56 protein-coding genes (2 of these 56 running past the window's edge) are annotated in these 55,061 nt (G+C 64.9%); 21 read left to right on the top strand and 35 right to left on the bottom strand.

The window, feature by feature from the left end; translation table 11 throughout:
* On the top strand, positions 1-883 hold the 3' portion of the coding sequence (locus BMI87_RS15740; protein WP_078522563.1) for a 4-aminobutyrate--2-oxoglutarate transaminase. 392 nt of this gene lie to the left of the window's left edge; only the last 883 of its 1,275 coding nucleotides appear in the window; the start codon falls outside the window, past its left edge; it ends in the stop codon at positions 881-883.
* Between the two features lies 1 nt (position 884).
* Positions 885-2,339 (top strand): NAD-dependent succinate-semialdehyde dehydrogenase, encoded by a 1,455-nt coding sequence (locus tag BMI87_RS15735; RefSeq protein ID WP_078522562.1) that lies wholly within the window; start codon positions 885-887, stop codon positions 2,337-2,339.
* Between the two features lie 152 nt (positions 2,340-2,491).
* Here the strand turns inward: BMI87_RS15735 and BMI87_RS15730 are convergent, their stop codons facing one another.
* Positions 2,492-2,968, bottom strand: a complete 477-nt coding sequence (locus tag BMI87_RS15730) for a cytochrome c-type biogenesis protein (protein ID WP_146681640.1) — start codon at positions 2,966-2,968, stop codon at positions 2,492-2,494.
* Positions 2,969-2,971: 3 nt separating this feature from the next.
* Entirely contained in the window at positions 2,972-4,939 is a 1,968-nt protein-coding gene (locus BMI87_RS15725) for a heme lyase CcmF/NrfE family subunit (protein ID WP_078522560.1), read from the bottom strand.
* 167 nt (positions 4,940-5,106) lie between these two features.
* Between BMI87_RS15725 and BMI87_RS15720 the strand changes: the two genes are divergently transcribed.
* The 3 genes from BMI87_RS15720 to BMI87_RS15710 are packed head-to-tail and all read left to right on the top strand — an operon-like array spanning position 5,107 to position 6,669.
* Positions 5,107-5,514 carry an META domain-containing protein gene (locus BMI87_RS15720; RefSeq protein ID WP_168173979.1) on the top strand — a complete coding sequence of 136 codons (408 nt, stop codon included), beginning with the start codon at positions 5,107-5,109 and terminating at the stop codon, positions 5,512-5,514.
* Positions 5,515-5,554: 40 nt separating this feature from the next.
* Positions 5,555-6,283: a rhomboid family intramembrane serine protease gene (locus tag BMI87_RS15715; RefSeq protein WP_078522558.1), complete on the top strand. Its 729-nt coding sequence runs from the start codon at positions 5,555-5,557 to the stop codon at positions 6,281-6,283.
* Positions 6,283-6,669 carry a GFA family protein gene (locus BMI87_RS15710; protein ID WP_078522557.1) on the top strand — a complete coding sequence of 129 codons (387 nt, stop codon included), beginning with the start codon at positions 6,283-6,285 and terminating at the stop codon, positions 6,667-6,669. The genes BMI87_RS15715 and BMI87_RS15710 overlap by 1 nt, the downstream gene beginning before the upstream one ends.
* On the opposite strand, the gene BMI87_RS15705 is transcribed toward BMI87_RS15710, so the two are convergent.
* From BMI87_RS15705 to pyk, 10 genes are all read right to left on the bottom strand, one after another.
* On the bottom strand, positions 6,645-8,267 hold the full coding sequence (locus tag BMI87_RS15705; protein ID WP_078522556.1) for a GMC family oxidoreductase: 1,623 nt from the start codon (positions 8,265-8,267) through the stop codon (positions 6,645-6,647). The genes BMI87_RS15710 and BMI87_RS15705 overlap by 25 nt on opposite strands.
* Positions 8,268-8,614: 347 nt before the next feature.
* A complete protein-coding gene (gene pheT, locus BMI87_RS15700; RefSeq protein WP_078522555.1) occupies positions 8,615-11,023 on the bottom strand; it encodes a phenylalanine--tRNA ligase subunit beta in 2,409 nt (802 codons plus the stop codon).
* 10 nt (positions 11,024-11,033) lie between these two features.
* Complete coding sequence (locus BMI87_RS15695) at positions 11,034-11,327, bottom strand: YrhK family protein (protein WP_078522554.1); 294 nt, start codon at positions 11,325-11,327, stop codon at positions 11,034-11,036.
* Positions 11,287-11,718 (bottom strand): ASCH domain-containing protein, encoded by a 432-nt coding sequence (locus BMI87_RS15690; RefSeq protein WP_078522553.1) that lies wholly within the window; start codon positions 11,716-11,718, stop codon positions 11,287-11,289. The genes BMI87_RS15695 and BMI87_RS15690 overlap by 41 nt, the downstream gene beginning before the upstream one ends.
* A 74-nt stretch (positions 11,719-11,792) precedes the next feature.
* Entirely contained in the window at positions 11,793-12,416 is a 624-nt protein-coding gene (locus BMI87_RS22195; RefSeq protein ID WP_146673555.1) for a hypothetical protein, read from the bottom strand.
* On the bottom strand, positions 12,413-13,486 hold the full coding sequence (gene pheS / locus BMI87_RS15685; RefSeq protein WP_078522552.1) for a phenylalanine--tRNA ligase subunit alpha: 1,074 nt from the start codon (positions 13,484-13,486) through the stop codon (positions 12,413-12,415). Before pheS ends, BMI87_RS22195 begins: the two co-directional genes overlap by 4 nt.
* Positions 13,487-13,889: 403 nt before the next feature.
* A complete protein-coding gene (rplT, locus tag BMI87_RS15680) occupies positions 13,890-14,255 on the bottom strand; it encodes a 50S ribosomal protein L20 (protein WP_078522551.1) in 366 nt (121 codons plus the stop codon).
* A gap of 18 nt (positions 14,256-14,273) precedes the next feature.
* Positions 14,274-14,474, bottom strand: coding sequence for a 50S ribosomal protein L35 (gene rpmI, locus BMI87_RS15675; RefSeq protein ID WP_078522550.1), 201 nt, complete (start codon positions 14,472-14,474; stop codon positions 14,274-14,276).
* 143 nt (positions 14,475-14,617) lie between these two features.
* Entirely contained in the window at positions 14,618-14,860 is a 243-nt protein-coding gene (locus BMI87_RS15670) for a hypothetical protein (RefSeq protein WP_246832717.1), read from the bottom strand.
* Positions 14,861-14,896: 36 nt separating this feature from the next.
* Entirely contained in the window at positions 14,897-16,342 is a 1,446-nt protein-coding gene (gene pyk / locus BMI87_RS15665) for a pyruvate kinase (protein ID WP_078522549.1), read from the bottom strand.
* Positions 16,343-16,478: 136 nt separating this feature from the next.
* Between pyk and BMI87_RS15660 the strand changes: the two genes are divergently transcribed.
* The 3 genes from BMI87_RS15660 (at position 16,479) to BMI87_RS15650 (ending at position 19,021) form a co-directional block, all read left to right on the top strand.
* Positions 16,479-17,225 carry an N-formylglutamate amidohydrolase gene (locus BMI87_RS15660; RefSeq protein WP_078522548.1) on the top strand — a complete coding sequence of 249 codons (747 nt, stop codon included), beginning with the start codon at positions 16,479-16,481 and terminating at the stop codon, positions 17,223-17,225.
* Between the two features lie 132 nt (positions 17,226-17,357).
* On the top strand, positions 17,358-18,296 hold the full coding sequence (locus BMI87_RS15655) for a calcium-binding protein (RefSeq protein WP_078522547.1): 939 nt from the start codon (positions 17,358-17,360) through the stop codon (positions 18,294-18,296).
* A 215-nt stretch (positions 18,297-18,511) separates the two neighbouring features.
* A complete protein-coding gene (locus BMI87_RS15650; protein WP_078522546.1) occupies positions 18,512-19,021 on the top strand; it encodes a hypothetical protein in 510 nt (169 codons plus the stop codon).
* A 91-nt stretch (positions 19,022-19,112) separates the two neighbouring features.
* Here BMI87_RS15650 and BMI87_RS15645 read toward each other — a convergent pair whose 3' ends face one another.
* The 3 genes from BMI87_RS15645 to dgcN form a co-directional block, all read right to left on the bottom strand.
* Positions 19,113-19,973: a D-amino-acid transaminase gene (locus tag BMI87_RS15645; protein WP_078522545.1), complete on the bottom strand. Its 861-nt coding sequence runs from the start codon at positions 19,971-19,973 to the stop codon at positions 19,113-19,115.
* A gap of 19 nt (positions 19,974-19,992) precedes the next feature.
* Positions 19,993-20,955: an N-acetyl-D-Glu racemase DgcA gene (dgcA, locus tag BMI87_RS15640; protein WP_078522544.1), complete on the bottom strand. Its 963-nt coding sequence runs from the start codon at positions 20,953-20,955 to the stop codon at positions 19,993-19,995.
* Between the two features lie 69 nt (positions 20,956-21,024).
* Positions 21,025-22,026 carry an N-acetyltransferase DgcN gene (gene dgcN, locus BMI87_RS15635; protein ID WP_078522638.1) on the bottom strand — a complete coding sequence of 334 codons (1,002 nt, stop codon included), beginning with the start codon at positions 22,024-22,026 and terminating at the stop codon, positions 21,025-21,027.
* Between the two features lie 289 nt (positions 22,027-22,315).
* Between dgcN and BMI87_RS15630 the strand changes: the two genes are divergently transcribed.
* The gene (locus BMI87_RS15630) at positions 22,316-23,272 is read left to right on the top strand and encodes an L-malyl-CoA/beta-methylmalyl-CoA lyase (RefSeq protein ID WP_078522543.1); all 957 of its coding nucleotides are present in this window, start codon (positions 22,316-22,318) and stop codon (positions 23,270-23,272) included.
* Between the two features lie 198 nt (positions 23,273-23,470).
* Here BMI87_RS15630 and BMI87_RS15625 read toward each other — a convergent pair whose 3' ends face one another.
* Positions 23,471-23,938: a GyrI-like domain-containing protein gene (locus BMI87_RS15625; protein ID WP_168175224.1), complete on the bottom strand. Its 468-nt coding sequence runs from the start codon at positions 23,936-23,938 to the stop codon at positions 23,471-23,473.
* 183 nt (positions 23,939-24,121) lie between these two features.
* Here BMI87_RS15625 and BMI87_RS15620 point away from each other — a divergent pair, with 183 nt between their 5' ends.
* The gene (locus tag BMI87_RS15620; RefSeq protein ID WP_078522541.1) at positions 24,122-25,081 is read left to right on the top strand and encodes an acetyl-CoA carboxylase carboxyltransferase subunit alpha; all 960 of its coding nucleotides are present in this window, start codon (positions 24,122-24,124) and stop codon (positions 25,079-25,081) included.
* A 40-nt stretch (positions 25,082-25,121) separates the two neighbouring features.
* Here BMI87_RS15620 and BMI87_RS15615 read toward each other — a convergent pair whose 3' ends face one another.
* On the bottom strand, positions 25,122-26,342 hold the full coding sequence (locus BMI87_RS15615) for an MFS transporter (RefSeq protein ID WP_078522540.1): 1,221 nt from the start codon (positions 26,340-26,342) through the stop codon (positions 25,122-25,124).
* Between the two features lie 83 nt (positions 26,343-26,425).
* Between BMI87_RS15615 and BMI87_RS15610 the strand changes: the two genes are divergently transcribed.
* The gene (locus tag BMI87_RS15610) at positions 26,426-26,758 is read left to right on the top strand and encodes a helix-turn-helix transcriptional regulator (RefSeq protein WP_078522539.1); all 333 of its coding nucleotides are present in this window, start codon (positions 26,426-26,428) and stop codon (positions 26,756-26,758) included.
* Positions 26,759-26,874: 116 nt separating this feature from the next.
* Here BMI87_RS15610 and BMI87_RS15605 read toward each other — a convergent pair whose 3' ends face one another.
* Genes BMI87_RS15605 through BMI87_RS15595 form a run of 3 tightly spaced genes read right to left on the bottom strand, consistent with a single transcriptional unit; the run spans position 26,875 to position 29,215 of the window.
* On the bottom strand, positions 26,875-27,651 hold the full coding sequence (locus BMI87_RS15605; RefSeq protein ID WP_078522538.1) for a 1-acyl-sn-glycerol-3-phosphate acyltransferase: 777 nt from the start codon (positions 27,649-27,651) through the stop codon (positions 26,875-26,877).
* Entirely contained in the window at positions 27,651-28,541 is an 891-nt protein-coding gene (locus BMI87_RS15600; protein WP_210402484.1) for an FtsX-like permease family protein, read from the bottom strand. Before BMI87_RS15600 ends, BMI87_RS15605 begins: the two co-directional genes overlap by 1 nt.
* A 2-nt stretch (positions 28,542-28,543) precedes the next feature.
* Positions 28,544-29,215 carry a cell division ATP-binding protein FtsE gene (locus BMI87_RS15595; RefSeq protein WP_078522536.1) on the bottom strand — a complete coding sequence of 224 codons (672 nt, stop codon included), beginning with the start codon at positions 29,213-29,215 and terminating at the stop codon, positions 28,544-28,546.
* Between the two features lie 138 nt (positions 29,216-29,353).
* On the opposite strand from BMI87_RS15595, the gene BMI87_RS22815 reads away from it, so the two are divergent.
* Positions 29,354-30,499, top strand: coding sequence for a zinc-ribbon domain-containing protein (locus BMI87_RS22815; RefSeq protein ID WP_078522535.1), 1,146 nt, complete (start codon positions 29,354-29,356; stop codon positions 30,497-30,499).
* A 53-nt stretch (positions 30,500-30,552) separates the two neighbouring features.
* On the opposite strand, the gene BMI87_RS15585 is transcribed toward BMI87_RS22815, so the two are convergent.
* The 4 genes from BMI87_RS15585 to argH form a co-directional block, all read right to left on the bottom strand.
* Positions 30,553-33,321 carry a DUF4175 domain-containing protein gene (locus BMI87_RS15585; RefSeq protein ID WP_078522534.1) on the bottom strand — a complete coding sequence of 923 codons (2,769 nt, stop codon included), beginning with the start codon at positions 33,319-33,321 and terminating at the stop codon, positions 30,553-30,555.
* Between the two features lie 39 nt (positions 33,322-33,360).
* The gene (gene lysA, locus BMI87_RS15580) at positions 33,361-34,626 is read right to left on the bottom strand and encodes a diaminopimelate decarboxylase (protein WP_078522533.1); all 1,266 of its coding nucleotides are present in this window, start codon (positions 34,624-34,626) and stop codon (positions 33,361-33,363) included.
* A gap of 119 nt (positions 34,627-34,745) precedes the next feature.
* Positions 34,746-34,904: a hypothetical protein gene (locus BMI87_RS22580; RefSeq protein WP_168175223.1), complete on the bottom strand. Its 159-nt coding sequence runs from the start codon at positions 34,902-34,904 to the stop codon at positions 34,746-34,748.
* Positions 34,901-36,307, bottom strand: coding sequence for an argininosuccinate lyase (argH, locus tag BMI87_RS15575; protein WP_078522532.1), 1,407 nt, complete (start codon positions 36,305-36,307; stop codon positions 34,901-34,903). Before argH ends, BMI87_RS22580 begins: the two co-directional genes overlap by 4 nt.
* A gap of 27 nt (positions 36,308-36,334) precedes the next feature.
* Here argH and BMI87_RS15570 point away from each other — a divergent pair, with 27 nt between their 5' ends.
* A complete protein-coding gene (locus tag BMI87_RS15570; RefSeq protein WP_078522531.1) occupies positions 36,335-36,883 on the top strand; it encodes a TlpA disulfide reductase family protein in 549 nt (182 codons plus the stop codon).
* Between the two features lie 224 nt (positions 36,884-37,107).
* Here the strand turns inward: BMI87_RS15570 and BMI87_RS15565 are convergent, their stop codons facing one another.
* Positions 37,108-38,340, bottom strand: a complete 1,233-nt coding sequence (locus BMI87_RS15565) for a PAS domain-containing protein (protein WP_232621651.1) — start codon at positions 38,338-38,340, stop codon at positions 37,108-37,110.
* A gap of 174 nt (positions 38,341-38,514) precedes the next feature.
* Between BMI87_RS15565 and BMI87_RS15560 the strand changes: the two genes are divergently transcribed.
* The 4 genes from BMI87_RS15560 to BMI87_RS15545 all read left to right on the top strand — a co-directional run bounded on the left by BMI87_RS15560 (position 38,515) and on the right by BMI87_RS15545 (position 42,490).
* Positions 38,515-39,357, top strand: coding sequence for an EAL domain-containing protein (locus BMI87_RS15560; protein ID WP_078522529.1), 843 nt, complete (start codon positions 38,515-38,517; stop codon positions 39,355-39,357).
* A gap of 141 nt (positions 39,358-39,498) precedes the next feature.
* Entirely contained in the window at positions 39,499-40,674 is a 1,176-nt protein-coding gene (locus BMI87_RS15555; protein ID WP_078522528.1) for an acetyl-CoA C-acetyltransferase, read from the top strand.
* Positions 40,675-40,779: 105 nt separating this feature from the next.
* Complete coding sequence (locus BMI87_RS15550) at positions 40,780-41,502, top strand: beta-ketoacyl-ACP reductase (RefSeq protein ID WP_078522527.1); 723 nt, start codon at positions 40,780-40,782, stop codon at positions 41,500-41,502.
* Positions 41,503-41,569: 67 nt separating this feature from the next.
* A complete protein-coding gene (locus BMI87_RS15545; protein WP_078522526.1) occupies positions 41,570-42,490 on the top strand; it encodes a DMT family transporter in 921 nt (306 codons plus the stop codon).
* 81 nt (positions 42,491-42,571) lie between these two features.
* On the opposite strand, the gene BMI87_RS15540 is transcribed toward BMI87_RS15545, so the two are convergent.
* The 3 genes from BMI87_RS15540 to BMI87_RS15530 all read right to left on the bottom strand — a co-directional run bounded on the left by BMI87_RS15540 (position 42,572) and on the right by BMI87_RS15530 (position 43,843).
* Positions 42,572-42,739 (bottom strand): YdcH family protein, encoded by a 168-nt coding sequence (locus tag BMI87_RS15540; RefSeq protein WP_078522525.1) that lies wholly within the window; start codon positions 42,737-42,739, stop codon positions 42,572-42,574.
* A gap of 118 nt (positions 42,740-42,857) precedes the next feature.
* Complete coding sequence (locus BMI87_RS15535) at positions 42,858-43,625, bottom strand: tRNA1(Val) (adenine(37)-N6)-methyltransferase (RefSeq protein ID WP_078522637.1); 768 nt, start codon at positions 43,623-43,625, stop codon at positions 42,858-42,860.
* Positions 43,626-43,630: 5 nt separating this feature from the next.
* On the bottom strand, positions 43,631-43,843 hold the full coding sequence (locus tag BMI87_RS15530) for a DUF2007 domain-containing protein (RefSeq protein ID WP_075773958.1): 213 nt from the start codon (positions 43,841-43,843) through the stop codon (positions 43,631-43,633).
* 36 nt (positions 43,844-43,879) lie between these two features.
* Here BMI87_RS15530 and BMI87_RS15525 point away from each other — a divergent pair, with 36 nt between their 5' ends.
* On the top strand, positions 43,880-44,914 hold the full coding sequence (locus BMI87_RS15525; RefSeq protein WP_246832716.1) for a polyprenyl synthetase family protein: 1,035 nt from the start codon (positions 43,880-43,882) through the stop codon (positions 44,912-44,914).
* Positions 44,915-44,961: 47 nt separating this feature from the next.
* On the opposite strand, the gene BMI87_RS15520 is transcribed toward BMI87_RS15525, so the two are convergent.
* Positions 44,962-45,843: a 4-(cytidine 5'-diphospho)-2-C-methyl-D-erythritol kinase gene (locus BMI87_RS15520; protein WP_078522524.1), complete on the bottom strand. Its 882-nt coding sequence runs from the start codon at positions 45,841-45,843 to the stop codon at positions 44,962-44,964.
* Complete coding sequence (locus tag BMI87_RS15515) at positions 45,830-47,704, bottom strand: tetratricopeptide repeat protein (RefSeq protein WP_143593805.1); 1,875 nt, start codon at positions 47,702-47,704, stop codon at positions 45,830-45,832. Before BMI87_RS15515 ends, BMI87_RS15520 begins: the two co-directional genes overlap by 14 nt.
* A gap of 329 nt (positions 47,705-48,033) precedes the next feature.
* Between BMI87_RS15515 and BMI87_RS15510 the strand changes: the two genes are divergently transcribed.
* Positions 48,034-49,020 (top strand): DegT/DnrJ/EryC1/StrS family aminotransferase, encoded by a 987-nt coding sequence (locus BMI87_RS15510; RefSeq protein WP_246832721.1) that lies wholly within the window; start codon positions 48,034-48,036, stop codon positions 49,018-49,020.
* Between the two features lie 2 nt (positions 49,021-49,022).
* Here the strand turns inward: BMI87_RS15510 and BMI87_RS15505 are convergent, their stop codons facing one another.
* The 3 genes from BMI87_RS15505 to BMI87_RS15495 form a co-directional block, all read right to left on the bottom strand.
* Positions 49,023-49,673, bottom strand: coding sequence for an acetyltransferase (locus tag BMI87_RS15505; RefSeq protein ID WP_078522521.1), 651 nt, complete (start codon positions 49,671-49,673; stop codon positions 49,023-49,025).
* 151 nt (positions 49,674-49,824) lie between these two features.
* On the bottom strand, positions 49,825-50,625 hold the full coding sequence (locus BMI87_RS15500; protein WP_078522520.1) for a hypothetical protein: 801 nt from the start codon (positions 50,623-50,625) through the stop codon (positions 49,825-49,827).
* A gap of 54 nt (positions 50,626-50,679) precedes the next feature.
* Entirely contained in the window at positions 50,680-52,326 is a 1,647-nt protein-coding gene (locus BMI87_RS15495) for an electron transfer flavoprotein-ubiquinone oxidoreductase (protein ID WP_078522519.1), read from the bottom strand.
* 237 nt (positions 52,327-52,563) lie between these two features.
* Here BMI87_RS15495 and greA point away from each other — a divergent pair, with 237 nt between their 5' ends.
* Together greA and BMI87_RS15485 are read left to right on the top strand one after the other, a co-directional pair.
* On the top strand, positions 52,564-53,034 hold the full coding sequence (gene greA / locus BMI87_RS15490) for a transcription elongation factor GreA (RefSeq protein WP_078522518.1): 471 nt from the start codon (positions 52,564-52,566) through the stop codon (positions 53,032-53,034).
* Positions 53,035-53,091: 57 nt separating this feature from the next.
* Positions 53,092-54,138, top strand: a complete 1,047-nt coding sequence (locus BMI87_RS15485) for a hypothetical protein (protein ID WP_232621654.1) — start codon at positions 53,092-53,094, stop codon at positions 54,136-54,138.
* 81 nt (positions 54,139-54,219) lie between these two features.
* Here the strand turns inward: BMI87_RS15485 and BMI87_RS15480 are convergent, their stop codons facing one another.
* Positions 54,220-54,807 carry a GNAT family N-acetyltransferase gene (locus BMI87_RS15480; RefSeq protein WP_246832715.1) on the bottom strand — a complete coding sequence of 196 codons (588 nt, stop codon included), beginning with the start codon at positions 54,805-54,807 and terminating at the stop codon, positions 54,220-54,222.
* Positions 54,804-55,061 carry the 3' end of a molybdenum cofactor guanylyltransferase MobA gene (mobA, locus tag BMI87_RS15475; protein ID WP_256376244.1) on the bottom strand. 345 nt of this gene lie beyond the right edge of the window, so the window shows 258 of its 603 coding nt (coding positions 346-603); its start codon lies off the right edge, out of view — the gene reads right to left on this strand; it ends in the stop codon at positions 54,804-54,806. The genes BMI87_RS15480 and mobA overlap by 4 nt, the downstream gene beginning before the upstream one ends.

Raw genomic sequence — 55,061 nt, 5'->3', positions numbered from 1 at the left:
CATCGCGTTCAGCGGCGGCTTCCACGGCCGGACCTTCATGACGATGACGCTCACCGGTAAGGTCGCGCCCTACAAGGCGGGCTTCGGGGCGATGATGCCCGACGTGTTCCACGTCCCCTTCCCGAACGCGCTGCATGGCGTGTCGACCGAGGACAGCTTCGCCGCGATGGAGAGCCTGTTCAAAACCGATCTCGACCCAACGCGCCTCGCCGCGGTGATCTTCGAGCCCGTGCAGGGCGAAGGCGGCTTCAACCCCGCCCCGCATGATTTCGTGAAACGCCTGCGCGCCTTCTGCGACGAGCATGGCATCGTGATGATCGCCGACGAGGTGCAGACCGGCTTCGCGCGCACCGGCACGCTGTTCGCCATGGACGCCTACGACGTGGCGGCCGACGTCACCACGATGGCGAAAGGTCTGGGCGGCGGTCTTCCGATCGCGGCGGTGACCGGTCGCGCCGAAATCATGGACGCGGCGAACCCGGGCGGTCTGGGCGGCACCTATGGCGGCAACCCGCTGGGAATCGCTGCCGGGAACGCGGTGCTCGACGTGATCGAGGAGGAAGACCTCTGCGCCCGCGCGAACGAGCTCGGCTCGCGTCTCAAGCAGCGTCTGGAGGCGATCCGCGCCAACATGCCCGAGATCGCCGAAATCCGCGGCCCCGGCTTCATGGTCGCGGTCGAGCTGATGTCGGACGGCAAGCCCGATGCAGCCCTGACCCAGCGCATCCGTGTCGAAGCGCTCAACCGCGGCCTGCTGCTGCTGACCTGCGGCGTCTATGGCAACGTGATCCGCTTCCTCGCGCCGATCACCATCCCCGACGACCAGATGGCCAAGGCGCTCGACATCCTCGAAGAGGCGATGACCGCCGCGAAGGAGGGCTGATATGCTCAAGCTGAACGACCCGAGCCTGCTGGAGACCCGCGCCTATGTGAACGGCGAGTGGATCGAGGGCACGAAGCGCTTCGCCGTGCAGGATCCTGCGACCGGCGAAACCGTCGCCGAGGTGGCCGATCTCGACGTGGACGCCACGCGCGCCGCGATCGAGGCCGCCCATGCCGCGAAACCGGACTGGGCTGCGCTCACCGGCAAGGAGCGCGCGGGCTACCTGCGCCGCTTCCACGACCTGATGATGGAAAATCAGGACGACCTCGCCGCGATCCTGACCGCCGAGATGGGCAAGCCGCTGGCCGAGGCCACGGGCGAGATCGCCTATGGCGCAAGCTTCCTCGAATGGTTCGCCGAAGAGGCCAAGCGCGTCTATGGCGACGTGATTCCCGGCCACCAGCGCGACAAGCGCATCCTCGTGATCCGCCAGCCCGTGGGCGTGGTGGGCTCGATCACGCCGTGGAACTTCCCCAACGCGATGATCGCGCGCAAGCTGGCCCCGGCGCTGGCCGCGGGCTGCACCTTCGTCGGACGTCCCTCCGAGCTGACGCCGCTCTCGGCCCTCGCGATGGCGGTGCTGGCCGAGCGCGCGGGCATCCCGGCGGGTGTCTTCAACATCATCCCCGGCGTCGATGCGGCGGGCATGGGCGAAGAGCTCTGCGCCAACCCCAAGGTCGCCAAGATCACCTTCACGGGCTCCACCCGCGTGGGCAAGATCCTGATGCGCCAAGGGGCGGAGACGGTGAAGAAGATCAGCCTGGAACTCGGCGGCAACGCCCCGTTCCTCGTCTTCGACGATGCCGATCTCGATGCGGCGGTCGAAGGCGCCATGATCGCGAAGTTCCGCAATAACGGGCAGACCTGCGTCTGCGCGAACCGGATCTACGTGCAGGCCGGGGTCTATGACGCCTTCGCCGAGAAGCTGGCCGCGCGGCTTGCGACGCTGCGCCCCGGCAACGGCTTCGAGCCGGGCGTGACCACCGGGCCGCTCATCAACGCGGACGCGCTGGCCAAAGTCGAGGCGCATATCTCCGACGCGACCGAAAAGGGCGCGCAGGTGGCTGCGGGCGGGCATCGCTCGAACCTCGGGCGCACCTTCTTCGAGCCGACGCTGCTGACCGGCGTGACGCAGCAGATGCGGGTCGCGCGCGAGGAGACCTTTGGGCCGCTCGCCCCGCTGATCCGCTTCGAGACCGAGGCCGAAGCGATCGAGATGGCCAACGCGACCGAATTCGGGCTGGCGGGCTATTTCTACGCCAACGACCTCGCCCGTGTCTGGCGTGTGGCCGAAGCGATGGAAACCGGCATCGTCGGCGTGAACACCGGACTGATTTCGACCGAGGTCGCCCCGTTCGGCGGCATCAAGCAATCCGGCGTCGGCCGCGAAGGCTCGAAATATGGGATCGAGGATTTCACCGAGCTGAAATACATGTGCCTCGGCGGGATCGAGTAAGCGCTGAACCTGAGACATCAGGGCGAGAATAGAGAAGCGGCGGGCTTTCCCGCCGCTTCTTTTATTTTTAGAGGACTGAAGAGCGCCTGCGCCCGGAGCGCGCCCTGCTTTTCCCTCTGGAGGGAAGGCTCGAGCGAGGGCAGGAAAGCCCCCTACTCCCCCATCAACTCATTCAGCCGCTTGCGCTCGTCCTCGGAGAGATCGGGCTGAGCCGGACCCTCGGACGCGGAGCGGCGCGAGCGGACATAGAAGAACCCGCCGATCAGCGCGACGATCAAAACCCCCGGGCCGAGATACCAAAGCAGCAGGTTCGCCCCGCGCTTCTCCGGCTCGAACAGGACATATTCGCCGTAGCGCGCAGTAATGTAGTCGATCACCTGGCTATTGGTGTCGCCCGCCTGCAAGCGCTCGCGCACAAGCAGCCGCAGATCCCGCGACACTTCGGCATTGGAGTCGTCAATATTCTCGCCCTGACAGACCGGGCAGCGCAGCACCTTGGAGATTTCGCGCGCCCGCGCCTCGAGCGCCGGGTCCTTCAGGATCTCGTCGGGCTGCACCGCAAGCGCAGGCCCGATCGAGAGGAGCGCCGAAAGCATCAACGCCAAGGCAAAGAAGGTTTTCCTGAGCATCATTTACTCCGCCGGAGACGCTTGCGACGGGGCGGCACGCGATTTGCGCGCCCCCGCTGCCACACGGTAGCGGCGATCCGACAGGCTCAGAAGCCCACCCAACGCCATGATGATCGCGCCCGCCCAGATCCAGTCCGCGAAGGGCTTGATATAGGTACGCACCGCGTAGCCACCCTGATCCTGCGGATCGCCGAGCACGAGGTAGATATCGCCCAGTGGCGTGGTGTGGATCGCGGCTTCGGTCGTCGGCATCCGCTGCACCGGATAGACGCGCTTCTCGGGATGCATGGTGCCGATCAGCTTGCCGTCTTTCTCGACCGTCATCGTGCCGGTGGAGGAGGTGTAGTTCGGACCTTTGACCTGTTCGACCTTCTGAAGCGTGATCTGGTAACCGTCCACAGTGAAGGGCTCGCCGACCTTGGCGACGCGGATATCCTCGATCTGGCCCGCGGTCAGGAGACCGATCCCGATGAAGGTGATGCCGAGGCCCGCATGCGCGGTGGCCTTGCCCCAATCAGCGCGCGGCAGGCGCTTGAGGCGTCCGAAATTGCGAGCCGAACGCTGCCACAGCTCGGTCATAGCCCCGAAGACAAGCCAGCTGCCCAGGAACACCGCGACGAGGGCGAGCAACGAATTGCCGCTCTCGACAGCCCAGGCGAGGCCGCCCACGGCCAGCGCCAGCACGAATGCCGGGATCAGCGGCTTCACCACGCGACCGAGACGCGCGCGTTTCCATGGCATCATCGCGCCGATCGGCAGGATCAGGGCGAGGATCACCATGAACGGGGTGAAAGCCTGATCGAAGAACGGCGCGCCGACCGACAGCTTGCGGCCAAAGAACATCTCCGCGACCAGCGGCCAGACCGTGCCTACGAAGACCACGAGCGCCGCGACGGCCAGCAGGATGTTGTTGATCACCAGCGCGGTTTCCCGCGACAGCATCGAGAACACGCCCTTGGCCTGCATCGAGGTGGCGCGGAACGCATAGAGCGTCAGCGCCCCGCCCACGAAGAGCGCGAGAATGCCGAGGATGAAGATGCCGCGCTGCGGGTCCGACGCGAAGCTATGCACCGAGGTGATCACGCCCGAACGCACGATGAAGGTGCCGATCAGCGAGAAACCGAAGGCCATGATCGACAGAAGGATGGTCCACGATTTCAGCGCCTCGCGCTTCTCGACCACGATGGCAGAGTGCAGCAGCGCGGCGGCCAGAAGCCACGGCATGAAGGAGGCGTTCTCGACCGGGTCCCAGAACCAGAAGCCGCCCCAGCCAAGCTCGTAATAGGCCCACCACGAGCCCAGCGCGATGCCGATGGTCAGGAAGATCCAGGCCGCCAGCGTCCACGGGCGCACCCAGCGCGCCCAGGTCGCGTCGACCCGGCCCTCGATCAGCGCCGCCACCGCAAAGGAGAACGACATCGAGAGGCCGACATAGCCGAGATAGAGGAAGGGCGGGTGGAAGGCGAGCCCCGGGTCCTGCAGCAGCGGGTTCATCCCCTCGCCGTTGAACGGCGGCTCCGCGAGACGCAGGAACGGGTTGGAGGTGAAGATGATGAAGCCGAGGAAGGCCACGCCGATCCAGGCCTGAACGCTCAGCACGCGGGCGCGCAGCCGCGGCGGCAGAGCGCCACCGAACACGGCCGCCGCCGCCCCGAAGAGCGACAGGATCAACACCCACAGAAGCATCGAGCCTTCGTGATTCCCCCACACGCCGGTGATCTTGTAGAGCATCGGCTTGTCGGTATGGGAATTCGCCCAGACCAGCTTCAGCGAGAAGTCCGACACGACGAAGGCGTGGGTCAGCGCCGCGAAGCTCACCGCAATGAGCAAAAACTGCGCTGTCGCGGCGGGTTCGCCGACCGCCATCCAGCCGCGCCAGCCTTTTTGCGCGCCGACGATGGGCACGATGGCCTGCACGATGGCCACCGCAAAGGCGAGAATCAGGGCAAAATGCCCGAGTTCATTGATCATGGGACTCCTCCTGTCGCGGGGCGAGAGCATAGAGATATACGGCCTTCGGGCCAAGGAGGATGCGCGCCGATGTCGCAACTTTCCGACAGTCACTCACGGGGGCGTGAATGGCGCAGCCCATTCTCAAGGTCTAAGCAAGGCGCGTGAGACCAGGAGGGATGCTGAAAATGCGTGCGATCGTGATCGGGCCGCTGCTGGCCTTGGGGCTTGTGGCAGGATGCCAGTCGGAGCCGGGCGACCCTCTCGAGGCCATCGCGCCGAACGCGATCTGGGAAGTGGTGTCGATCGACGGCAAGCCCCTGCCCGACGGGGTCGAAGTCACGCTGACCCATCCCGAAAAGGGCCTGATCGCGGGCAAGGCGGGCTGCAATCACTATAACGGCCGGATCTCGGAGAAGGATGGCCGGGTGCGCGTCGGCGAGCTGGCCGGAACGCGCATGATGTGCCCCGAGCCCGCAATGGGTGTCGAGAAGGCCTTCCACTCGGCCATGGCCCGCGTCGATACGGTGAAACTGTCGCAGGATCGGCTGGAGCTGATCGCGCAGGGCGACACGGTGATCGAAGCCACGCAATAAGCGCCTTGACCGGCGGTGCGGGGCGTGGCCCTCTCGGGCGATGTTCCCGATCCGCGATCACAACCCCTCTTACAGCACCCCGTGGGTCACCTGGACCCTGATCGCGATCAATATCGTGGTCTATGTGATGACCGCGCCCTGGGGCGGCGATATGCGCGAACTCTGGCTCGACAACGCGCTCTGGCCTGCAGCGGTGACGCATGGTGTCGCGTGGCACGGGCTTTTCACCCACATGTTCCTGCATGCTGGTATCCTGCATCTGGCGGGCAACATGCTGTTTCTGTGGGTCTTCGGCGACAATCTCGAAGACCGGATGGGGCGCGTTCTCTTCCTGATCTTCTATCTCGCCTGCGGGCTGGCCGCCGCCTTCGCGCAGATCTCGGCGAACCCGAATGCGACTGTGCCGATGGTGGGCGCCTCGGGGGCGATTGCAGGCGTGATGGGGGGCTATCTGCTGCTCTATCCGAAAGCCCGGATCGACGTTCTGTTCTACTTCCTCGTCTTCTTCAAGATCTGGGCCACGCCTGCTTGGCTGGTGCTGGGCCTGTGGTTCGCGATCCAGCTATTCAACGAGCTGACCTCCGGCGCGTCGGGCGGCGTCGCCCACATGGCCCATATCGGCGGCTTCGTGGCGGGCGCGCTTCTGACGCTGCCGCTGTGGTATCGCCTTGGCGGGCCGCTCTTCTGGCGGCTCACCCATGGCCACCCGCCCTTCCCCGAGGCGCGCGAGCGCCAGACCAATATCCCCACAGTCACACGGAGACGCTGATGCTGCCCGAAATCCAGTCGCCCCACCGCCTGACCTGCCATTGCGGCGCGGTGGAGATGGAGGTGACCCTCTCCGACGGGCTCAACACGAAGCGGCGCTGCGACTGCTCTTTTTGCCGTCGGCGCGGCGCGGTGGCGGTCTCGGCCCCGCTCTCGGGCATCCGCATCGTGAAGGGCGAGGACAACCTGACTCTCTACCAATTCGGCACGATGACCGCGAAGCATTACTTCTGCAAAACCTGCGGCATCTACACCCATCACCAGCGCCGCTCGAACCCGAACCAATACGGCGTGAATGCCGCCTGTCTGGAAGGGGTGAACCCGCGCGATCTGGACCCGGTGCCGTGGAATGACGGCGTCAATCACCCGACCGATCGCGTCGATTGATCCTTTCGAATGAACGCGGCGGCGCGCTCGGCGATCATGATCGTCGGCGCGTTGGTATTGCCCGAAATCAGCCGTGGCATCACCGAGGCATCGACGACGCGCAGCCCGTCGATCCCGCGCACCCGCAGCTGAGGATCGACCACCGACATGTCGCCCTGCCCCATCGCGCAGGTGCCGACCGGGTGGTAGATCGTATCCGCCCGTGCCCGGATATCGGCCATCAGCCCCTCATCCGTCCCGTCATGCGGATAGAACCTGCGCCCCCGCCACGGGCGAAGCGGCTCCGCCTCGGCGATCCGGTCCAGAAGCCGCGCGCCTTTCAGCAGCAGCGCCGCATCGCGCGGATCGGAGAGGTATTCTGGGTCAATCAAGGGCGCCGCGCGCGGATTGCTCGAGGCCAGCCGCAGCGTCCCGCGTGACTGAGGCCGCAGCGGGCAGATATGAGCCGACCAGCCATCGGCCAGATGCGGCTTGCGCATATGCTGATCGACGATGCCCACGACGAAATGGATCTGCAGATCGGGCCGGGTGAGGCTCGGATCGCTCCGCAGGAAGGCCCCGCCCTCGGCCATGGGGGAGGCGAACAGCCCCTCGCCATGCTTGCGCCACGCGCCCGCCGCCCGTGCCAGCCGCATCAGCCCGCGCGGGTTCAGCCCCACCACGTCGCGCCGGGGCGAGGTGTAGCTGATGACGTAATCCAGATGATCCTGAAGGTTCGCGCCCACGCCCGGCAAGTCGAGACGTGGCTCGATGCCGACCTCGCGCAGATGATCCGCAGGCCCGATCCCGGACAGCATCAGCAACTGCGGCGAGCCGAACGCCCCCGCCGAGACGATCACCTCGCGCGCCGCCTCGATCTTCATCCGCTTGCGGCCTTGCCGGACGATCGCCCCCGTCGCACGGCCCTCCGTGATCTCAATCTTCTCGGCGCGCGCGCGGGTCAGCACGGTCAGATTGGGCCGCGCCATCACCGGATGCAGATAGGCCGCCGCCGCCGAACAGCGCTCGCCCTTGCGCGGACCGTCCCAGAACTGCGTGACCTGATAGAGCCCCGCCCCTTCCTGTCGCGGTCCGTTGAAATCCTCGTTCGGCGGGCATTGCACGGCTTCGCAGGCCTCGATGAAAGCGCGGCTGATCGCCCGCGGTCGCCGCTGGTCGCCGACCTGCAACGGCCCTTCGGCGCCATGCCAGTCCGACGCCCCGCGGGCATTGCGCTCGGAGGCGAGGAACCACGGCTTCACGGTCTCCCAGTCCCAGCCCTCGGCGCCCGCCTCGGCCCAGCCGTCGTAATCCTCGGGCTGGCCGCGCGCATAGAGCATCGCATTGATCGCCGACGACCCGCCAAGCCCCCGGCCCCGAGGCTGGAACCCACGCCGCCCGTTCAACCGCGGCTGCGGCACGGTGCGCAGCGCCCAGTTGTGGATCGGCGGCCGCCCGGCGACCATCGTGGCGACCAGCGCAGGCGCACGCACGAAAATGTCGCGCGCCTCGCGGCCCGCCTCGACAAGGCAGACGGTTACGGTCGGGTCCTCCGACAGTCGCGCCGCCAGCACCGACCCCGCCGAGCCGCCGCCCAGAATGAGATAATCGAAACGCAAGGGCTCCTCCTTCCCTCGTTCGCGAAAAGCCTAGCGGGTTTCGGAAGATAGGGAAGGATTACGCTGGGTCGGACGGGTCAGGGACGCGCCCGAGCCTCGGGTGAGAACGGCTGGAGTTGAATGCCCGGATCAGCCGCGAAGCGGCCCGGGCAGCGCCCGACCGCCCCCTCGGGCGGGCGCTTTTGCGACGGCAGCGCGCGGGTCGAGGTCGCCCGGACGTGGCGGGGATAAAGCGCCAACCTCAGAGGGCGACGCCCACCCGGCGGTCTGGCCCCGCCCTCCCCTACACACAAAAGAAAACGCCCGGTCTCTCCGACCGGGCGTTCCAAACTCTCTCGAGGACAACCTTAGCTGCGCAACGTGCCGCCGGTGGCCTTGCTCACCTTCTCGACGATCTTCTTGCTCACCGCTTCGATCTCGGCATCGGTCAGCGTCTTGTCGGCGGGCTGCATCCGCACCGTCAGCGCGATCGACTTCTTGCCCGCGCCCATCTGCTCCTCGGCCTTGGCGCCGGTGAACTGGTCGAAGACATTCACGCTCTCGATCAGCTTCTTGTCTGCACCCATCGCCGCGTTCACCGCCGTCAGCGCCTCGACATTCGCATCCACGACGAAGGCGAAATCGCGCTCGACCGCCTGCAGGTCGGAAATCTGAAGCGCGGGCCGCGTTGCGCCCTTCTTCTTCGGGAAGGGGATGTTTGCCAGACGGATCGTGAAGGCGACCGCCGGGCCCTTCACGCCCAGTTCGCGCAGCACCTTGGGATGCACTTCCCCAAACGTCGCCAGCAGGTTCGGACCAAGCGCCACATTGCCCGCCCGGCCCGGATGCCACCACGCATCGAGCTTGCGGTTGATCTGCGCGCGCGCCGGCGCGCCGACCGCAGCCAGCACGGCCTCGGCATCGGCTTTCGCATCATAGAGGTCCACCGGACGGCGCGAGCCGAAGGGATCGCGCGGCGCGGAGTGACCGACCAGAAGCCCGGTCGCCTGCAGAACCTGCTCGCCCGGCTCGCCGCCGTTGAACGCAGGGCCCACCTCGAACAGCGCCAGATCGTTCAGACCGCGCGCCTGATTGCGGGCGGCCGCCTGCAAGAGACCCGGCAGCAGATCGGGGCGCATATGCGTCATCTCCGAGCTGATCGGGTTCTCCAGCTTCGTCGCATCCGCGCCACCGCCGAACAGCTTGGCCGAGGCCTCGTCGATGAAGCTGTAGGTCACGCATTCATTGTAGCCCAAAGCCGCCGTCGTGCGCCGCGCCATCCGCTCGCGCTGCTGCATCGGCGTCAGGATCGCGTCCGGCACGCCGGTCGTCTCGCGGCCCATCGGCTTACCCTCGAGCTTCGTCAGCGAGGCGATGCGCGCCACTTCCTCGACCAGATCGGCCGAACCCAGCACATCGGGGCGCCAGGTCGGGGGCGTCGCCATGTCGCCGTCGAGCGTGAAGCCAAGCGCCTCCAGCGTCTCGCGCTGCGTGGCCTCGGGAATATCCATGCCGACGAGCGAGATCACCCGCGCCGGGTCCAGCTTGTAAGCGCGGCTGACATCCGGCACCGCGCCATCCATCACCAGCTCCGACACTTCGCCACCGCACAGATCGACGACCATCTTCGCCGCCAGATCGAGCCCCGGCAGCGTGAAAGCCGGATCGACACCGCGCTCGAACCGATAGCGCGCATCCGAGTTGATCTTCAGCGCACGGCCCGTCGCCGCGATGGTGATCGGGTCCCAATAGGCGCTCTCGAGGAACACATCGACCGTGTCCTCATCCGCACCGGCCTCCTCGCCGCCCATGATCCCGGCGAGGCTCTCGACGCCCTTGTCGTCGCAGATCACCATGTCGCCTGCGCGCACGGTATAGGTCTTCTCGTCGAGCGCGAGGAACTCCTCGCCGCCCTCGGCCGGCTTGATCACCAGATTGCCCGCCACCTTCTTCATGTCGAAGACATGGAGCGGCCGGTTCAGGTCATAGGTGAAGTAGTTCGTGATATCGACCAGCGTCGAGATCGGGCGCAGACCGATCGCCTTGAGCCGCTTTTGCAGCCACTCGGGCGACGGCCCGTTCTTCACGCCGCGGATCACGCGACCTGCAAATAGCGGGCAGCCTTTTTCCTTCAGCACCGGGTCGATCGTCACCGAAATCGGAGCTTTGAGCGCAGCCTCGACCTTCGGCACGTCGAGCGGCTTGAGCTTGCCCAGCCCCCGCGCCGCCAGATCGCGCGCAATCCCGCGCACGCCAAGCGCGTCCGGCCTATTCGGCGTAATTGCAATCTCGATCACCGGATCGACTGCCTCGGGACGGTTCTCGGCCAGCCAGTCGGTGAACTTCTGCCCGACCTCGCCCGACGGCAATTCGATGATCCCGTTATGCTCGTCCGACAGCTCCAGCTCGCGCTCGGAGGCCATCATCCCGTGGCTCTCCACCCCGCGGATATTGCCCACCGACAGCGTCACATCGATGCCGGGCACGTAATCGCCGGGCTTGGCCAGCACCACCGTGATCCCGGCCCGCGCATTCGGCGCCCCGCAGACGATCTGCGTCACACCCTCATCCGTCTCGACCATGCAGACCCGCAGACGATCGGCGTCGGGGTGCTGCTCGGCCGATTGCACCTTGGCGAGCGTAAACGTCTCCAGCTTCGCCGCCGGATCGACGACCTCCTCGACTTCAAGCCCGAGATCGGTGAGCGCCTCGGCGATCTGATCGACGGTGGCCTCGGTCTCGAGATGATCCTTGAGCCAGGACAGGGTGAATTTCATCGGACTTCCCTCAGGATTGCTTGCGCTGCGCGAGGTCCTTGTAATCCCCCATCTCAAGGAGTTTCAACTCCCGCCAAAGCCGGATCGAGGGTTTTGCGGCGAAAAGGAGCGACCCGATCAGGAACAACCACGTGCCGGGGATCATCAGGCTCTCGTAGAAGAAGAAGATCGAGCCGATCACGAAACAGAATGCCGCGCCGAAATCGACCACCGTATAGGCGATCTCCGTGAGGGCGACGAAGCGGCGCTGCTCGGGGCTTTGTTCATGCTTCGGGGTGTCGAAGAGGCGTTTCTTCTGGGCCATCGGGTTCTCCTTGATAGTCCTTTACCAAGCGAAACCGCTCGCAAACGAGTTCCATCTCGGGGGTAAAACCTCCGTTACGCTCGAAATAGGCCTGATGACCCTGCCGCCAGCCTTGCAGCGTCTCGTCCTCCCCCTCGGCCAGAGCGAAGTCTTCATCGACATCGCAAAAGCGCTGGATCGTGACCTCGATGGTCTCGATCATCACCGCCGGTTTGCCGTCCCAGTCGAGCGCAATATCGCGGCGACCCACCACCGGCATATCCTCGCCCCCTTCGGTGAAATAGGTGAGCGCGCCGCAGGTGGCGGTCTTCTTGCCTTGGCGGATCAGGGTGAGGAGCTGGTCGCAGAGCTCGCGGCTGTCGCCGAAGGTGAAGGTGATGGGGTCGGGCATTGGGGGCTTCCTTTTTGGTTGGGGGAAGCGGGCGGCGGATCAACCAAGGGCATGTCTCTATTCCCCCATAAGGGCTAGTTTGCAGCCTTTGTCATCCGAATAGCTTCGCGCAAATGATCGTATGCAATCTCCAGATCGCCTCTGAGATCAGAGGAAGTTACGGCTGACAGTTTGCGAAGCTCATCTTCCGCTATTTGAAAGGCATGTCGGACAGCTTCTTTGTCATCAGCTGCTCCATTCCACTCATTGTATCGGTCAAACGCATCCCAAAGACATAATTCAGCTTCACGAACTTGCTTCTGAAGCCTGTCAAGGAACTCATACTCATGGGAATAGATGCCAAGCGCGGACAAGCGGATAGTCTTTTTCGAAAGTTCTCTTAGCTCAGATTTGAGCTGCGGCAGATTCCCAAGAACACGTCGACAGTCTTCGTAGTAGCGATGAAATGGTTTCCCTCCATACAGAGCAGCTATGCCGTCAAACTCAAGCGATGCTCGGGGAACACAATCGTCAAGGCCTTCAGCTATATCGAGAAGACCCTGCAGAACCTCTTCCGCGTGCTGGCTACTTTTTAGGGTGAGTTGCTGCCTCTGCCACTTCCTGTATTGCCAGATCGCAAACGCCACCCCAAGGACGGTCGCCAAATTCGCGGCAGCCTGCAAGATTAGCAGAGCGTTAGCCGCGAACGAGGCGCTCACCGGCTCAACCCACCAGCCACCGTCGGCAGATCCAGCGCGCTAAACCCATAGTGCTTCAGCCAGCGCAGGTCGCTCTCGAAGAACGCCCGCAGGTCCGGGATGCCGTATTTCAGCATCGCGAGGCGGTCGATCCCGATGCCGAAGGCGAAGCCCTGCCATTCGTTCGGGTCGATCCCGGCGGATTCGAGCACTTTCGGATGCACCATCCCCGAGCCGAGGATTTCCATCCAGTCGTCGCCTTCACCGATCTTCAGGCTACCGCCCTCCCACGAGCAGCGGATATCGACCTCGGCCGACGGCTCCGTGAAGGGGAAATGCGAGGCGCGGAAACGCAGCTCGACGCCGTCCACCTCGAAGAAGGCCTTGCAGAACTCTTCCAGCACCCATTTCAGGTTCGCCATCGAGATGTCTTTCCCGATAGCCAGACCTTCGACCTGATGGAACATCGGCGTGTGGGTCTGGTCCATATCCATGCGGTAGACGCGGCCCGGCGCGATCACGCGGATCGGCGCGCCCTGCTCCAGCATCGCGCGGATCTGCACCGGCGAGGTATGGGTGCGCAGCACATGCGGCGGACGATTGTCGCCCTCGTCGCGATGCATGAAGAACGTGTCATGCTCCTGCCGGGCGGGGTGCTCGGGCGCAATGTTGAGCGCGTCGAAATTGTGCCAGTCGTCTTCGATCTGCGGGCCTTCGGCGACCGCGAAACCCATATCGGCGAAGATCGCGGTGACCTCGTCCATCACCTGAGAGACCGGGTGAATGGTGCCCTGCCGCCGCGGCCGACCCGGCAGCGTCACGTCGAGCCATTCCTCGCGCAGCCGCGCATCGAGCGCCGCATCCGCCAGCGCCGCCTTCTTCGCGCGCAGCGCCGCGTCGATCTCGTCCTTCAGCACGTTGAGCGCTTTGCCCGTGGTCTGGCGCTCCTCCGGGGTCATCTTGCCCAGCTCACGCATCTTCAGGCTGATTTCGCCCTTCTTGCCCAAGGCGGCCAGACGGATCTCTTCCAGCGCGGCCTCGTCGGTCACATCGGCCACGGCGCTCAGGTATTTATCGCGAAGCTCTTGCATATCATTCCCCGGGAATTTGCTTGGCCCACGGGTTAGCCGCGCCGGCGCGCCTTTGCAACCTCGCGCTTGCAGGCAAAGGGCGGATGGGGGCGCTGCCCCCGGCCTTGCGACCTCCCCCGGGATATTTCCCTCGAGAAGAAGCGCAACAGATCCTTAACCAGAATCGGATTGTCTCAGAGACGCGGTACAGGCGGGGACGCCGATGACCGCTCAAGGGGAAGCGCCCGGTCTGCCGCCCGATGATGGGTCCGAGCCGGGCGTTTTTTCTTCCTCTTGGTGGAAATATCCCGGGGGGCTCGTGAAACGAGCGGGGGCAGAGCCCCCTCCCCGGCCAGCCTCCCACGCGAAACGAAAAAGGCCGCCCCAGATGGAGCGGCCCTTCCCGAATTCTGTCGTAAGCCGATTACGCGGCGGCGGCGGCTTTCGCCTGCTCGACGATCGCGCCGAAGGCTTCGGGCTCGTGCACGGCGAGATCGGCGAGAACCTTGCGGTCCACTTCGATGCCAGCCTGGTTGAGGCCGAAGATGAACTTCGAATAGCTCAGATCCGCATCGACGGCGCGCACGGCGGCGTTGATACGCTGGATCCAGAGCGCGCGGAAGTTGCGCTTACGGGCTTTACGGTCGCGGGTCGCGTATTGGTTCGCCTTGTCGACCGCCTGGGTCGCAGTGCGGAAGTTGCGCGAGCGCGAGGAATAATACCCTTTTGCCTTCTTGAGCACTTTCTTGTGCGCGGCGTGGGTGACCTTACCGGATTTGACGCGTGCCATTGTTCAAGTCTCCCGAGTTCAGCGGTTGTAGGGCATGTATTTCTTGACGATCCTCGTATCCGCCTCGCAGAGCACCATGGTGCCCGAGGTTTCGCGGATGAATTTCGTCGAGCGTTTGATCATGCCGTGACGCTTGCCGGCCGGACCGACCTTGACCTTGCCGGTCGCGGTGAACTTGAACCGCTTCTTGGCAGCGGATTTCGTCTTCATCTTGGGCATTTACAGCTCCTTTGCAGGGTGTGGAAGCGCGACTCGGCATGCCACTTAGGCCGGCCGCGCGGGTTCAGAGTGGGCCTGTTAGACGCCGCAGGTCCGTTTGGCAAGGGAAAAATCCGGAACTGCCCCACCCCCTAAGGGCGACCCTAGTAATTGACCACGCGAGCCAATATGCGCGCCACCGCGTCTGGCACCGTCTTGAGCGTATAGCCCCCCGGCCGGGCGTAGAAAGCCAGCAGGATCAACGCACCAGCCACCAGGATCCCGACCGTCGCCGCCCGCGGCGGGCGGCTGTCGGAGAAGGCGGAGATCGCAGCCGGGATCGCGATGATCGCGATCGCCAGCCCGATCGTCAGCAGGAGATCGGCATCTATCGAAGAAAGATCCATCGCCTGCGCCCTTGTCACCAACCCTCTCGGGAAAGGTTACTCAGGGTCAGTGCGGTAAATCAATCGCTCATCACAGGGTGCGACGCGCAGGATGTTCGTGGTGCCCTGCACGTTGAACGGCACGCCAGCGGTGACGACGATCTGTTGCGTCTCGTCGGCAAAGCCGAAATCGCGCGCCGCGCGGGCGGCGTTGACGACGGCCTGCTTGAACCGCTCCAGCTCACCGCACGGAACCGCATGCACGCCCCAGGTCAGCGAGACCCGGCGCAGCGTCGCCTCGATCGGCGAAAGCGCGATGATCGGCACCCGCGGACGCTCCCGCGCGATGAGCGCGATCGTTTTGCCCGATTGCGTATAGGCGCAGATCGCCGCGATATCGGTGGTCTCGGCGATCTCGCGCGCGGCGGCCACGATCCCGTCGGCGACGGTCTGACGGGCCGCATGGCGCGAGGCTTCGATCACTTCGCGGTACGTCGGGTCCTTCTCGACCGAGATCGCGACGTTGTTCATCGTCTCGACAGCTTCGACCGGGTAGTTACCCGCCGCGGATTCCGCAGACAGCATGACCGCATCGGCGCCCTCGTAGATCGCGGTCGCGACGTCGGAGACCTCCGCGCGGGTCGGCATCGGGCTCTCGATCATCGATTCCAGCATCTGCGTCGCCACGATCACGGGCTTCGCCCAGGTGCGGCATTTGCGGATCAGCTGCTTCTGGATCGGCGGCACGGCCTGAACAGGCAGCTCCACGCCCAGATCGCCGCGGGCGACCATGATCCCGTCCGAAGCCTGAAGAATCTCGTCGAAGCTGCGCACCGCAGAGGGCTTCTCGATCTTCGACAGGATCGCCGCGCGGCCCTTGGCCAGCTCGCGCGCCTCTTCGACGTCCTCGGGACGCTGCACGAAGCTCAGCGCGAGCCAGTCGACGCCCATCTCGCAGGCGAATTCCAGATCTCGCCGGTCCTTCTCCGACAGCGCGGCCAGCGGCAGCACCACGTCGGGGACGTTCACGCCCTTGCGGTCCGAGATCGTGCCGCCCACAGTGACGGTGCAATTCGCGAAATCGTCGCCGCAGTCGTCGACCACCAGACGGATCTTGCCGTCATTGACCAGCAGTTCCGAGCCCGGCTCGAGCGCTTGGAAAATCTCGGGATGCGGCAGGCACACACGATGCGTGGCGCCCGGCGTCTCGTCGAGATCGAAGCGGAACTTGTCGCCATCTTCCAGCTCCGCGCCATGCGCGGCGAAAGTGCCGACGCGCAGTTTCGGGCCCTGAAGATCCGCGAGGATCGCGATCGGGCGGCCGAATTCGGCTTCGAGTTGGCGAATGATGGCGTGCCGAGCGCGATGCTCTTCGTGGCTGCCATGGCTCATGTTCAGGCGGAACACGTCCGCGCCTGCGACGAACAGAGCTTTGATGCTGTCATAGTCAGAGGAAGATGGGCCCAGCGTAGCCACGATCTTCACGTTGCGAAGGCGTCTCATGCGTCCTCGTTTTCCGTTCAAATTGATGTCATGTCGTGGGCCAAGTACGCGTATGGCGCAATTTGTCGCGGGCCGCAACTGGCGTGGCGCAATCTTTCCCGTTATCTGAGCCATATCGAGCAAGCGTGAAGAGACTATGAACGAAAAACAGCCCCTTTCGATCACTGGAGAGGCACGGACCGGACGATGGCTGGTCACCTGCGATCATGCGCGCAACACCGTGCCCGACTGGGTGGGCGGCGGCGATCTCGGCATCGACGCCGAAGATATGGCGCGTCACATCGCCTATGACGTGGGCGCGCTGGGGCTGTCCGAGGCACTGGCGGAGCGGCTCGACTCACCGATGATCGCGAGCGATTTCTCTCGACTGGTGATCGACCCGAACCGGGGCGAAGACGATCCGACGCTGGTGATGAAGCTTTATGACGGCACGATCATCCCCGCGAACCGCCATGCCGACGCGGCAGAGGTCGAGCGGCGGCTGGACCGGCTCTATCGCCCCTATCATGCGGAATATGCCCGGCTCGCGGCGCGGCGCGACGATACGGTGATCTGCGCGGTTCACTCCTTTACACCGCGCCTGCGCGGGCGACCGCCCCGGCCGTGGGATGTCGGCATCCTGCACGCTCCCGCCGATCCGCGCCTCGCCTATGAGATGATCGCGGCGCTCGAAGCCGAGGGCGATCTCTGCGTGGGCGACAACCAACCCTATCTGGGCCATCTGGAGGGCGACTCGATCGACCGCCACGCGCTGGCGCATCGCCGCCCGAACGTGCTGATCGAGCTGCGCAACGACCTGATCGCGACGCCCGAGCAGCAAGCCGCATGGGCCGACCGTCTGACGCCGATTCTGACACGGGTTCTGGCGCAGAGCGGGCTGTAATTGGCGACAGTAATCGCGTGAGGCGAGGGATTGTTTCCAAGCTACGTTACTCCTGCCATATTTTGATCACATTGTATTGACGCTTTCGTGAGTGTCGCGGATATTTTCCCTGATTTCAGGGGGATATCACCGATGCTCGCGACTCTTCTTCTCGCCTTCCTGCCGATGGCGCTCCTTGTCGGGGCCAGCCTCGACGGTGGCGGCGACCATAAAGATGACCATGACGACGAGGAAGCGGCTCGTCCTGATGAAGAGGGCACCGGTGCAGGCGAGGAGATCGACATCTCCGGACCCGATCAGCTGACAGAAGGCACGTCGGGCGACGACACGATCCGTGGCACCGATGGGACCGACACGGTGATGGGGCTCGCAGGCGACGACGACATCTATCTCGGCGATGGCAATGACGGCGGCGACCTCTCCCCCGAGGACCAGCAGGCGATGGATCAGGCGACGAGCCTCGGCGAATTCCTCGATCTTTATGAGGCGTCAGGCGTCTTCGGCGCGGTCGGCGGCTCGGGCAACGACTATATAGACGCGGGCGCGGGCAACGACTCGATCACCGGCAGCCAGGGCGATGACACGCTGCGCGGCAATCTCGGTGCCGATTACCTCATGGATGCCGAAGGGTCGAACGCCCTCTATGGCGGCTATGGCGATGACGAACTCTATGCCGTCGATCAGGACGGCGCGCCCGACCTGCTCGATGGCGGGGCGAATAACGACTACCTCAATGGCGACGACGGCGACACGATGACCGGCGGCACCGGCTCGGATTGGTTCGGGGTCGATTGGAACGAGGGAGACGCGCCGGTAACCGTGACCGATTTCGGACAGCTCGACCCGACCCCGGCCCCCGGCGCGCTCGGCGAATTTCTGGGCATCGAGGTGGACGACCTCGACAACGTGTCCGACTTCACCGTCTCGCAAAGCGGCAGCGACTCCATCGTGTCGATCAATGGCCAGCAGGTCGCGACGCTCAAGGATGTCGAATATGCCGCGCTCAAGGCGGCGGGCGGCGCGATCTATGCCACCGACGGACTCAACTACGGTCAGCCAGTCTACGCCTGACCCGTTCTCGAATCGTGCCGGGAGGCCGCCGATCGCGCGGCCTCCTTCCGTTTCGGTAAAGCCCCAAAAACGCGACCATATCCGATCGCGATACTAATCCTCGCCATTCTCTCTGATGGTTAACGCCCCCTGAACAATGGGCCGGTTTCGGCCTCACAAAGCTTTTGCGCAGCCGACAAAATGTCGCGACGATCAAGGCAAGATCAGGAGAAACCATGCTCGCCTTGTTCATCGCCACCACCATCGCGTTATGCCTTCTCGGCTGGGCCGAGGGTCTGCCGCGCCAGCGCCAGGTTCGCGCCGCCGCCGACACCGGAGCGGCCGCCCCTGCGCCGTCGCACGGCGCTCCGCTGGAAAAGGCGCTCGGCACGCGCCCCGCCAATGTGGAAGACAGCGCGAACGACCTCGATGCCGCCGTGATGATGCGCATCGAAGCGCTGCTGGCGCATCCGAACCAACAGGCCGAGACCCGCGCACACGCTCCGGCACCTGCACCCGCCGCAGGCCCCGAGCCGCTGCCGCGCATAAACGGGTTCGAACCGGGCGACGCCATCGCCCTCGATTTCACCGGCTCTGCGCCCCGCCGCGACGACATCACCTTCCGCACCTGCGCCGAAGGCACGCTCGTCGTGATTGAAGGTCAGGCCGAACTGGTCATCACAGGCATCGCGCCCGAGCAAATCGCGCCAGATGCCTTCCAATTCCGCGCTCATGCGGCGGCCTGAGAGACACCGCTCGCATGACAGGAAAAGACCCCGGTTGGGCTGGCCGGGGTCTTTTCTTTTTTAAATTCCAGATGTTGCGCCTCGGCGCGGATCAGATCGCGGCCTTGCGGCTCTCGTCGAGATAGATCTCGCGCAGACGCATAGCCACCGGGCCAACCGCGCCCTCGCCCACCGCCTCGCCGTCGATCTCCACCACCGGCATCACAAAAGCCGAGGCCGACGTGAAGAAAGCTTCATCCGCACCCTGAGCCTCTTCGATGGTAAAGGGACGCTCCTCGATCTCCATCTGGCTCTCGGCGGCATATTTCAGCAGCGAGGCGCGGGTGATCCCGTGCAAGATGTCGTGGCTCAGATGCCGCGTGATGATCTTGTTGCCCTTCACGATATAGACGTTGTTCGACGAGCCTTCGGTCACGAAGCCATCTTCCACGAACCACGCATCGTTCTTGCCAGCCTTCTCGGCCGCCATTTTGGCCATCGACGGATAGAGCAGCTGCACCGTCTTGATGTCGCGGCGATGCCAACGCAGGTCGGGAAGCGAGATCACCTTGATGCCTTGCTTCGCCTTCGGATCGTCGGCGAGGTTCGGCTTCGACTGGGTATACAGCACCACGGTCGGGGGCGTGCCTTCCGGCGGGTAGTGGAAATCGCGATCGCCCGCATTCCCGCGCGAGACCTGAAGGTAGATCATGCCTTCGTCGAGATCGTTGCGCTTGACCAGTTCGCGGTGAATCTCGATCCATTCGTCTCGGGTCAGATCGCAGGTCATCTCCAGCTCCGCCAGCGAGCGACCGAGCCGGTTCATGTGACCTTCGAATTCGAGGATCTTGCCGCCAAGAACGGAAGTCACTTCATAGACCGCATCGCCCATCACGAAACCACGGTCGAAGACGGAGACCTTGGCCTCTTCCTCGGGAATATACTCTCCGTTGAGATAGACGATCCGGCTCATATTCTTGCTCCTTGCAAACTCAGCCCCAGAGTTCCGGCTCCGGCGGCTCCACCACGCTGCCCTTGTAACGCAGCGGCACATCGCGGTCTTCGGCCAGAAGCAGCGGGCCGTCAAGATCGACGTAATCCGCCCCCTGCGCGACCAGCATCGCCGGCGCCATCGCAAGGCTCGATCCCACCATGCAGCCGACCATCACGCCGAACCCTTCGGCGCGCGCGAGATCGCGCAGCCGCAAGGCCTCGGTCAGACCGCCGGTCTTGTCCAGCTTGATGTTGATGACGTCGTATTTGCCGCGCAGATCGGTAAGCCCGTCGCGCGTATGGCAGCTCTCATCGGCGCAGATCGGCACCAGCCGCTGAATATCCGACAGCGCCTCGTCCCCCGCCGCAGGCAAAGGCTGCTCGACCAGCGCGACACCCAGCTTCTTCAGCTCGGCCTGAATGTCGAGGAAAGTCTCGATCTCCCAGCCCTCGTTCGCATCGACGATGATCTTCGACTCCGGCGCGCCCTCGCGTACCGCGCGCAGACGCGGCATGTCCTCGGGCGTGCCGAGCTTGATTTTCAGCAACGGACGATGCGCATGTTCGGCGGCCGCCGCGCGCATTTTCTCCGGCTCGTCCAGCGACAGCGTATAGGCCGTGGTCTGGCTCACGGGCTTGTCCAACCCGGCCAGCTCCCAGACCGGAACGCCCTTCTTCTTGGCTTCCCAATCCCACAAAGCGCAATCGACCGCGTTGCGCGCAGCCCCGGCGGGCAGCGCCTCTTGCAGCTCGGCGCGGGAAATCCCTTGCGGAAGGCTTTCGATCTGCGCGGTGACGCTGTCGAGGCTTTCGCCGTACCGCGCATAGGGCACGCATTCGCCCCGCCCCGTCACGCCGTCGCGCTCCAGCGTCACGCTCAGCACATGCGCTTCGGTGCGCGAGCCGCGCGCGATGGTAAAGACCTGCGCCAGCTTGAACGTATCATGACTCACCCGGATCATCCGCGCCCCCTTCGACTTGGTGCAAATATCCCCGCCGGAGGCATCCGGCAGGGGTCACAAGCGAGACAATCAGATCGCGGCGAGCGCGTCCACCAGCTTGCCAGCACCGAAGCGGAACGGATCGGTCGTGGGCAGGCCCATTTCTTCCTCGACCTTCGCGAGATAGGCCTTCGCCTCGTCCTCACCCATCTTCTGGGTATTCACCGAGATGCCGACCACCTGACAGGCGGGATTAGCGACTTTCGCCAGCGCAAGCGCCATGTCGCTCAGCTCTTGCAGCGAGGGCAGCTTGTAGCCCGGCAGCCCGCGCATATGGGTGCGCGTCGGCTCATGGGCGAGGATCAGCGCGTCTGGCTGACCGCCATGGATCAGCGCCATTGTCACACCCGAATAGGAAACGTGGAACAGGCTGCCCTGCCCCTCGATCAGGTCCCAATGGTCGTGATCGTTATCGGGCGTGAGGTATTCGATCGAGCCGGCCATGAAGTCCGCGATCACCGCATCGAGCGGCACGCCGTCGCCGGTGATCAGGATGCCGGTCTGGCCGGTCGCGCGGAACGTGGCCTTCATGCCGCGCTCGCGCATTTCGCGCTCCATGCAAAGCGCAGTATACATCTTGCCCGCCGAGCAATCGGTGCCCACGGCAAGGCAGCGCTTGCCGGTGCGCTTCTCGCCATTCGCGATCGGATATTTCACCGCCGGGATGCGCACGTCATGCAGCTGACGCCCGCAGGCCTTTGCGACCGCGACCAGATCGGGCTCGTCGCGCAGCAGGTTGTGCAGGCCCGACGCGAGGTCGAGACCTTCTTCCAGCGCTTCGATCAGCACTTTCTTCCAGCCCTGCGAGATCAGGCCGCCACGGTTTGCGACGCCGATCACCAGCGTCTTGCAGCCTTGTGCGATGGCTTCTTTGATATCGAGATCGGGGATGCCCATGTCGGCTTGGCATCCCTCCATCCGGTACTGGCCGACGGCATATTCCGGCCGCCAGTCTTTGATCCCCTGCGCGACTTTCGCGGACAAGGGATCGGGGGCATCGCCCAGGAACAGTAGATAAGGGGTGTCGATCAGCGACATGCGGGTCTCCCTGTGGTCTGTGTTTTGTCTTGTTTGTTGATGATATTAGGGCGCGGCGCAAAAATTTCTTGGGGATTTCCGTGCAACATTTCCGGCAAAACGGAAGATCCTTCGGCAAAAGCGCCAACTCGCCGCAATTTCGTGCATAACCCGGATTTTCGGATGCCAGCAATGCTGCAGCGCGGCCCTGATTCTGCGCCTGCAAAATCGCCTTGCAAGAGGCCGCGCAACAATATACCCAATCCGCAACCCAAAACGTAACTTCCTTGCGAAAGGCTGCTTCATGAGCTTCCGCGTTCAACCCACGCCCCCTGCCCGTCCGAACCGCTGCCAGCTTTTCGGCCCCGGCTCGAACACCAAGCTCTTCCCGAAAATGGCCGCCTCCGCCGCCGATGTGATCAATCTCGACCTCGAAGATTCGGTCGCGCCCAACGACAAGGCGCAGGCGCGGCGCAACATCATTCAGGCCAGCCACGAGATCGACTGGGGCAATAAATACCTCTCGGTCCGCATCAACGGCCTCGACACGCCCTATTGGTATCGCGACGTGGTCGAACTGCTCGAAGAAGGCTCCGAGCGCATCGACCAGATCATGATCCCGAAAGTCGGTTGCGCGGCGGATGTCTATGCCGTGGACGCGCTCGTCACGGCGATCGAAACCGCGAAAGGTCGCAGCAAGAAAATCTCGCTCGAAGTCATCATCGAAAGCGCTGCCGGTCTCGCGCATGTCGAGGAAATCGCTGCATCTTCTCCGCGCCTGCAGGCGATGAGCCTTGGTGCCGCCGACTTCGCCGCCTCGATGGGCATGCAGACCACCGGCATCGGCGGGACGCAGGAAAACTACTACATGCTCCGCAACGGCGAGAAGCATTGGTCCGACCCGTGGCACTGGGCGCAGGCCGCGATCGTCGCCGCCTGCCGCACTCACGGCATTTTGCCAGTCGATGGCCCGTTCGGCGATTTCTCCGACGATGATGGCTTCCGCGCGCAGGCCCTACGCTCGGCGACGCTCGGCATGGTGGGCAAATGGGCCATTCACCCCAAGCAAATTTCTCTTGCAAATGAGGTCTTTACGCCGTCTGATGAGGCAGTGACCGAGGCCCGTGAAATTCTTGCGGCGATGGAAGAGGCCAAGGCTCGTGGCGAAGGTGCGACCGTCTACAAAGGCCGTCTCGTCGACATTGCGTCAATCAAACAAGCTGAAGTGATTGTAAGACAAGCCGAAATGATTAAAGATTAAGCCGCGCGCGAACGAATCGCGATATAGTTATCGAATCCCGGAGCGGTTGGGAGGGGAGGCCCGGCCGCATGAGGGAAAAGGAGCGCCCTGGCTTACGGCCGGGGCGTTTCCGTTTTTCTAGCGCCGGGGAATCCCACGCAAACGCCATCCAGCCGCGCTGTGCGACGGCCCGATGACAGCTCCGCAAATCGCAGCGCCTCAGCCCTGCAGCGGCAAGCGGATCTCCGTCAGCAAATCTTCCGGCTTCGTGTTCATCGGATCGTTGAGATAGACCTCATAGGCCACCAGATCGCGGTGCTCCGTGCCCGACGTCGGATACCAATCCTCGTCCAGCCAGCGATAGGCTTCGGGCAGTTGCTCATAGGGCCCCTTCACCGTCACCACCGCATATTTCCCGGCCGGATAGCGAATCTCCGCAAGCGGCGGGAAGATCACGAACCCCTCGCCCACCGCGAAACACGCATGCGAGCGCAGCTCCTCCGCCGGCACTTTGCGCGGATTGTCGTGCCCGATCATCGCCGCGTGCTCGACTTCCGCCCAGGACGGCTCCGGGATCAGCGAGACAAGTTTCTGAAAGACCGGGCCGACCGACGGGTAAGGCCCTTTATGTGCCAGCCCGGCAAGCCGCACCGCTGGCATCTCTTTGATCTCGACTTCATACGCCAAATTAACCCTCATCCGGTTAAAGCGCGCGTTTCCTCGGTCAGTCTATCACCTCCCATTCGCCGCGCCTATGAGGCAAGGCGCCGCCGCTCGTGCAATCGGGACGCGCCCGCCATGCGCCACCCAGTTGCAATTCCCGAGCGTTGAAGACATTAAGGGCGCGAGTTTCCGGATGCGGAGTGATCCATGACCTATCTCGAATTCGAAAAGCCGCTGGCAGAGATCGAAGGCAAAGCCGAAGAGCTGCGCGCGCTGGCCCGGCAAAACGAAGAGATGGATGTCGACAAGGAAGCGTCAGCCCTCGACAAGAAGGCCGAGGCGATGCTGCGCGACCTCTACAAAGACCTGTCGCCCTGGCGCAAATGTCAGGTCGCGCGCCATCCCGACCGTCCCCACTGCAAGGACTATATCGACCAGCTCTTCACCGAGTACACGCCGCTCGCGGGCGATCGCAACTTCGCCGACGATCACGCGGTGATGGGCGGCCTCGCTCGTCTCGGCGACAAGCCGGTGATGGTGATCGGCCATGAGAAGGGCAACGACACCGCAAGCCGCATCGAACGCAACTTCGGCATGGCCCGCCCCGAGGGCTACCGCAAGGCGATCCGTCTCATGGACATGGCCGCCCGCTTCGGCCTGCCCGTCGTCGCCCTGATCGACACCCCCGGCGCCTATCCCGGCAAGGGCGCGGAAGAGCGCGGCCAGTCCGAAGCCATCGCCCGCTCGACCGAGAAATGCCTGCAGATCGGCGTGCCGCTGATCTCGGTCATCATCGGCGAAGGCGGCTCCGGCGGCGCCGTGGCCTTCGCGACCGGCGACCGCGTCGCGATGCTGGAACATTCCGTCTATTCGGTGATCTCGCCCGAAGGCTGCGCCTCCATCCTGTGGAAGGATGCCGAGAAGATGCGCGAAGCCGCCGAGGCGCTACGCCTGACCGCGCAGGATCTCAAGAAGCTCGGCGTGATCGACCGCATCATCTCCGAACCTATGGGCGGCGCACAGCGCGACGCCACGGCGACCATCGCTTCGGTCGGCTCGGAAATCTCGCTGATGCTGGCCGAGCTGGAGGGCAAGAAGCCCGCCGATCTGATCAAGGCACGCCGCAAAAAGTTCCTCGACATGGGCACGAAGGGGCTTTCGGCCTAAACCGAAGCTCCTTCCCGAAACGCGATAACCGGTCCCGGCCTCACGCCGGCTCCGCCTGCCTGCGCATCAACCCCGCCCCCAGTGCAAGCGCAATGATGACCGTGCCGTAGATCTCGGTCGTCAGCCGCAGCCCCAGCTCCGGCACCGCCAGACCTGCCAGCACCGCGGGCACCCCGAAGGCCGAGTAAGCCAGAGTGAACAGCGCCGCGAACAGCCCGCCACGCTCATCCGGTGCGGCCAGCGGCGCGAGCGAGCGCAACACCCCCGCAAAGCAGGTGCCGAAGCCGATCCCCGCGATGAAGACGCTCGCAAGATAGAGCGCGAAACTCCCCGTCGTGAGCGCCGCGAGCGACAGCACCGTGCCCAGCACCAGCCCGTCCGTCCCCAGAAGCGCGATACGGCGCGGGGCCAGATTGCGCGTCGCATAGCACGAGGCCGCTCCGGTCCCCGACAAGAGCGCGACGATCGCCCCCTGCGCCAGCGCGGTGTGAACCTCGAAGACCTGCGCCACGATCGGCGCGCCCAGCGACAGGAACAGCGAGCCGGTCCCCCACCCTGCCAGCACCGCGGGCGCACCGCGCCGGAAGGCCGCACGGATATGGGGCGGCACAGAGACCTGCGGGCGCAGCGAGGCCAGCGTCCCCGCGTGGCGCGGCGCGGTCTCCGGCGGCAGCCAGACCAGCACCGCCAGCACGCCATAGACCAGCGCGAGCCCGAGGAAGGTCACCAGACGCGGCGCGGGCGCATAGGCCAGCAACGCCCCGCCCGCGAGCGCCCCGGCCGCCAGCCCCGCCAAGGGCGCGACCGCGTTCCAGACCGCCGCGAGACCGGGCCGCGTAGACGGCTCATGATCGGTCGAACTCGCGCTCAGGGTCGAGATCAGCAAGCCGCTCGCCAGCCCCTGCAGCACCCGCGCCAGCAGCAGCGCCATCGCCGTATCCGCCCAGAGGAATTCGAGCATTCCAAGCGCCAACAGCACGAAGCCCACCGACAGAACCGGTCGCCGCCCGAGATGGTCGGAGAGCCGCCCGAAGACCAGCAGGGTCACCAGAAGCGCCCCGGCATAGATCGCGAAAATCCCCGTCATCATCGCCGAGGAAAAGCCGATCCGCGCCTGCAGGACCGGGTAAAAGGGCGACGGCGCGCTCGCGCCCGCCAACATCAGAACGAGCCCCGTGATTGCCAGCACGAAGCCTGCCGGGCTCCGCGCGGGCGGATTTGGAGATGCGGCGCGCGGGCCAAAATCCGTGTCGTCGGTCATCGCTGTCTCCTGATGCGATTGGTTCGAAAATTGTCGAACCTCCACATACTCGACAGAACGCATGGTTCAAGTATTATCGAACCATGAGCACGCCCCCCGAACTCCCTCATCCCCCCGCTGACTCGCTGTCACTGTCGCAAGTGCTCTTCGCGCTCAGCGACCCGGCGCGGCGCGAAATCGCCCGCAACCTGCGCGAGGGACCGCTCGAAGCGGCGGCCTGCAGCGCCGTGGCGGCGGATGTCCCGAAGTCGACGAAATCCCATATTCTCAAGGTTTTGCGAGAATCCGGCGTAATCCGGAACGAGCCAAACCCGAACGGTCGTGGCCGCCTGCTCACCTTGCGCCGGGACGACATTGAGGCGCGCTTCCCCGGCCTGATCGACCCAATCCTCGACGCCGATCTGCGAGAGAGCTGATCACGCCAACGTGTTCCCGCGCCCGCATCCATCAGCGCAGCCGCACCCCTTCGCCGCCGCACCCCTTCGCCTTGGCAAAAATATCCCCGCCGGAGGATCCCTCCGCCGCCACCCGCTCAGGGCTTCGGCAGCTCGAACCCGGCCTCCAGCATCAGCGCATCCGAGCGCGGCTCGACCACCGCCTCGACCGCCGCCAGCGTCTGCGGCGCAGAGCCCGCCGCCTCGATCGCCGGCAGGAACTCGGTCACCGCCACGCCCGACCGGATCGGCCAGCCGCGCTTGCTCCAGAACAGGCCCGCATTGGTCGCGGCGGGCACCACCGGCAGCTTCGTGGCCTCCGCCACCACGCCCACGCCCTGCTTGTAGCGGCGCCTCTCGCCCGGCGGCACGCGCGTGCCCTCGGGATAGATGATCAGCTGACCCAACCCATGCGTCGCGCGCGCCTCTTCGACCGCGCCCAGCATCACCTTCATCGCCTCCGACCCCTTGGAGCGGTCGATCGGAATGCAGCCCGCCTTATGCGCGAACCAGCCCATGACCGGCACGTTCAACAGGGCCTTTTTCATCACGAAGGCCCGGCGCGGCAGGTGATTGGCGAGGATCAGAATGTCGAAAAAGCTCTGATGCTTGGCCGCGACGATACAGTCGCCCTCGGGCGGCGTGCCGCGCAGCTCATAGCGCAGCCCCAGATAGACCCGCGCCATATCCAGCAGATGCTGCGTCCAGATACCGGCGGTGCGATGCACACCGGCCCGCCCCTTGGGCAGCACCTGAAACACAAGGCCCCAGGCCCCGATCAGCACCGTCGCGAGCGCGATGTGAACGTAGTAAATCCCGGTCATCACATGGGTCAGCGGCGTGACTTTTCCGGGGCGGCGCGAAGGGTCGGACATCAGCGAAGTCTCCTGAGCATACGCAGCGCGGCGAAGCGGGTGGCGGCAAAAGCCACGATCGCGGCGATCGGCGGAATGATCAATGGCCAGAGCCATGCGGCCCCGGAAAAGCCCAAGCCGGTGAGGAAGCCGCCTGCAGCCTCGGTCGAAGGCAGCAATGCCACCGCGAGCATCCCCAGCACCGTGCCCGCCACCGCACCGATCAGCCCGCGCGTGGTGAAGCGACGCACGAAGGCCCGCCCGATGAAGGCGTCTTTCGCGCCCACCAGCCGCAGCGTCGCGATCACCTGACCGTTGGCGGCCAGCGCAGCTTGTGCGGCCAGCGTGATCATCCCCGCCATCGCGCCGAAGATCAGCAGTAGCGACAGCAAGCCCAGCGTGCGGATACGCTCCGCCGCCGCCACCAGCGGACGCCGCCAGCGGGTATGATCGTCAAAGATCGCGCCGGGCGCTTCGGCCTGCAGCCGCAGCCGCAGCCCCTCGGCGTCGACACCCGCGCCGGTCTCGGTCACCGCGATCAGCTTCGGCAGCGGCAGTGCATCGACGGGCAGATCGGGACCGAACCACGGCTTCAGCAGCCCCTTCATCTCGTCATCGCCCATCACCCGCGACGAGGCGACACCCGGCGTCGTCTTCAGCACCTCCTGCACGGCGGCGACCTGCGCATCCATCTGCTCGGGCGGGGCGGAGATGCGGATCGTGGCCGAGCGCGCGAGGCTGTCCGCCCAGCGATCCGCAAGCCGCCCGGTCGCCAGCGACAGCGCCAGCGCAAAGACCGCAAGGAAAGCCATCGCGGCAGCGGTGAACAGCGTCAGCCGCGCGGTGAACCCGGTCGGCGGCACGACCCGATCCGGCCCGGTGGTCTCGGAGGCGAATGTCAGCAAGGTCAGCTTCACAGATCGGCCCCCGCCGTATGCAGATGGCGCTTCGCGATGCGCAGAACCCGCGCCGAGACCTGCGGCTTCGCCTGCCGGATCAGGTTCAGATCGTGGGTCGCGATCACCACCGTCTTGCCCATCTTGTTCAGCTCGACCAACAGCGACAGCAGCCGAAGCGACATCTCCCAATCGAGGTTCCCGGTCGGCTCGTCGGCAAGGATAACATCGGGCGACATGATGACCGCGCGGGCCAGAGCGACGCGTTGCCGCTCCCCGCCCGACAGTTGCGGCGGCAGCGCATTCGCCTGCCGTTTCAGCCCGACCCAGGCCAGCAATTCGCGCAGCTGGGTCATGTCGGGCGTGCGGCGATTGACCGTCATCGGCAGCGCCACGTTCTCCTCCACCGAGAGGTGATCGAGGAACTGGCAGTCCTGATGCACGACGCCGATGCGCTGGCGCAGCCCCGCGATTTCGTCCCGGTTCATCTCGCGCACATCCTTGCCGAACAAGGACAAACGCCCCGCCGTCGGCAGCAATTCCGCGTAGCATAATTTGAGAAATGTGGTCTTCCCGGCCCCCGACGGTCCGGTCAGAAAATGGAATGACCCAGGGGCAAGCGTCAGGGACATATCGCTAAGGAGCTCCGCCCCGCTATAGCTCATCGCCACATTTTGCAGCTCGATCACTGCCAGCCCCTTTATTTGGTGCGCGTTTCGCGAATTAAGTGGCCCAAATCATTTGGACATTCCGCCCGCGCTTGCTACAACATAAGAAAGTGGTTGGCCAGAACGGCAAAACGCCAACACGGGCAGGGATGGGACAATATGCGGTTGGTTTGCCCCAATTGCGGTGCGCAATACGAAGTGGATGACGCTGTCATCCCAGATGGCGGACGGGATGTGCAATGCTCCAATTGCGGGCACGGCTGGTTCCAGCCGAGCAAGGATATGTTCTCCGCCGAACCCGACACCACAACCGCAGCGCCCCCGCCCGAAGGTTGGGATCTCGACGCCGAGACTGAGGCCGAGGCAGAGGTTGCACCCGAGGAAACTGAGGCTGAGGTGACGGCGGAGACGCCCACCGAATCTGAGCCCGTTTCCGAATCCGAGCAATCCTCCGAGCCCGAACAAGTTTTCGAGCCCGAGCCGCTTCCCGAACCCGAGCAACAACCAGAGCCCGAGGCCGCAACGCCCCTGCCCGAGCCCGAGCCAGTCGTGACGACGCAAAGCACGGACGATACGGATGCCGCCATTGCGGCGATGGTCTCGACGCCGGAGCCCGAGGATCAGGACGACGACGAGGAAGAGCCGGGCCTCGGCCCTGCCCCGCGTGTCGGCGCGACCCCGCGCAAACCGCTCGATGACGGGCTGCTGTCGATCCTGCGCGAAGAGGCCGAGCGCGAAGCCGCGCAGCGCCGCGCCGAAGGCTCGAGCGAGCTTGAGACGCAAGACGAATTGAACCTCGAAGAGCGCGAGACCAGCGAAGATGCGGAACGCGCCGCCGAGGCCGCCGCCGCCGATCTGGCGCGCCGCCGCAAAAGCGCGCAGGACTTCTCCGATCTCAACGAGTCCGAAGAGGATCGCGTGGCCGACCTGCTCGGCGAGGACGACGAAGACATGCGCGCGATCCGCGGACGCGAACGGCTGCCCGACATCGATGAAATCAATTCGACCCTCACCGCGACCTCGGATCGCGAGGGCGACAGCGTGGCCGAATTCTCGCCGGAAATGGCGCGCCGCCGCCGCTCTGGCTTCAGCCGCGGCTTCATCTTCGTGATGGCGCTCACCGCGATCTTGGCGCTGCTCTATGCTTTCGCGCCGGACATCGCCGCGAAGGTCCCGGCGCTCAAATCGCCGCTGACGCAATATGTCGTGGCGGTGGACGAGGGGCGCATCTGGCTCGACGACCAGTTGCAGATCCTGACCCATCGCCTCTCGCCCGAGGCGACCTCGGACGGCTTCACCGAATAAGTTTTCCTAATAATCTGCCGCCGCGCATAAGTTGAACTTATGCGCGCGCGGCGTCAGCCCGCGTTCGAGAACTGGTCGAGCAGCCGCTTGAGGTAGTCCAGCTCTTCCTCGGGGCGCAGACGATCGGCCGAGCGACGGCGGATTTCATCGAGCAGGTCCTGCGCCCGGCGATAGACATCTTCGCCGTTGAGCATCTGACGGTCGGTGCCGAGCTGGTTGCCCTCGCCCTGCGCCCGACCCAGCGGATCGCGCGGCATCTCGCGCCCACCCTGCTGTCCGGGCTGACCCGCCTGCTGATTGCCCTGCTGGCCGGGCTGCTGACCGTCACGGCGCGCCTGTTCGTTGCGCATCGCCTCGCCAAGCGCGCGCATCCCTTCGCGCAGCGCCTCGATCGCGTCGGCCTGACGGTCGATCGCCGCCGAATTGTCGCCCTCGCGCAGCGCCTCCTCGGCCTGATCCATTGCGCGCCCAGCATCGTCGAAACGCTTCTCGGCCTGCTGGCCCGCCTCGTTGCCGAAGCCCGGCAGCAGCCCGCGCTGGCGGTCGAGTTCGCGGCGCAGTGCGCGCTGGCGATCCGCGAGGCTTTGACCATCGACACCGCCCTGCCCGCCATTCAGGCCGGGCTGATCGCCCTGCCCCTGACCGTCGCGCTGCGCCTGCCCGTCCTGGCCTTGACCCTGACCGGGCTGGTCGCCGGGCTGCTGGCCCTGACCTTGTTGGCCTTGCTCGCCCTGCTGGCCTTGTTGACCCTGCTGGCCTTGCTGCTGACCCTGTTGCCCTTGCTGGCCCTGCTGACCGTTCTCGGCCTGCTGCTGGCGCTCCTCCGGGGTCATGAACTGGTCCTGCAGATCGCGGAACGCATCGTCGGACAGCTCCTGCTGCTTGCGCAGCGTATCCTGCATGTCGCGCATCGCCTGACCGCCGGGCATGTCGCCCTGACCGTTCTGGCCCTGCTGGACCTTGAGGTTCTCCATCATCCGCGCGAGCTGGTCGAGCAACTCCTGCGCCTCGGCCATCCGGCCCTCCTCCATCAGCTTCTGGATCTGGTCCATCATCTGCTGGATCTGGTCGCCGGTGATCTGTTGACCCTGCTGCGGCTGCTGACCGAATTGCGGGCCTTGTTCCTGCTGCTGCGAGCGCTCGGCAAGCATGCGGATGTAATTGTCGGTCGCCTCTTTCAGCTCCTGCATGAGCTTGGCGATCTCATCCTTGGACGCCCCGTTGCGAATTGCCTCGGAGAGCTTTTCCTGCGCCTTCTGCATCGCGGCCAAAGCATCGGCGAGCCCGCCATCCTCGACCAGCTCCGCCATCTTCCACAGCGCCTCGGCGATCTCGTCGCGGGCCTCGGGCGACAGGTCGGGATCGTCGAGCCGCCCGACCACGAGGCGGATCATCAGATACACCTCCTCGCGCTTGATGAAGCCCTCGTGCCGGTTCGAGATCGCGCGCAGCAGCTGATCGGCATAGCCGCGATTGTCGCGCGACCACAGCAGATCGCGGCGCACTTCGATCAGGGCGGAGGCGAGCGGGTCGAAGAAGCGCTTGCCGGGCAGGATGATCTCCTGCGTACCGGAAGAGCCGGTCTGGCCGCGCCCGTCCTCGACATCGAGCGTCAGTTTCACCGGCAGGTTCGCCCAAGGATGCTTCGCGGCATCCTCGACGAGGCTCTCGGTGAAATCGGCCCGCGAGCCGGAAATCGGCAGCGGCAGATCATAGATCAGATCGTCGCGCGGCTCGGGCGGAATTTGCAGACCGTAACGGCGATCGACCTTCGCCAGATCCAGCGAGATCACCGCATGGCCCTTGGTCACGGCGTAATCGTCCTGCGCGGAGAAGGGCAGGCTCAGCTTGCCATCGGCGCGGCGATCCGGCGTTCCGGCCAGCGCGACCGAAGGCGCCTCGTCGGGGCGCACCACCACATTGAAGCGGCGCGCGGCGGGGCCTTTGAACTCCAGAAGCCCGTCGCGGACGGCCTCGAATTCGTGGGTCTCGATGCCGCTGGCGGTTTGCGCCGCGCCCTGTTCGGGAAGCGCGGCCGGGTTCGAGACGCTTTCGGAGAAGCCGATCGCGCCGGACGCGCCATACAGCCGGATCGAGAAGCGGGTGCCTTCAGGCACGATCAGCTCGTCGCCCTCGACCTTGTTCAGATAGAGCCCCGGCTTGCCGGTATAGCGCGGCGGCGCGGCCCAGCCCTCCCAGCTTGGGCCCATTGCGGCTTCGGCAGAGCCCGCAGGCGTCGGCAGTCCTTCGGTCGGGTGCAACAGCCGCTGCGGCACGCCGAAGATCACCGCGACGACCAAGGCCGTCAGCGCGGTCAGACGCAGCGCGTAAGGATCGCGGCGGGCAAGATCGGGTTTCGGACGCGGCGCGCGGGCGGCTTGCGCGGCCTTGGCCATGCGCCGCAGATGCGCCATCCAAAGCGCGCGGGCGGCGGGATCGTCCTGCCCCAGCGCCATCTCGTCGGTCAGCGCCGAAAGCGGACGGCCCGGCAGCGTCGCATCGAGCCGCGCAATCGCGTCCGTGCGGCGCGGCCAGCGCATCCGCCATGCGCCCCATGCCAGCGCGACGAGCGACGCGATCAGCGCGACCAGCCAGAACCAGCGCCCGCCCGGCCCCAGATAGGCAGGCAGCGCGAAGGCGATGGCGGTGGCGATCAACGCAAGAACCGAAAGAAGCGGCCAGAACGCGCGCAGCCCCCGCTCGACGATCATCCCGGCATGGGTGAGCGCAATAGGCCGGGCGAGCGGGGCCAGAGCGGCCTGCCCGTCCTCCTTCGTCGCGGTATCGCGCGAAGCTTTGCTGAACCAGTTCCTGACCGGCATACTCTCCCTATCCGTCGGCCCCGATTCCCTTCCTACGGATCAGAGCCACTCCGGGATCGTATCGCGGGAGAGCATTTCCTCAAAGCTCGGTCTTGCCCGAATGAGAGCGAATTCGCCGCCGCGCACCAGAACCTCGGGGATCAGCGGGCGAGAATTGTATTCCGAGGACATGACCGCGCCGTAGGCCCCCGCCGAGCGGAAAGCGACCAGATCGCCCGGGCCGAGCGGCGTCAGATTGCGCGCCTTGGCGAAAGTGTCGCCGGTCTCGCAAACCGGCCCGACGATGTCGAAAGGCGCGGATTCGGTGCCCGGCGCGGCTTCGATCACCGGGACGATGTCGTGATGCGCGCCATACATCGAGGGCCGCACGAGGTCGTTCATCGCCGCGTCGAGAATGAGGAAATCGCGCCCCTCGCCCTCTTTCAGCCAGATCACCGAGGTGACCAGAAGCCCGGCATTGCCCGAAATCAGGCGGCCCGGTTCGATCTCGATCTCGCAGCCCAGATCGCCGACGGTGCGCTGGATTACCTGCCCGTATTCGATGGGCAGCGGCGGCGCGGAGTTCGAGCGCTCATAGGGAATGCCCAGACCGCCGCCGAGGTCGAGACGGCGGATATCGTGGCCATCTGCGCGCAGCGCCTCGGTCAGCTCGCGGACCTTGAGGAAGGCCGCCTCGAAGGGCTCCAGATCGGTCAGCTGCGAGCCGATATGCACGTCGATGCCCACGACCTCGATGCCGGGCAGCTGGGCCGCCTCGGCATAGACCGCGCGGGACTTGGCGATCGGGATGCCGAACTTGTTCTCGGATTTGCCGGTCGCGATTTTCTCATGGGTCTTCGCGTCGACATCCGGGTTCACCCGCAGCGCGATCGGCGCGGTGACGCCCATCGACGCGGCGATTTCCGAGATCGCGAGCAGCTCCGGCTCGGACTCGACATTGAACTGGCGGATACCGTTCTCGAGGACGTAGGCGATCTCCTCGCGGGTCTTGCCCACGCCCGAGAAGACTACGCGATCCCCCGGCACGCCAGCCGCCCGCGCCCGGCGATATTCGCCGCCCGAGACCACATCCATCCCCGCGCCCAGATCGCCCAGAACCTTCAGCACCGCGAGGTTCGAGTTCGACTTGATCGCGAAGCAGATCAGGTGATCCGTCCAGCTGAGCGCCTCTTCGAACAGCTTGAAATGGCGCTCCAGCGTGGCGGTCGAATAGACGTAGAAAGGCGTGCCGACGGCCGCCGCGATCTCGGGGATCGGCACATCCTCTGCATGAAGGACGCCGTCGCGATAGAGGAAATGATCCATGAGAGGTCTCGATTACTGGGACTGGTTACCATCCGCCTCGGACGGCGGGACGGGCGGACCGTCGACACCGCAGGCGGCGAGCGAGAGAAGAAGCGTCAGGGCGAGGGTCAGGGTCTTGGTCATGGGGTCACCGAAAGGGTCATGATGCCAACGCGCGCCGTCGCGGCGGGATAAACTTTGATGCCGTCACGGTTGATGCCGACATGCGTGTGCAGCTCCGGATCGGCGGCACAGGCGCCAAGCAGACCGATCAGCATGAACGGAGCCGCGAATTTCATCCAAGCCGTTCCTTCCAGCGAGCGATCTGCGCGCGCACCTGATCGGGCGCGGTTCCGCCGTAAGACTGGCGCGAGGCGACCGAGTTGTGAACCCCGAGCACGTCGAAGACGCTCTCCGTGATCGCCGGATTGATCGACTGCATCTGTTCGAGGCTCAGATCGGGCAGATCGCAGCCTTTTTCCTCGGCCATGGCCACCAGCGAGCCGGTGACGTGGTGGGCGTCGCGGAAGGGCAGCCCCGCCTCGCGCACCAGCCAGTCGGCCAGATCGGTCGCGGTCGAGAACCCGCCCGAGGCCGCGGCCTCCAGCTTGTCCGCGTTCACCGTCATGTCGCCGATCATCCCCGCCATCGCGGCAAGCGCGAGCATCAGGTTGTCGGCGGCGTCGAAGACCTGCTCCTTGTCTTCCTGCATGTCCTTCGAATAGGCGAGCGGCAGCCCCTTCATCACCGTGAACAGCGCGACCGAGGCCCCGAGGATGCGCCCGATCTTGGCGCGGATCAGCTCTGCCGCGTCCGGGTTGCGCTTCTGCGGCATGATCGAAGAGCCCGTCGACCACTTGTCCGACATCGCGACAAAGCGGAACTGCGCCGAGGACCAGATCACCAGCTCTTCGGCGAGGCGCGACATGTGGACCGCGCAGATCGACCCGGCCGAGAGGAATTCCAGCGCGAAATCGCGATCCGACACCGCGTCGAGCGAGTTCGCCATCGGACGGTCGAAGCCCAGCGCCTCGGCCGTCGCGTGGCGGTCGATCGGAAAGCCGGTACCCGCCAGCGCCGCAGCCCCCAGCGGGCATTCGTTCATCCGCTTGCGCGCATCCTCAAAGCGGGATTTGTCGCGTGCGAACATCTCGACATAGGCCATCATGTGATGGCCGAAGGTCACCGGCTGCGCGGTCTGCAGATGGGTGAAGCCGGGCATGACCCAGTCGGCACCCTCCTCGGCCCGGGTCAGCGCGGCGCGGATCAGCGTGTCGAGACCGGTGATCGCGGCGTCGCATTGCTCGCGCACCCAGAGACGGAAATCGGTCGCGACCTGATCGTTGCGCGACCGCGCCGTGTGCAGCCGCCCCGCCGGTTCGCCGATCACCTCTTTCAGCCGCGCCTCGACATTCATGTGGATGTCCTCGAGCGCGGTCGAGAAGGGAAAACCGCCCGCTTCGATTTCTGACAAAACCGTGAGCAAACCTTCTCCGATCGCCTCGGCATCCTTATCACTAATGATGCCTTGCGCGGCGAGCATCGCGGCGTGGGCCCGGCTGCCGCGGATATCCTGCGCGTAGAGCCGCTGGTCATACCCGATCGAGGCGTTGATCGCCTCCATGATCGCGTCAGGTCCCGCGGCGAAACGCCCGCCCCACATCGCGTTGGAGGACTTGTTCTCGTCGGTCTGATCGGTCATGGTCTGAGGCCCTTGCTAGGAGGCTATATGTTACGGTTTCTCGTCCTTTATACGGCGCTGGCGCTGGGTGCAAATGTTGCGCAGGCCGCGGATCTAGATGCGGTGAAATCGGGGCAGATGGAATCCCTCGTCACCTATGACGAACCGCTGCCACTGCCGCCCTTCACGGTGACCGACGAAAGCGGCGACGAGCATTCGATGAAAGATTTCGAAGGCAAGGTGGTCCTGATCAATTTCTGGGCGACGTGGTGCCCGCCCTGCCGCGAGGAAATGCCCTCGCTGAATGCGCTGCAAAAAGCCTATGGCGAGAATGGATTTCAGGTGATGACGATTGCCACGGGCGGCTCGAACTCGCCCGAGAAAGTCGCCGCCTTCTTCGACAAGGAAGGCATCGACGCCCTGCCCCGCTTCCACGACGATGCCAATTTCGCCGCCCGCGCGATGGGCGTTCTCGGACTGCCGGTCTCCGTGCTGGTCGACAAGAACGGCCACGAGGTTGGCCGGATGATCGGCGGCGCGGAATGGGATTCGCCCGACGCGAAGAAGGTCATCGAGGCGCTGATCGACGAGAAGTAAGGGAGGGTAGTGTGGCGGCAGCAGGCACTTTGCCGCCGGACCGGTCTTCCGTTGCGGCCCGATTTTCGATCGCATCCCGAGCAACCCGGTCCGCGTGTCGCAACATTTTGCAGAGTCCGGCGTCTGGGCTGCATCTGAACTGCCAGCCACGCCTCTGCCCGCGCGAACTTGTTCTTCGCAGTTCTACGCTGAATGTTTCCTTTGGCGCTTCGGTCCGCCGAGACTCACGCCGCGCTTCTCCCTGCGCGCAGATAGCGCCCTAGCCAATGTTCGATCTCTTCCGACAGGGCCAGGATGGCCTCCAGCCGCCCTTTGATATCGTCATGGAAACTGTCGAGCTGGTCGATCGTAGCCGCGAGGCCGCCATTCGCATCCCGCATGCGCCCACACTCGACGCGCCCGAGAACGCGGATCGTGTCGAGCCCGAGCAACTGGCGACGAATGTCTCGGCTTTGGTTCATCATATCGTCGGCGAGTTCGGCCGCTTGACGCATCGCGGCATTTGCATCGGCGGTGCCTTTGGTGACGAGCGACTGAAGCAATGCGCGTTCTTCCTCTCGGGGCTGATCATTCTGCACCTCTTCGCCCATAAAATTGGTGCTCATTTCGTTTAGGACGCGCGCGCAGCCCAGTTGGAACACGGCGCGCGCGACCTGAAAGGCCATCTGACCGCAGAGATTGCCGCGACCGGCAACGAATTTGCGCAGCCGCTCCGAGATGACAGCAGACGAGGCTTTGTAATTTTCCGAGATCGCGGACACCGGCCCTCCGGACGGCTCTAGCCGCGAGGCAACGATCCGCATGTTGTTAGGCACGGATTGCAATGCTTCGAAACTGCGTAGAAGTCCGAATTGCTCCTTCGTGAGGCGCCCCATCGCGGTGTTCAATTCGGCCAGCATCCGCGTATTCTCATCGGCATTTCGATTGAGGCGGCGATCCCGTTCGGTAAGCTCAAGCGCCAGCGCATAGGCCATGAAGGCGGTGTAGCTGGAATAGCCGCCACGCTCCGCGAAATCACGCAGCAGCGTCGCGCTCTCCTCCGGGTCGAGCGACTCCGCCCGCTCGCGCGCAGAGAGATCACGGTAGAGCTGGTGGATTTCATCGGACAGCTCGCTCGTCGGTTTCAGCCGGACCGAGAGGTAGCCCCCCTCGATCGGCATGACGACCGCGAAGACCCAATACCACCCGCCGCCTTTCGCCTTGTTCTTCACATAGGCGCCCATGGGATAGCCTTTTTTCAGCGCATCCCAAAGCACCCTGAACACCGCTCGCGGCGTATCGGGATGACGCACGATCTTATGCGGCGCCCCGATCATCTCGGACCACTCGAACCCCGCGGTGCGCCGAAAAATCTCGTTGCCCGATTGGATCACCCCGCGCGTATCGGTGCGCGAGTAGAACAATTCTTCCAGCGCGAAAGGCACCTCGTTGGTGCCGCGCAGTGCCGGCTGCCCCATTTTCGTCATCGCCCATTCTGTTGCATCAAGGTCCACCCTAGGCACCTGCCGGTTACCATCGACTTAACGCCAGATGCGAATTTCCCGTTAACCACGTGTCCGGCCTATTTCCCGGTCTTTACCCCTTCTTAGGCGCTTGCGCCGATACTTGGCTCGAAGGCGAAGGAGGGGCAGATGACGAATCGAGACGCGAGGGCCATGCCGGTGCATCGTGACGAAGATAGCCCGCTGAGCTTTGCGGCTGCCGAGCAAAGTCGGCAGGCCTTGGCCATGGTGCGCGCGGCGATCGACCGGCAAGACGTCATGCTGGCCTATCAGCCCGTGATCCAGACCTGTCGCCCCGACCGACCCGCGTTTTACGAGGGCCTGATCCGGGTTCTCGACGATCGCGGGCGCATCATCCCCGCGAAGGAGTTCATCAACGCGATCGAACGGACGGAGGTCGGGCGAAAACTCGATTGCCTCTCGCTCGAACTGGGTCTGAAAGCGCTTCTTGGGCAGCCGGATCTGCGCCTGGCGATCAACATGTCGGCGCGCTCGATCGGCTACGCGCCCTGGACCAAGGTCCTCAATCGGGGCCTTGCGGTCGATGAAACCGTCGGCGAGCGTCTCATACTGGAGATTACCGAAAGCTCGGCGATGGAAATTCCCGAACTGGTCAGCGTCTTCATGGAAGATTTGCAGGCCCGCGGCGTCAGTTTCGCTCTCGACGATTTCGGGGCGGGCTACACGTCTTTCCGCTATCTGCGGGATTTCTACTTCGACATCATCAAGGTCGATGGGCAGTTCATTCGCGGCATCTCGCACGATCCGGACAATCAGGCGCTGACGAAATCGCTGCTCGACGTGGCGCGCCATTTCGAGATGTTCACGATCGCCGAAGCGGTCGAGTCGCTGGAGGATGCCGAATATGTGGCAAGCCTCGGCGTCGATTGCATGCAGGGCTATTACTTCGGCGCGCCGACGATCCACCCCCCGTGGAGCCAGTCTCACGAACCGCAACGGAGACGTGCATGACCCCAGCCAGAGCGCAATAAAGTTGCGTTAACAATTTCCCGAGCGACGGGATTAAGCTTGACCTCTCGTTCCCTTCCGCCATGCTGCGCAGCAGCAGAACGGACGCGCTGTCGCGCCCGCTTAAGTGATGAGGAGGATCCCATGACCAATGTCGTCATCGTCTCGGCCGCGCGCACGCCCGTCGGCTCGTTTTTGGGCGCGTTTGCCAATACGCCCGCACATGACCTCGGCGCCGCCGTGATCGAGGCTGTCGTCGCCCGCGCCGGGATCGAGAAGTCCGATGTGTCCGAAACGATCCTCGGTCAGGTGCTGACCGCGGGCCAAGGCCAGAACCCCGCCCGCCAAGCCCATATCAACGCGGGCCTGCCGATCGAAAGCGCTGCCTGGTCGATCAACCAGGTCTGCGGTTCGGGCCTGCGCACGGTCGCTCTCGGCGCCCAGCATATCATGTGCGGCGATGCCGATATCGTCGTCGCGGGCGGCCAGGAAAGCATGTCCCTCAGCCCCCATGTCGCGCATCTGCGCGCGGGTCAGAAGATGGGCGACATGAAGATGATCGACTCGATGATCAAGGACGGGCTGTGGGACGCGTTCAACGGCTACCACATGGGTCAGACCGCCGAGAATGTCGCCACCCAGTGGCAGATTTCGCGCGAGATGCAGGACGAATTCGCGCTGGCGTCGCAGAACAAGGCAGAAGCCGCGCAGAAAGCTGGCAAGTTCGCCGACGAGATCGCCGCCTTCACCGTGAAGACGCGCAAGGGCGACACGGTCGTGGATCAGGACGAATATATCCGCCACGGCGCGACGATCGAGAACATGCAGAAGCTGCGTCCGGCCTTCGCCAAGGACGGCTCGGTGACCGCAGGCAACGCGAGCGGCATCAATGACGGTGCGGCCGCGGTGCTGCTGATGTCGGAGGAAGAGGCCGAGAAGCGCGGGCTCACGCCGCTGGCCCGCATTGCCTCCTACGCGACCGCCGGGCTCGACCCGTCGATCATGGGCTGCGGCCCGATCCCGTCCTCGCGCAAGGCGCTGGAGAAGGCGGGCTGGAAAGCCTCCGATCTCGACCTGATCGAAGCCAACGAAGCCTTCGCAGCGCAGGCCTGCGCGGTGAACAAGGACATGGGTTGGGACGTCAGCAAGGTGAACGTCAATGGCGGCGCCATCGCCATCGGCCACCCGATCGGCGCCAGCGGCGCGCGAATCCTCAACACCCTTCTGTTCGAGATGAAGCGTCAGGGCGCGAAAAAAGGCCTCGCCACGCTCTGCATCGGTGGCGGTATGGGCGTCGCAATGTGCATTGAAGGCCTCTAACGGCAAAAAAATGCTGCATCTGCAAAAAGAGCGCGCAACTTTGTTGCGCGCTCTTGTCATTTTCGGTAACAGCATTTCAAGGGCATTCCATTTGGAGGAGGAATCATGGCGAGAGTTGCATTGGTCACCGGCGGATCGCGCGGCATTGGCGCGGCGATCTCGAAGGCGCTGCAGGCGGCGGGCTACACGGTCGTCGCGAACTATGCCGGCAATGAGGAGGCTGCGGCCAAGTTCACCGAGGAGACGGGGATCAAGACCTACAAATGGTCGGTCGCCGATTACGACGCCTGCGCGGCGGGGATCGAACAGATCGAATCCGAGGTCGGCCCGATTGACGTTCTGGTGAACAACGCGGGCATTACCCGCGACGCGCCCTTCCACAAGATGACCCGCGAGCAGTGGAACCAGGTGATCGACACCAATCTCAGCGGCATCTTCAACATGACCCACCCGCTCTGGACGAAGATGCGCGAGCGCAAGTTCGGCCGGGTCGTCAACATCTCCTCAATCAACGGCCAGAAGGGTCAGTTCGCGCAGGCGAATTACTCGGCGGCGAAAGCGGGCGATCTGGGCTTCACCAAAGCGCTGGCGCAGGAAGGCGCGCGCGCAGGCATCACGGTCAACGCGATCTGCCCCGGCTATATCGCGACCGAGATGGTCATGGCGGTGCCGGAGAAGGTGCGCGAGTCGATCATCGGCCAGATCCCGGTTGGGCGTCTGGGCGAGCCCGAAGAAATCGCGCGCTGCGTGGTGTTCCTCGCCTCGGACGATGCGGGCTTCATCACCGGCTCGACGATCACCGCGAATGGCGGTCAGTACTTCATCTGATTTCGCCTCTTGGCATTCTCGACGGAGGCCCGCATTTTGCGGGCCTCTTTGTTTTGGCGGGGACAGCATGACACGCGGCAAGGCCACTTCGATCGGGTTCACGGCGGTACTGCTGTGGGCGCTGCTGGCGCTGTTCACCGTGGGGTCGGCCCCGGTGCCGCCTCTGATGCTGAACGCGCTGTGTTTCGCTTTGGGCGGCGCGGTGGGCGTGATCTGGCTGGTGGCGACCGGCGCGCTGGGGCAGCTGCGGCACGTCTCGTGGAAGGTCTATCTCGCCGGGACCGCGGGGCTGTTCGGCTATCATTTCCTCTATTTCTCGGCGCTGCGCCTCGCGCCCCCGGCCGAGGCCGGGCTGATCGCCTATCTCTGGCCCCTGCTGATCGTGCTCTTTTCCGGGTTGCTGCCCGGCGAGCGGCTGACGCTTTGGCATGTCGCGGGGGCGGTGCTTGCGTTTGGCGGAGCCGCGCTGATCCTCGGGGGCGGAGTCTCCGCCGATCCGGCGGCGCTGCCCGGCTATGGGCTGGCGTTGATTTGCGCGCTGACATGGTCGAGCTATTCGCTGCTGTCGCGTCGGTTCGGCGCGGTGCCGACGGCGGCGGTCGCGGTCTATTGCCTCGCGAGCGCCGCCCTGTCGGCCGTCGCCCATCTTGCGCTGGAGCCGACGATCTGGCCTGCGGACGCGATCGGCTGGGCCTCTGTGATTGGCTTGGGGCTGGGGCCGGTCGGGCTTGCCTTCTACACATGGGATCTTGGCGTGAAGCGCGGCGATATTCAGCTGCTGGGCACGGCCTCCTACGCGGCCCCTCTGGTCTCGACGCTGGTGCTGGTCGCAGTCGGGATTGCGGACGCCCGCCCGACCCTGCTGATTGCGGCGGCGATGATCGCGGGCGGCGCCGGGCTGGCGGCGCTTGGCGGTCGGCGTCGGCGCGTCGCGCCCCCTCCACCCGACATGACCGGGCAGGAGATGCCGCGGAAAGGTTCGGCCTGAGTCGGCGCCCCCTCGAACGGCCCTTTTCAAACGACACGGGCCGCCCCGAAGGACGGCCCGATTAAACTCGTGGGAGGGCCCTCAGGCCGTTTCGAGGCGGTGGATTTCCTCTTTCAGCCTAAGTTTTTGCCTTTTCATCTGAGCGATTTCGAGATCGTCGATGCCGGGTCTGCGCGAAGCGCGCTCGACCTCCATCGACAGAGCCTCATGTTTTTTGCGAAGTTCGGTGATATGCGAACCAAGCGACATGGCAGTCTCCTCTCCAGTTGTCAGCCCGTCGATTGCAGCACAGGTTTTGAGTCGTGTCACGGAAATGTCGTATAGCGACGGGTTATCCCCAGCATTTTCGCGAAATCTTGCGAAAGCGTTAACGCGGAATCGGCAATTTTTGACCTTCGCGCAGGATTTCGCGCGCAATTTCCGTCAAATCCTCTGCATCGCGTGAGTGCATCGGCGCCGAATGCAGGATCAGCGGCGCCAGAAGCTGCAGCGGGGTCCGCGCACCTTTGCGGGCGGTGACGATCACCCGCCGCGCCGGGCGACCGACTCGGGGCGCGATCGGCAGAACGGAGATCGCGCCGGTCCGCCCGTGCAGCCCCACCAGCAGATCCGCCAGACGGTCGGCCTGCTGGATCAGCGTGATCCGCCCCTCGGGCTTGAGCCGTCGCAGCCCCGCGTCGAGCCATGCGCTGATCGGCGTCGCCTCACGCTGCGCACGCTCGCGCCCGGGATCGGCGGCGGGCGTGCCATCCTCGGGCCCGAAATAGGGCGGGTTGGCGATGACGTGATCGAAGCTGCGCGCGCGCAGATCGGCGGGCATCTGCGCCAGATCACCCTCGATCACCTCGAGCGCGACCCCGTTCTCCGCCGCGTTGCGCCGGGCCAGATCGGCATAGGCGGGCTGCAATTCCATCCCGCTTTGCGCAAGCCCCGGCACCCGCCAGCCAAGACACAGGCTCGCCACCCCGGCCCCGCAGCCGAGCTCCAGAACCGACTGGCCCGCCTGCGCCGGACAGGCCGCCGCGAGCAGGACCGGGTCCATCGCCGCGCGGTAGCCCGCGCGCGGCTGGGAGATGCGCAACCGCCCGCCGAGAAAGCCATCGACTGTCAGTTCATCGGGCCCGAACCGATCCATGGGCATCAATCCGATTTGATCTCGTTATCGCGCAGAACCGCCTGCGCCATGAACATGTCGCTGTCGCGCACCATCAGGCGGCGCGGAAGGATTCCGAGCGAGCCTTCCAGCACGCTCGTATGGACGTCGAGTTGAAACGTGCTTATACCCTCGCCCTCGAGAAGGGCGGTCGCCATGGCCAGTTTCACCGGGTCCGTGCTGCGCAGTAGCTCTTTCATATCCCTCACTTACGGCCCCTTGCGAGGGCTGTCGAGATGAGGCAGATCGAAGGGATGAACATGAGCCTCGACGACAAGCCCGACAACACGGCGAAACCGCATGACCGGCTCGCGGAAGCCTTGGCAAGCGACATGGCGGCGGTGGATGCGCTGATCGCCGAGCGCATGGCCTCGGAGAACGCGCCGCGCATCCCCGAAGTGACCGCCCATCTGGTCGGCGCGGGCGGCAAACGGCTGCGGCCGATGCTGACCGTCGCGGCGGCGCGGCTGTGCGGCTACGAGGGCAATCTGCATCACAACCTCGCGGCGGCGGTCGAGTTCATCCATACCGCGACGCTGCTGCATGACGATGTGGTCGACGAGAGCAAGCAGCGCCGGGGCCGTCCGACCGCGAACCTGCTCTGGGACAACAAGTCGAGCGTGCTCGTTGGCGATTACCTCTTCGCGCGGTCGTTCCAGCTGATGACCGACACCGACAACCTGCGGGTTCTGTCGATCCTGTCGAACGCCTCCGCCGTCATCACCGAGGGCGAAGTGCTGCAGCTCTCGGCGGCGGAAGACCTGAACACGACCGAGGGCACCTATTACAAGGTGGTGCGCGGCAAGACCGCGGCGCTGTTCTCGGCGGCGACCGAGGCGGGCGCGGTTCTGGCCGGTGCACCGGAGGATCAGATCGCGGCGCTGCACGATTACGGCGAAAGCCTCGGGATCGCGTTCCAGGTGGTCGACGATCTGCTGGACTATCTCAGCGATGCCGAGACCATGGGCAAGAACGTGGGCGACGATTTCCGCGAGCGCAAACTGACCCTGCCGCTGATCAAGGCGCTGGCGAAAGCCGACGCGGACGCCCGCGCCTTCTGGACCCGCACCATCGACAAGGGCGACCAGCGCGACGGCGATCTGGAGCATGCGATGGAGCTGCTGCACGCGACCGGCGCGCTGGAAGAGACGCGCGCCGCTGCCCTTGAATGGGCCGATCGCGGGCGCGAGCGGCTCAAGGTGCTGCCCGAGAGCGAGTTGCGGCAGATGCTGGACGATCTGGCGGATTACGTGGTGGCGCGGCTGCGCTGAGGGGGGCTCTGCCCCCCGCCCTGCGGGCGCCCCCCGGGATATTTAGATCAAGAGGAAGAGGCGCGGCTTTGGGGCTGCGCCTCTTCCTCTTGATCGCCGAGCAAGCCAGACGCGTGCCACCAGTCGGGGCGACGTTGGGCCAGCATCGCCTCGGCGGCCTGCGCCCCGTCCAGCGTCTCGAACAGCGCGAAACAGGTGGCCCCCGAGCCCGACATGCGCGCGAGGCGGCAACCGGGCAGCATCATGAGACCGTCCAGAACCTCCCCGATCACCGGGGCGGAGGCGATGGCGGGGGCTTGGAGGTCGTTGCGCTGGGTCGCGAGCCAGTCGATGCAATCGGCCGCGCCAGTGAAACTCGGCAGCACTTCCGGCATCGGGGGATTGTCCTTCGAATCGAGCCCCTTGAAGATCGCAGGCGTCGGCACTTCCACGCGCGGATTGACCAGAAGCGCGGGCAGCGGCGGCAGGGCCACGGGGTCGAGCGTCTCGCCTATACCGCGCACGCGCTGAGGCTGCGGCGTCAGGCACATTGGCACGTCTGCCCCGAGTTGCGCGGTCTCTGCCGGGAGCGGCTGGTCCCAAAGCGCAGCCAGCCCCCGCAGCGCAGCCGCCGCGTCTGACGATCCACCGCCGATGCCCGAGGCGGGCGGCAGATATTTGTCGAGATGGATCTCGGCCCCCTGCCCCGCCGGGCGCGACAGGAGGGACGCGGCCTTCAGCACGAGGTTCGACGGATCGGCGGGCACGCCCGCCGCCTCCGGTCCAGCCACGCTGAGCGAAAGCGCGTCGCTGTCGCGCAGCACCAGCCGGTCGCCCATCGGCCCGAAGGCCACGAGGCTGTCGAGCAGGTGATAGCCATCGGCCCGCTGGCCGATGACATGAAGCGTCAGGTTGATCTTCGCCGGCGCGAAGGCGTCAATTATTCGCATCGCTCGCGGGCGTTTCGGGGGCGGCCTGAGCAGTATCCTTGCTCGGGCCCTTATCCTCGAGCGGCGGCAGACCCTGCTCCTTGCGCAGCTGGTCCAGACCCACCTCGATCTTGCGGCGGATCGCGTCGGGATCGAGCTCCTCGGTGGTCTCCGCATCGTCGGTCGCGAAGGACAACGCGCGGCGCCACTGGAATTTCGCCTCGCGCTGACGCCCCACGGCCCAGAGCACATCGCCCAGGTGGTCGTTGAGCAGCGGATCGCGCGGCTCGAGCTCCACGGCGCGCTCCATCTTCTCGGCCGCTTCCTGATAATGGCCAAGCTTGAACAGCGCCCAGCCGAGGCTGTCGATGATGAAGCCCGCATCGGGACGCTCGGCGGCGGCCTTGCGGATCATGTCGAGCGCTTCGTCGAGATTCTCGCCCTTGTCGACATAGGAATAGCCCAGATAGTTCAGCACCGAGGGCTGATCGGGCGAGAGGCGCAGCGCCTCGCGGAAGCCCTTCTCGGCCTCGTCCCAATTGCCCGAGCGTTCCTGCGCGATGGCGCGCGAATACCAGACGAACCAGTCCTTCGGCTCGGGCTGGCCAAGCAGGTCGATCGCCTTGTCATAAGCTTTCGCGGCCTCAGCAAAGCGGCTCTCGCGGCGCAGCGTGTCGCCCAGAGCGGTCCAGACGCCCACGAGCTTGGGACGGCTGCGCGACAGGTTCTCGAGCACTTCGATCGCCGCATCGTTGCGGCCCGCGCGCACCATCGATTCCGCGCGCCCGATCTCGGCGGCGTGGTAGATCGGGCTGTCGGGCTTGATGTCGGCATAGGCTTCGATGGCAAGGTCGTATTGGCCCTGCTGGTCGAGCATCGACGCGGTCAGCAGCGTCGCGTCATCCATGTCGGGCCGGATCATGTTTGCCAGCCGCGAATGCACCAGCGTGAACGTGTCGGGTGCATCCCCGATCAGCGCCTGTGCGACCGAGTAATAGACCTCCGCCACGCCGTCGGACGCGTTGCGCACGACGTCGAAGGGCAGCGTGTCACCCGCCTCCAGCTTGGTGCGAATGTCCTTCAGCTGCGGGTCGAGATCCTTACCGAAGCGATCCTCGATCAGTTTCAGCGCCTCTTTGTTCTTCTCGAGCTGCGAGAGCACTTCGACATGGGCCAGCACACCGCGGCGGGTCGAGGTGATCTTCTCGCCATGCTCGCCGCTCAGGATCGCATCGGCGCCTTCGTAATCGCCGACCAGCGCCAGCGCGAGCGCCTTGTGGAAGCCCGCGAAAGCCGCGAGGCCCTGCTGCTTGCCGACCTCGTCGAAGGCCGCGGAGGCGTCGGACATTTTGCCGTCGCCCGCCAGCGCCCAGGCCTTGGTCAGACCGCCCACGAGCGGCCCGGGATCGGCGCCGCTGTCGAGAAGCGCGAGCGCCCCGGTCCAGTTCTTGTCATGCGCATCGGCCGCCAGCGCGGTGAGCGCCGCGATCTGGCTACCGGTCCCGGCCTCCACCATCTGCTGCGCAAGCGGCGTGGCGCGGTCGAAATCGGCGATCGCGATCTCGGAGACGAGCGTTGCTTCTGCGGTCGCGCCGCTGGTATCGCCGCTGGCCATCAGCTGACGGTAGTAATGCGCGGCCTCGGCGAAATCGAATTGCTGCGACGCGATGCGCGCGGCGAGATAAGCCCCCGCCTCTGCCGGGCTGGGGTCATTCGCGGTGTCGGCAGCATCGCCTTTCGCGGCGGCGTCATCGGCGGCCTGCGCCGCATCTTCGGCGCTGCCAGCCTTCGGCGCATCCTGAGCCAGCAGCGGCATCGGCGCGGTGGAGCCCATCAAGAGGGCGAAGAGCGCAAGGCGCAGCGGGGTCTTCAAACTCGACACGAAACGGTCCTCTCATTCGGGTTGAAATCGAGCGTAACGGCGCGCTGCGGGCATTACAATGAGCCGAACCACCGCACGCGGGAAGCCGCCTGCACAGACACGGCGTTGTGATGAGGGAATTGACGTAAAGTCGTCGCGCGCGGATACTCAACCACAGCTTCAGGCGAGACGACGAGAATTCGCCAGGCTCGAAGGCTACGCATAACGAGTATTTGCAGATTGCACATCTTTAAGGTTAGCAGTCTGCCTGTAAATTCTTCTTCGAGTTGAAAGACGATCACCTTGTGACTGATACCCAAGTCAAGTTCATCAACGCCAAATCTCCCGATATGACTCGAGTGACCACGCTGCTCGATCTCTGCAGTGGCGAAAACAGCTGGGCAAATCGCGGCCCTCTGTATCGAAAGCTCGTAGAATCATTCGCTACGCATTTCAACTTCGGACCGCAAACATCCGTCACGCCCTGCGCGAACGCCGGAATTGCATTGGAGGCGATGGCGAAGCTTCTGGCGCTGCGCGAGGGGCGCGCGCTGCGATGGGTCGGCTCCGCGTTCAGCTTTCAGAACCTGGGACGCGGCCACTTCGCCGATATGCACTTTGTCGATTGCGACGATCAGGGGCTTCTCGACCTGGATCAGTTGAAGGCGCTTCCCGAAGACAGTTTCGACGGGCTCGTCGTCGTGAATCCGTTCGGCCTTCATCGGGACTTCTCCGCCTATATCGAATACGCCAAGGCCACCGGGAAACTCCTGCTTCTGGATAACGCGGCGGGGATCAGCCGCGATTTGCCCGATTGGCCGTGGCAGGCGCTCAGCCTGCACCACACCAAGCCTTATGGCATGGGCGAAGGTGGTCTTGCGATTACGCCCGCGGAGCTATCCGAAGAGTTCTACAGCCTGATCAATTACGGGGCGGTTCCAGCGGAACCGTCTTGCTGGGTGAACAACGGCAAGATTTCCGATATTTCCTGCGCCTTTCTGATCGACCGCCTCGAGCGGGTCGACACTTGGGAGAAAGAGTATTTCGAGCAGGCCGAGCGCGTGCATGACATCGCGCGCGAGCTTGGCCTGCGCCCTTTGACGCCATTCAACATCGGCGCGCCCGCCATGAGCTGGGGTTATCTTGGACAGACGGAAATCCCTTTGGAAACGATCTTGGACAGCAAACAGCTGACCTTCGGAAAATATTACAAACCGCTGGCTGACCTGCCGAAGACGACGGAGCTGTATCGCAATCTCGTCAACATCCCGACGCATCCCGATGTCGCCCTGCTGAGCGACCGGGATTTGCGGGAGGCGATCGAGCGCCTGCTCTGAACTCAGGCGGGATCGCTCTTGGTCTGGATAACCTTCGCGGGGACTCCCACCGCGACACTGTTTTCGGGAATTTCCCGGACCACAGCAGCCCCCGCGCCGATCACCGAAGCCCGGCCGACGGGGATGCGTTGAATGATGCTCGCCCCGGTGCCGATCTCGACTTCCTCCGCCAAGCGGACATTGCCCGAGATATTCGCCCCCGGGCTGATCGTCGAGAAGGATCCGATTTCCACATCATGCCCAACTGTCGCGCTGAGATTGATGTGAACATGATCGGACAGCTCGATATCTGTCGTCAGGCAGGCGCCTGCGCAAATGATGACACCGTCGCTCAGCCGGACATTCTCACCGAGCCACGCCCACGGATGCACCAGCACCGGAAAAGCGTGTCCGCGCGCGCCCAAACGGGTCGCAATGCCCTTGCGTGCAGCCGGAGAGCCAATCGCGATGACAACATCCGGCAGCGGGTCGTCTCCGAAGGTGGACAGATCGGAGGTGACCGGCAGCCCGTGGACCGTCTCCGGGTGCTCGATGCCGGGATCGACCGCAAAGCCGAGCACGTTCCATGTCGCAGCCTCCGCGTTAATCGCATGAATTACCTGAAGGACTTCGCGCCCGAAGCCGCCGCAGCCATAGATCACGATGTTTCGCATGGGCACAAACTCCTCCTCGCAGCCGGCGCGATCAGCCGAAGCGCTCTTTCAGAATAGCGAGAAAGCGCAAGACATTCTCGGTTTCCTGCTCTCTTGCCGCTGCCATGTCGGCAATCAACTGATCGCGCGTCGCGCGCGCCCAGTCGATTTCCTACTCACCATAAGCGACCCCGTGCTTCAACTCGAAGCCGTCCCGCCAATCCTCCGCACTCAAGCCCGGACGTGGGACGACCACCGGCACACAGCCCGCCAGCGCCGCGTAATAGGCATACATCGTGTAGAGGTCGTGGCAGTAGAAAACTTCGGTCTTATTGAAGACCTCGGCGATTTCTTGGTGACTGAGACCGTCGAGCGGAATAGCGCGGTCGCCTTCCGGGATTTGCGAGAGCGTGTCCGTTCCCTTCCGGATCATCCGGCAACTGCCGGAGCGCGAACGGTTTTCATCCCGATAGACGTCCTCGCGCAGCCACCGCACCCGCAGCAGACGATCGGGTGAAACGGAGGCCACACCTTCGGCGAAGGCTTCCTGATAGAAGAAGACTTCCTCGCTCGGATCGAGGGTCTCATTGCCGCCCAACAGGCCGGGGCGGTTCAGCAGCCAGCGGACCACGCGCTCGGCTTCCAGCGGGTTACCCCTGACCGTCTCCGGATAGACAACGATCGCATCGTCAAGGACCGCATCGGAGGCCATGGGCACATCCATGCTCTCATGCGCAAAAAATTCCGGCAGCTTCCGGCGATAGTTCCAGCGCTTCAACGCGCCAAGCCACGCGGGGCGCAGAGACCGGTAGGTCTTGCAGGGCTGACTCGCATAGGCGTCGACGCCAAGGCTCCGCATGCGGTCGATCAACGCGTGGAGCACGATCTGCCCCCCGCTGTTTTCGTCGAAGGGGCGACAGACCACGACGATCGGCCGGGTCGGAAACGAGCCAGTCGGGGCTTGTGTCGGCATATTCGGCCTTCCCAGAGTCCGGTGCAAAAAGGGGCCCGCAGGCCCCTTTCGCGATCACATGTTCGGGTAGTTCGGCCCGTCGCCGCCCTGCGGGGTGGTCCAGTTGATGTTCTGGCTCGGGTCCTTGATGTCGCAGGTCTTGCAGTGGACGCAGTTCTGGAAGTTGATCTGGAACTTCGCGTCGTCGCCCTCGCCGACCACCTCGTAGACGCCCGCCGGGCAGTAGCGCTGCGCGGGCTCGTCATATTTCGGCAGGTTCACCGAGATCGGGATCGACGGATCCTTCAGCTTCAGGTGGCAGGGCTGGCTCTCTTCATGGTTGGTGTTCGAGAAGCTGACATTGGTCAGGCGGTCGAAGCTCAGCTTGCCATCGGGTTTGGGGTAGTCGATCGGCTTGAACTTGCTCGCCTCGCCGGTCGCTTTCGCATCCGATTTGCCATGCTTGAGCGTGCCGAACAGCGAGAAGCCGAAGAGGTCGTTGGTCCACATGTCGAGCCCGCCGAAGATCAGCGAGGGGACCATCCCCCATTTCGACCACATCGGCTTCACGTTGCGGACCTTCTTGAGGTCGTTCGCGATCGGACCCGAGCGCAGATCGGCCTCGTATTCGGTCAGTTCATCGCCCGAACGACCGCCTTTGATGGCCTCCGCCGCGGCTTCCGCCGCCGCGATGCCCGACAGCATCGCGTTATGGTTGCCCTTGATGCGCGGCACGTTCACGAGCCCCGCCGAACAGCCCAGCAGCACCGCCCCCGGCACGGTCAGTTTCGGGATCGACTGCCAGCCGCCTTCCGAGATCGCCCGCGCGCCGTAAGCCACGCGCTTGCCGCCTTCGAGCAGTTCCGCGACCATCGGGTGATGCTTGAAGCGCTGGAACTCCATGTAGGGATACAGATGCGGGTTCTCGTAGTTCAGGTGCACCACGAAGCCGACATAGACCTGATTGTTCTCGAGGTGGTAGATGAACGACCCGCCGCCCGCATTGCCGCCCAGCGGCCAGCCCATCGTGTGGGTCACGGTGCCTTCGCGGTGCTTCTCCGGGTCGATCTCCCAGATTTCCTTCATACCGAGGCCGAATTTCTGCGGGCAGTGACCGTCGGAGAGGTTGTGCTTCTCCATCATCACCTTGGCGAGCGAGCCGCGCACGCCCTCGGCGATCATCACGTATTTGCCGCGCAGCTCCATGCCCGGCTCGTAGCCCGGACCCTCGGTGCCATCGGGATTCTTGCCGAATTCGCCCGCGACGACACCGGCGACGCGATCGCCGTCCCAAACGATTTCCGAGGCGGCCATGCCCGGGAAAATCTCAACGCCCAGACCTTCGGCCTGTTCGGCCATCCAGCGACAGACATTGCCCATCGAGACAATGTATTTGCCGTGGTTCGACATCAAGGGCGGCATCGGCCAGTTCGGGATGCGCATCGCCCCGGCCTCGCCCAGCATGTAGAAATTGTCCTTCTTGACCGGAACGGTAATCGGCGCGCCCTTGTCCTTCCAGTCGGGGATCAGCTGATCCAACCCGCTGGTGTCGAGCACCGCGCCCGACAGGATATGCGCGCCCACTTCCGAGCCCTTCTCGAGCACGACGACCTCGAGCTCCGGGTCGATCTGCTTGAGACGGATCGCCGCCGAAAGCCCTGCAGGCCCCGCGCCCACGATCACCACATCATATTCCATCGACTCGCGCGTCACTTCGGTCATGTCTGTCGAACCCCTTGCTGGTCGTCCTAGCTGGCGTCCTGCCTAGCCTACCTCGCGTAACGAGGCAATTGTTACGCTGCGATGCCGCGTAACAATCTTGCGCCAAATTACAATCCCTTCCCAGACTGAGGAGATCGGCAATTCGCCGCGAAAATCGCGCTGTCCACTTGACTTCCGGGGGTCAGAGCAGATTTAGATGCCCTGAATTGGGGACAGTTCCGAATTCGGGAGCCTTCCATGGACAAACAACCGATGACGCGCGCGGGTTTCGACGCGCTCAATACAGAATTGAAAAAGCTCAAGTCCGAAGAGCGGCCCGCGATCATTGCTGCGATCGCGGAAGCGCGGGAATTGGGCGACCTCTCGGAGAATGCCGAATACCATTCGGCACGCGAGAAGCAGGGCTTTATCGAAGGCCGGATCAAGGAGCTCGAAGGGCTTCTGGGCCGGGCCGAGGTGATCGACCCGTCGAAGATGTCGGGCGCCGTCAAATTCGGCGCGACCGTCACCATCGTCGACGAGGACACCGACGAAGAGAAGACCTACCAGATCGTCGGCGAGCCCGAGGCCGATCTGGAGAAGGGCAAGCTCAACATGAAATCGCCGCTGGCGCGTGCGCTGATCGGCAAGGACGAGGGCGACTCGGTCGAGGTTCGCACGCCGGGTGGCGACAAGGCTTACGAAATCCTCAAGATCGTTTTCGCCTGACGCGGTCGTCCCCTGCGCGGTGAGCATTTGACCGCGCGCCACTGACGGAGAGCCTGAATGGAAGGACCCGCAGAGCAGGACAAGGACCGGTTCGCCATGCCCGGCGGACCGCAATCGCCTGCCGGTCGTCCACGCCTCAAGACGCGATATCCCGGCGCGCCGGAATGGATCGCGCTGGGGCTGAGCCTCCTGTGGGTCTTCATGGTCGTGGCCTTCTGGTTCTTCGCCCCGGGGATCGCGCGCGCCGCGTCGCTGTTCGCCACCGTCAGCCTCGTCGTCGGGATGGCGGTGCCGATCGTGATGATCTGGGTCGCGGCCGTAACGGCCCGCGCAACTCGCGAGATGCGCGCCGAGACCGCCGCCCTCAAGCAATCCATCGAGGCGATGCGCACGGCCTGGCTCAATCAGCAGGCGCTGCGCACCGATCAGAATGTCGAGAAGAAGCTCGACGAGATCGCCGCCGTCGCCCGGCAGGCCGAAACCACCATCGCGACCTTCGCCTCGCGCCGCGATGTGCAGGCGAGCCAGCCCTCCGCCGATCGCAAGGCGGCGCTGGTCGCACCGCCCCCGCCGCGGCCCGATGACAGCGAACCGATGCTGGCGCTCGGCACCCCTGCCGAGGAGTTGCGCGCGCCGCTCTCGGTCGCCGATTTCGTCCGCGCACTGAACTTCCCGGACTCGCCCGACGATACCGAAGGCTTCCGCGCGCTGCGCCGCGCCCTTGAAGACCGGTCGACGGCGAAGCTGCTGCGCTCGGCGCAAGATGTGCTGAATCTGCTCGCGCAGGACGGCATCTACATGGACGACCTCAAACCCGACCGCGCCCGGCCCGAGCTGTGGCGTCGCTTCGCACAAGGCGAGCGCGGGCGCGAGATCACCAGCCTCGGCGGCATCCGCGACCGCTCGTCTCTGGCGCTCAGCGCAGGCCGGATGCGCGGCGACACGATCTTCCGCGACGTGGCGCATCATTTCCTGCGCCAGTTCGACCGCACCTTCGCCGAATTCGAGAAGAACGCGTCGGATCAGGACATCGCCGAGATGGCCGAGACCCGCACCGCGCGCGCCTTCATGCTGCTGGGGCGCGTCACCGGAAGTTTCGACTGAGGGGGGCCCGCCCCCTCGGGCTTCGCCCTCACCCCCGGGATATTTTTGCCAATACGAATGGGCGCGGCGGAGGCAGAGCCTTCACAGCGCGCGGCGCATCAGTTGCACCGACCGGAAGTCGAAGACCAGCCGCGTCAGCCGCGATGTGCGCCGCCCCGTGACCTCGAAGCCCAGCCGTTGATACAAGGCACGTGCGCGCAGATTCTCGTCGATCACGTCGAGGCAGAGCGCCGCATAGCCGCGCCTGCGCGCCTCATGGGACAGCGCCTCGATCAGCGCGCGCCCGATGCCCGCCCCGCGCAGCTCGGGCCGCACCGCGATCCCGTCGACCATCATCCCGCCCGCGGGCAGATCATGCGCCAGAAGATGCAGGCAGGCGCCACGCCAGAGCCCGCCGCTGCGCCCGTAATGGTTGTGTAGATCGGACCAGCTGCCGCCGACGAAAGAGCCGCGATGGGTGCGAAACCCGACCACCCCGACAAGCGTGCCGTTGCCGTCGAGCGCCGAGAGCGCGTGGCTGGGGTCGATCACGTCGGCGATGAAGCCCAGGGCGCGCGGCTCGGGGCCCATCACCCGCCCCAGCTTGCCGCCGAAGGCCTGCCAGTAGAGCCCCGCAGCCGCCGTGCGATGCTCGCGCGCGAGCCCGTGCCGGATCGACACCTGAGTCACCGTGTGGCCTCCGCCAGATGCGCGGCCGCCGCGGCGAGATCTTCCGGCGTGTTGAGATTGGTGAACGAGTCGGGGCTGCCCTCGAACTCCACCCGCGCCGCATCCGGGAAGGCCGCGCGCAGGCGCCGCTCTCCCGAGGCGAAGAGCTCCGCGATGCGCGCGCGGTCGTCGACCGGGCACAGCGCCACGCTCGGATGGTCGCGGCCATTCGAGGCGGCATAGGCCGCGCCGCCGGGGGCGCTTAGCCGGGCCAC

The sequence above is a fragment of the Thioclava sp. F28-4 genome (assembly GCF_002020045.1).
Classification (GTDB): domain Bacteria; phylum Pseudomonadota; class Alphaproteobacteria; order Rhodobacterales; family Rhodobacteraceae; genus Thioclava; species Thioclava sediminum.
This window is presented reverse-complemented; position numbering and strand designations above follow the sequence as displayed.

Excerpts from the sequence above, each read along its gene's own strand:
- BMI87_RS15735 (WP_078522562.1), top strand. The coding sequence starts at position 885 with ATGCTCAAGCTGAACGACCCGAGCCTGCTGGAGACCCGCGCCTATGTG.
- BMI87_RS15730 (WP_146681640.1), bottom strand. The coding sequence starts at position 2,968 with ATGCTCAGGAAAACCTTCTTTGCCTTGGCGTTGATGCTTTCGGCGCTC.
- BMI87_RS15725 (WP_078522560.1), bottom strand. The coding sequence starts at position 4,939 with ATGATCAATGAACTCGGGCATTTTGCCCTGATTCTCGCCTTTGCGGTG.
- BMI87_RS15720 (WP_168173979.1), top strand. The coding sequence starts at position 5,107 with ATGCGTGCGATCGTGATCGGGCCGCTGCTGGCCTTGGGGCTTGTGGCA.
- BMI87_RS15715 (WP_078522558.1), top strand. The coding sequence starts at position 5,555 with ATGTTCCCGATCCGCGATCACAACCCCTCTTACAGCACCCCGTGGGTC.
- BMI87_RS15710 (WP_078522557.1), top strand. The coding sequence starts at position 6,283 with ATGCTGCCCGAAATCCAGTCGCCCCACCGCCTGACCTGCCATTGCGGC.
- pheT (WP_078522555.1), bottom strand. The coding sequence starts at position 11,023 with ATGAAATTCACCCTGTCCTGGCTCAAGGATCATCTCGAGACCGAGGCC.
- BMI87_RS15695 (WP_078522554.1), bottom strand. The coding sequence starts at position 11,327 with ATGGCCCAGAAGAAACGCCTCTTCGACACCCCGAAGCATGAACAAAGC.
- BMI87_RS15690 (WP_078522553.1), bottom strand. The coding sequence starts at position 11,718 with ATGCCCGACCCCATCACCTTCACCTTCGGCGACAGCCGCGAGCTCTGC.
- pheS (WP_078522552.1), bottom strand. The coding sequence starts at position 13,486 with ATGCAAGAGCTTCGCGATAAATACCTGAGCGCCGTGGCCGATGTGACC.
- rplT (WP_078522551.1), bottom strand. The coding sequence starts at position 14,255 with ATGGCACGCGTCAAATCCGGTAAGGTCACCCACGCCGCGCACAAGAAA.
- rpmI (WP_078522550.1), bottom strand. The coding sequence starts at position 14,474 with ATGCCCAAGATGAAGACGAAATCCGCTGCCAAGAAGCGGTTCAAGTTC.
- BMI87_RS15670 (WP_246832717.1), bottom strand. The coding sequence starts at position 14,860 with ATGGATCTTTCTTCGATAGATGCCGATCTCCTGCTGACGATCGGGCTG.
- pyk (WP_078522549.1), bottom strand. The coding sequence starts at position 16,342 with ATGAGACGCCTTCGCAACGTGAAGATCGTGGCTACGCTGGGCCCATCT.
- BMI87_RS15660 (WP_078522548.1), top strand. The coding sequence starts at position 16,479 with ATGAACGAAAAACAGCCCCTTTCGATCACTGGAGAGGCACGGACCGGA.
- BMI87_RS15655 (WP_078522547.1), top strand. The coding sequence starts at position 17,358 with ATGCTCGCGACTCTTCTTCTCGCCTTCCTGCCGATGGCGCTCCTTGTC.
- BMI87_RS15650 (WP_078522546.1), top strand. The coding sequence starts at position 18,512 with ATGCTCGCCTTGTTCATCGCCACCACCATCGCGTTATGCCTTCTCGGC.
- BMI87_RS15645 (WP_078522545.1), bottom strand. The coding sequence starts at position 19,973 with ATGAGCCGGATCGTCTATCTCAACGGAGAGTATATTCCCGAGGAAGAG.
- dgcA (WP_078522544.1), bottom strand. The coding sequence starts at position 20,955 with ATGATCCGGGTGAGTCATGATACGTTCAAGCTGGCGCAGGTCTTTACC.
- BMI87_RS15630 (WP_078522543.1), top strand. The coding sequence starts at position 22,316 with ATGAGCTTCCGCGTTCAACCCACGCCCCCTGCCCGTCCGAACCGCTGC.
- BMI87_RS15620 (WP_078522541.1), top strand. The coding sequence starts at position 24,122 with ATGACCTATCTCGAATTCGAAAAGCCGCTGGCAGAGATCGAAGGCAAA.
- BMI87_RS15615 (WP_078522540.1), bottom strand. The coding sequence starts at position 26,342 with ATGACCGACGACACGGATTTTGGCCCGCGCGCCGCATCTCCAAATCCG.
- BMI87_RS15610 (WP_078522539.1), top strand. The coding sequence starts at position 26,426 with ATGAGCACGCCCCCCGAACTCCCTCATCCCCCCGCTGACTCGCTGTCA.
- BMI87_RS15605 (WP_078522538.1), bottom strand. The coding sequence starts at position 27,651 with ATGTCCGACCCTTCGCGCCGCCCCGGAAAAGTCACGCCGCTGACCCAT.
- BMI87_RS22815 (WP_078522535.1), top strand. The coding sequence starts at position 29,354 with ATGCGGTTGGTTTGCCCCAATTGCGGTGCGCAATACGAAGTGGATGAC.
- BMI87_RS15585 (WP_078522534.1), bottom strand. The coding sequence starts at position 33,321 with ATGCCGGTCAGGAACTGGTTCAGCAAAGCTTCGCGCGATACCGCGACG.
- lysA (WP_078522533.1), bottom strand. The coding sequence starts at position 34,626 with ATGGATCATTTCCTCTATCGCGACGGCGTCCTTCATGCAGAGGATGTG.
- BMI87_RS22580 (WP_168175223.1), bottom strand. The coding sequence starts at position 34,904 with ATGAAATTCGCGGCTCCGTTCATGCTGATCGGTCTGCTTGGCGCCTGT.
- argH (WP_078522532.1), bottom strand. The coding sequence starts at position 36,307 with ATGACCGATCAGACCGACGAGAACAAGTCCTCCAACGCGATGTGGGGC.
- BMI87_RS15570 (WP_078522531.1), top strand. The coding sequence starts at position 36,335 with ATGTTACGGTTTCTCGTCCTTTATACGGCGCTGGCGCTGGGTGCAAAT.
- BMI87_RS15565 (WP_232621651.1), bottom strand. The coding sequence starts at position 38,340 with ATGGGGCAGCCGGCACTGCGCGGCACCAACGAGGTGCCTTTCGCGCTG.
- BMI87_RS15560 (WP_078522529.1), top strand. The coding sequence starts at position 38,515 with ATGACGAATCGAGACGCGAGGGCCATGCCGGTGCATCGTGACGAAGAT.
- BMI87_RS15555 (WP_078522528.1), top strand. The coding sequence starts at position 39,499 with ATGACCAATGTCGTCATCGTCTCGGCCGCGCGCACGCCCGTCGGCTCG.
- BMI87_RS15550 (WP_078522527.1), top strand. The coding sequence starts at position 40,780 with ATGGCGAGAGTTGCATTGGTCACCGGCGGATCGCGCGGCATTGGCGCG.
- BMI87_RS15545 (WP_078522526.1), top strand. The coding sequence starts at position 41,570 with ATGACACGCGGCAAGGCCACTTCGATCGGGTTCACGGCGGTACTGCTG.
- BMI87_RS15540 (WP_078522525.1), bottom strand. The coding sequence starts at position 42,739 with ATGTCGCTTGGTTCGCATATCACCGAACTTCGCAAAAAACATGAGGCT.
- BMI87_RS15535 (WP_078522637.1), bottom strand. The coding sequence starts at position 43,625 with ATGGATCGGTTCGGGCCCGATGAACTGACAGTCGATGGCTTTCTCGGC.
- BMI87_RS15530 (WP_075773958.1), bottom strand. The coding sequence starts at position 43,843 with ATGAAAGAGCTACTGCGCAGCACGGACCCGGTGAAACTGGCCATGGCG.
- BMI87_RS15525 (WP_246832716.1), top strand. The coding sequence starts at position 43,880 with ATGAGGCAGATCGAAGGGATGAACATGAGCCTCGACGACAAGCCCGAC.
- BMI87_RS15520 (WP_078522524.1), bottom strand. The coding sequence starts at position 45,843 with ATGCGAATAATTGACGCCTTCGCGCCGGCGAAGATCAACCTGACGCTT.
- BMI87_RS15510 (WP_246832721.1), top strand. The coding sequence starts at position 48,034 with ATGACTCGAGTGACCACGCTGCTCGATCTCTGCAGTGGCGAAAACAGC.
- BMI87_RS15505 (WP_078522521.1), bottom strand. The coding sequence starts at position 49,673 with ATGCGAAACATCGTGATCTATGGCTGCGGCGGCTTCGGGCGCGAAGTC.
- BMI87_RS15500 (WP_078522520.1), bottom strand. The coding sequence starts at position 50,625 with ATGCCGACACAAGCCCCGACTGGCTCGTTTCCGACCCGGCCGATCGTC.
- BMI87_RS15495 (WP_078522519.1), bottom strand. The coding sequence starts at position 52,326 with ATGACCGAAGTGACGCGCGAGTCGATGGAATATGATGTGGTGATCGTG.
- greA (WP_078522518.1), top strand. The coding sequence starts at position 52,564 with ATGGACAAACAACCGATGACGCGCGCGGGTTTCGACGCGCTCAATACA.
- BMI87_RS15485 (WP_232621654.1), top strand. The coding sequence starts at position 53,092 with ATGGAAGGACCCGCAGAGCAGGACAAGGACCGGTTCGCCATGCCCGGC.